At 70.0% G+C, this 56,673-nt stretch carries 55 protein-coding genes (2 of these 55 running past the window's edge); 24 read left to right on the forward strand and 31 right to left on the reverse strand.

The window, feature by feature from the left end; genetic code table 11:
- From cofD to hemQ, 6 genes are all read right to left on the reverse strand, one after another.
- Positions 1-482 carry the 5' portion of a 2-phospho-L-lactate transferase gene (gene cofD, locus ACXKZF_RS14935; RefSeq protein WP_488984733.1) on the reverse strand. 484 nt of this gene lie to the left of the window's left edge, so 482 of the gene's 966 nt are visible here — the first part of the coding sequence; it begins with the start codon at positions 480-482; its stop codon lies off the left edge, out of view.
- A gap of 367 nt (positions 483-849) precedes the next feature.
- Entirely contained in the window at positions 850-2,190 is a 1,341-nt protein-coding gene (hemL, locus tag ACXKZF_RS14940; protein WP_488984734.1) for a glutamate-1-semialdehyde 2,1-aminomutase, read from the reverse strand.
- Positions 2,191-2,293: 103 nt separating this feature from the next.
- Positions 2,294-3,277: a porphobilinogen synthase gene (hemB, locus tag ACXKZF_RS14945; protein WP_055951791.1), complete on the reverse strand. Its 984-nt coding sequence runs from the start codon at positions 3,275-3,277 to the stop codon at positions 2,294-2,296.
- Complete coding sequence (locus ACXKZF_RS14950) at positions 3,274-4,086, reverse strand: uroporphyrinogen-III synthase (protein WP_055951794.1); 813 nt, start codon at positions 4,084-4,086, stop codon at positions 3,274-3,276. The genes hemB and ACXKZF_RS14950 overlap by 4 nt, the downstream gene beginning before the upstream one ends.
- Positions 4,083-5,081, reverse strand: a complete 999-nt coding sequence (gene hemC / locus ACXKZF_RS14955; protein ID WP_488984735.1) for a hydroxymethylbilane synthase — start codon at positions 5,079-5,081, stop codon at positions 4,083-4,085. The genes ACXKZF_RS14950 and hemC overlap by 4 nt, the downstream gene beginning before the upstream one ends.
- On the reverse strand, positions 5,078-5,749 hold the full coding sequence (gene hemQ, locus ACXKZF_RS14960) for a hydrogen peroxide-dependent heme synthase (RefSeq protein ID WP_488984736.1): 672 nt from the start codon (positions 5,747-5,749) through the stop codon (positions 5,078-5,080). The genes hemC and hemQ overlap by 4 nt, the downstream gene beginning before the upstream one ends.
- Positions 5,750-5,801: 52 nt before the next feature.
- Here hemQ and ACXKZF_RS14965 point away from each other — a divergent pair, with 52 nt between their 5' ends.
- Both ACXKZF_RS14965 and ACXKZF_RS14970 read left to right on the forward strand, forming a co-directional pair.
- Positions 5,802-6,677, forward strand: a complete 876-nt coding sequence (locus ACXKZF_RS14965; RefSeq protein ID WP_235561203.1) for a bestrophin-like domain — start codon at positions 5,802-5,804, stop codon at positions 6,675-6,677.
- A 148-nt stretch (positions 6,678-6,825) separates the two neighbouring features.
- Positions 6,826-9,603, forward strand: coding sequence for a hypothetical protein (locus tag ACXKZF_RS14970; RefSeq protein ID WP_488984737.1), 2,778 nt, complete (start codon positions 6,826-6,828; stop codon positions 9,601-9,603).
- 225 nt (positions 9,604-9,828) lie between these two features.
- Here the strand turns inward: ACXKZF_RS14970 and ACXKZF_RS14975 are convergent, their stop codons facing one another.
- The 5 genes from ACXKZF_RS14975 to hemE all read right to left on the reverse strand — a co-directional run bounded on the left by ACXKZF_RS14975 (position 9,829) and on the right by hemE (position 13,631).
- Entirely contained in the window at positions 9,829-10,107 is a 279-nt protein-coding gene (locus ACXKZF_RS14975) for a hypothetical protein (protein WP_055951808.1), read from the reverse strand.
- The gene (locus ACXKZF_RS14980) at positions 10,097-10,507 is read right to left on the reverse strand and encodes a phage holin family protein (protein WP_055951811.1); all 411 of its coding nucleotides are present in this window, start codon (positions 10,505-10,507) and stop codon (positions 10,097-10,099) included. Before ACXKZF_RS14980 ends, ACXKZF_RS14975 begins: the two co-directional genes overlap by 11 nt.
- A gap of 5 nt (positions 10,508-10,512) precedes the next feature.
- Positions 10,513-10,914, reverse strand: coding sequence for a hypothetical protein (locus ACXKZF_RS14985; protein WP_055951815.1), 402 nt, complete (start codon positions 10,912-10,914; stop codon positions 10,513-10,515).
- Positions 10,915-11,025: 111 nt separating this feature from the next.
- Positions 11,026-12,534 carry a protoporphyrinogen oxidase gene (gene hemG / locus ACXKZF_RS14990; RefSeq protein WP_488984738.1) on the reverse strand — a complete coding sequence of 503 codons (1,509 nt, stop codon included), beginning with the start codon at positions 12,532-12,534 and terminating at the stop codon, positions 11,026-11,028.
- Entirely contained in the window at positions 12,531-13,631 is a 1,101-nt protein-coding gene (gene hemE / locus ACXKZF_RS14995; RefSeq protein WP_488984739.1) for a uroporphyrinogen decarboxylase, read from the reverse strand. The genes hemG and hemE overlap by 4 nt, the downstream gene beginning before the upstream one ends.
- Before the next feature lie 100 nt (positions 13,632-13,731).
- Between hemE and ACXKZF_RS15000 the strand changes: the two genes are divergently transcribed.
- The 16 genes from ACXKZF_RS15000 (at position 13,732) to ACXKZF_RS15075 (ending at position 30,306) form a co-directional block, all read left to right on the forward strand.
- A complete protein-coding gene (locus tag ACXKZF_RS15000; RefSeq protein ID WP_055951824.1) occupies positions 13,732-15,078 on the forward strand; it encodes a glutamyl-tRNA reductase in 1,347 nt (448 codons plus the stop codon).
- 236 nt (positions 15,079-15,314) lie between these two features.
- Positions 15,315-15,605 (forward strand): hypothetical protein, encoded by a 291-nt coding sequence (locus ACXKZF_RS15005; protein ID WP_055951828.1) that lies wholly within the window; start codon positions 15,315-15,317, stop codon positions 15,603-15,605.
- A 41-nt stretch (positions 15,606-15,646) separates the two neighbouring features.
- Positions 15,647-16,219, forward strand: a complete 573-nt coding sequence (locus tag ACXKZF_RS15010) for an HhH-GPD-type base excision DNA repair protein (protein ID WP_488984740.1) — start codon at positions 15,647-15,649, stop codon at positions 16,217-16,219.
- A gap of 117 nt (positions 16,220-16,336) precedes the next feature.
- On the forward strand, positions 16,337-16,669 hold the full coding sequence (locus ACXKZF_RS15015; protein ID WP_055951834.1) for a hypothetical protein: 333 nt from the start codon (positions 16,337-16,339) through the stop codon (positions 16,667-16,669).
- A gap of 20 nt (positions 16,670-16,689) precedes the next feature.
- Positions 16,690-17,001: a pore-forming ESAT-6 family protein gene (locus ACXKZF_RS15020; RefSeq protein ID WP_055951837.1), complete on the forward strand. Its 312-nt coding sequence runs from the start codon at positions 16,690-16,692 to the stop codon at positions 16,999-17,001.
- 103 nt (positions 17,002-17,104) lie between these two features.
- Positions 17,105-17,449 (forward strand): DUF6507 family protein, encoded by a 345-nt coding sequence (locus ACXKZF_RS15025; RefSeq protein WP_055951841.1) that lies wholly within the window; start codon positions 17,105-17,107, stop codon positions 17,447-17,449.
- Positions 17,449-20,139 (forward strand): hypothetical protein, encoded by a 2,691-nt coding sequence (locus ACXKZF_RS15030; RefSeq protein WP_488984741.1) that lies wholly within the window; start codon positions 17,449-17,451, stop codon positions 20,137-20,139. Before ACXKZF_RS15025 ends, ACXKZF_RS15030 begins: the two co-directional genes overlap by 1 nt.
- A gap of 3 nt (positions 20,140-20,142) precedes the next feature.
- A complete protein-coding gene (locus ACXKZF_RS15035; protein ID WP_488984742.1) occupies positions 20,143-20,580 on the forward strand; it encodes a hypothetical protein in 438 nt (145 codons plus the stop codon).
- Positions 20,577-21,410, forward strand: a complete 834-nt coding sequence (locus tag ACXKZF_RS15040; protein ID WP_488984743.1) for a hypothetical protein — start codon at positions 20,577-20,579, stop codon at positions 21,408-21,410. Before ACXKZF_RS15035 ends, ACXKZF_RS15040 begins: the two co-directional genes overlap by 4 nt.
- 236 nt (positions 21,411-21,646) lie before the next feature.
- Positions 21,647-22,417, forward strand: a complete 771-nt coding sequence (locus ACXKZF_RS15045) for an FHA domain-containing protein (RefSeq protein WP_488984744.1) — start codon at positions 21,647-21,649, stop codon at positions 22,415-22,417.
- Entirely contained in the window at positions 22,414-23,487 is a 1,074-nt protein-coding gene (locus ACXKZF_RS15050; protein WP_488984745.1) for a DUF6177 family protein, read from the forward strand. The genes ACXKZF_RS15045 and ACXKZF_RS15050 overlap by 4 nt, the downstream gene beginning before the upstream one ends.
- A complete protein-coding gene (locus ACXKZF_RS15055; RefSeq protein WP_055951860.1) occupies positions 23,487-23,744 on the forward strand; it encodes a hypothetical protein in 258 nt (85 codons plus the stop codon). Before ACXKZF_RS15050 ends, ACXKZF_RS15055 begins: the two co-directional genes overlap by 1 nt.
- Positions 23,741-25,090: a ubiquitin family protein gene (locus ACXKZF_RS15060; protein ID WP_488984746.1), complete on the forward strand. Its 1,350-nt coding sequence runs from the start codon at positions 23,741-23,743 to the stop codon at positions 25,088-25,090. Before ACXKZF_RS15055 ends, ACXKZF_RS15060 begins: the two co-directional genes overlap by 4 nt.
- A complete protein-coding gene (locus ACXKZF_RS15065) occupies positions 25,087-25,881 on the forward strand; it encodes a hypothetical protein (protein ID WP_055951866.1) in 795 nt (264 codons plus the stop codon). The genes ACXKZF_RS15060 and ACXKZF_RS15065 overlap by 4 nt, the downstream gene beginning before the upstream one ends.
- A complete protein-coding gene (gene eccCa / locus ACXKZF_RS15070; protein WP_488984747.1) occupies positions 25,878-29,957 on the forward strand; it encodes a type VII secretion protein EccCa in 4,080 nt (1,359 codons plus the stop codon). Before ACXKZF_RS15065 ends, eccCa begins: the two co-directional genes overlap by 4 nt.
- Positions 29,944-30,306 (forward strand): hypothetical protein, encoded by a 363-nt coding sequence (locus ACXKZF_RS15075; RefSeq protein ID WP_055951869.1) that lies wholly within the window; start codon positions 29,944-29,946, stop codon positions 30,304-30,306. The genes eccCa and ACXKZF_RS15075 overlap by 14 nt, the downstream gene beginning before the upstream one ends.
- A 38-nt stretch (positions 30,307-30,344) precedes the next feature.
- Here ACXKZF_RS15075 and ACXKZF_RS15080 read toward each other — a convergent pair whose 3' ends face one another.
- The 4 genes from ACXKZF_RS15080 to menC all read right to left on the reverse strand — a co-directional run bounded on the left by ACXKZF_RS15080 (position 30,345) and on the right by menC (position 34,839).
- The gene (locus tag ACXKZF_RS15080; RefSeq protein ID WP_488984748.1) at positions 30,345-31,412 is read right to left on the reverse strand and encodes an alpha/beta hydrolase; all 1,068 of its coding nucleotides are present in this window, start codon (positions 31,410-31,412) and stop codon (positions 30,345-30,347) included.
- 134 nt (positions 31,413-31,546) lie between these two features.
- On the reverse strand, positions 31,547-32,935 hold the full coding sequence (locus tag ACXKZF_RS15085; RefSeq protein ID WP_055951875.1) for a glycine--tRNA ligase: 1,389 nt from the start codon (positions 32,933-32,935) through the stop codon (positions 31,547-31,549).
- A 57-nt stretch (positions 32,936-32,992) separates the two neighbouring features.
- Positions 32,993-33,709: a hypothetical protein gene (locus tag ACXKZF_RS15090; protein ID WP_488984749.1), complete on the reverse strand. Its 717-nt coding sequence runs from the start codon at positions 33,707-33,709 to the stop codon at positions 32,993-32,995.
- A complete protein-coding gene (gene menC / locus ACXKZF_RS15095; RefSeq protein WP_488984750.1) occupies positions 33,706-34,839 on the reverse strand; it encodes an o-succinylbenzoate synthase in 1,134 nt (377 codons plus the stop codon). Before menC ends, ACXKZF_RS15090 begins: the two co-directional genes overlap by 4 nt.
- Positions 34,840-34,937: 98 nt before the next feature.
- Here menC and ACXKZF_RS15100 point away from each other — a divergent pair, with 98 nt between their 5' ends.
- Together ACXKZF_RS15100 and ACXKZF_RS15105 are read left to right on the forward strand one after the other, a co-directional pair.
- Positions 34,938-35,750: an SDR family oxidoreductase gene (locus ACXKZF_RS15100; protein ID WP_055951885.1), complete on the forward strand. Its 813-nt coding sequence runs from the start codon at positions 34,938-34,940 to the stop codon at positions 35,748-35,750.
- A 5-nt stretch (positions 35,751-35,755) separates the two neighbouring features.
- Positions 35,756-35,965: a multidrug transporter gene (locus tag ACXKZF_RS15105; protein ID WP_488984751.1), complete on the forward strand. Its 210-nt coding sequence runs from the start codon at positions 35,756-35,758 to the stop codon at positions 35,963-35,965.
- Positions 35,966-36,001: 36 nt separating this feature from the next.
- Here ACXKZF_RS15105 and ACXKZF_RS15110 read toward each other — a convergent pair whose 3' ends face one another.
- Both ACXKZF_RS15110 and ACXKZF_RS15115 read right to left on the reverse strand, forming a co-directional pair.
- Positions 36,002-36,376 carry a hypothetical protein gene (locus ACXKZF_RS15110; protein ID WP_488984752.1) on the reverse strand — a complete coding sequence of 125 codons (375 nt, stop codon included), beginning with the start codon at positions 36,374-36,376 and terminating at the stop codon, positions 36,002-36,004.
- 146 nt (positions 36,377-36,522) lie between these two features.
- The gene (locus ACXKZF_RS15115) at positions 36,523-37,920 is read right to left on the reverse strand and encodes an RNA-guided endonuclease InsQ/TnpB family protein (protein ID WP_488984753.1); all 1,398 of its coding nucleotides are present in this window, start codon (positions 37,918-37,920) and stop codon (positions 36,523-36,525) included.
- Between the two features lie 604 nt (positions 37,921-38,524).
- Here ACXKZF_RS15115 and ACXKZF_RS15120 point away from each other — a divergent pair.
- Complete coding sequence (locus tag ACXKZF_RS15120; RefSeq protein WP_488984754.1) at positions 38,525-39,289, forward strand: hypothetical protein; 765 nt, start codon at positions 38,525-38,527, stop codon at positions 39,287-39,289.
- 36 nt (positions 39,290-39,325) lie between these two features.
- Positions 39,326-39,685 carry a hypothetical protein gene (locus ACXKZF_RS15125; RefSeq protein WP_488984755.1) on the forward strand — a complete coding sequence of 120 codons (360 nt, stop codon included), beginning with the start codon at positions 39,326-39,328 and terminating at the stop codon, positions 39,683-39,685.
- Between the two features lie 163 nt (positions 39,686-39,848).
- On the opposite strand, the gene ACXKZF_RS15130 is transcribed toward ACXKZF_RS15125, so the two are convergent.
- The 4 genes from ACXKZF_RS15130 to ACXKZF_RS15145 form a co-directional block, all read right to left on the reverse strand.
- Positions 39,849-40,676, reverse strand: a complete 828-nt coding sequence (locus ACXKZF_RS15130; RefSeq protein WP_488984756.1) for an AbiV family abortive infection protein — start codon at positions 40,674-40,676, stop codon at positions 39,849-39,851.
- 376 nt (positions 40,677-41,052) lie between these two features.
- Entirely contained in the window at positions 41,053-41,304 is a 252-nt protein-coding gene (locus tag ACXKZF_RS15135; protein WP_488984757.1) for a hypothetical protein, read from the reverse strand.
- Between the two features lie 212 nt (positions 41,305-41,516).
- Positions 41,517-42,347, reverse strand: coding sequence for a helix-turn-helix domain-containing protein (locus tag ACXKZF_RS15140; RefSeq protein ID WP_488984758.1), 831 nt, complete (start codon positions 42,345-42,347; stop codon positions 41,517-41,519).
- A 127-nt stretch (positions 42,348-42,474) separates the two neighbouring features.
- Positions 42,475-42,666 carry a hypothetical protein gene (locus ACXKZF_RS15145; RefSeq protein ID WP_488984759.1) on the reverse strand — a complete coding sequence of 64 codons (192 nt, stop codon included), beginning with the start codon at positions 42,664-42,666 and terminating at the stop codon, positions 42,475-42,477.
- Positions 42,667-42,880: 214 nt separating this feature from the next.
- On the opposite strand from ACXKZF_RS15145, the gene ACXKZF_RS15150 reads away from it, so the two are divergent.
- Entirely contained in the window at positions 42,881-43,060 is a 180-nt protein-coding gene (locus tag ACXKZF_RS15150; RefSeq protein WP_488984760.1) for a hypothetical protein, read from the forward strand.
- Between the two features lie 890 nt (positions 43,061-43,950).
- On the opposite strand, the gene ACXKZF_RS15155 is transcribed toward ACXKZF_RS15150, so the two are convergent.
- From ACXKZF_RS15155 to ACXKZF_RS15165, 3 genes are all read right to left on the reverse strand, one after another.
- Positions 43,951-45,126, reverse strand: coding sequence for a DNA cytosine methyltransferase (locus tag ACXKZF_RS15155; protein ID WP_488984761.1), 1,176 nt, complete (start codon positions 45,124-45,126; stop codon positions 43,951-43,953).
- Positions 45,127-45,189: 63 nt separating this feature from the next.
- Positions 45,190-47,034 (reverse strand): DEAD/DEAH box helicase family protein, encoded by a 1,845-nt coding sequence (locus ACXKZF_RS15160; RefSeq protein ID WP_488984762.1) that lies wholly within the window; start codon positions 47,032-47,034, stop codon positions 45,190-45,192.
- Positions 47,031-49,286: a hypothetical protein gene (locus ACXKZF_RS15165; RefSeq protein WP_488984763.1), complete on the reverse strand. Its 2,256-nt coding sequence runs from the start codon at positions 49,284-49,286 to the stop codon at positions 47,031-47,033. The genes ACXKZF_RS15160 and ACXKZF_RS15165 overlap by 4 nt, the downstream gene beginning before the upstream one ends.
- A 238-nt stretch (positions 49,287-49,524) precedes the next feature.
- On the opposite strand from ACXKZF_RS15165, the gene ACXKZF_RS15170 reads away from it, so the two are divergent.
- On the forward strand, positions 49,525-49,977 hold the full coding sequence (locus ACXKZF_RS15170; RefSeq protein WP_488984764.1) for a very short patch repair endonuclease: 453 nt from the start codon (positions 49,525-49,527) through the stop codon (positions 49,975-49,977).
- Positions 49,978-50,163: 186 nt separating this feature from the next.
- Here the strand turns inward: ACXKZF_RS15170 and ACXKZF_RS15175 are convergent, their stop codons facing one another.
- From ACXKZF_RS15175 to ACXKZF_RS15205, 7 genes are all read right to left on the reverse strand, one after another.
- Entirely contained in the window at positions 50,164-50,307 is a 144-nt protein-coding gene (locus ACXKZF_RS15175; RefSeq protein ID WP_488984765.1) for a hypothetical protein, read from the reverse strand.
- A gap of 259 nt (positions 50,308-50,566) precedes the next feature.
- Entirely contained in the window at positions 50,567-51,799 is a 1,233-nt protein-coding gene (locus tag ACXKZF_RS15180; RefSeq protein WP_488984766.1) for a hypothetical protein, read from the reverse strand.
- A 1,048-nt stretch (positions 51,800-52,847) separates the two neighbouring features.
- Positions 52,848-53,114 (reverse strand): helix-turn-helix transcriptional regulator, encoded by a 267-nt coding sequence (locus tag ACXKZF_RS15185; RefSeq protein WP_488984767.1) that lies wholly within the window; start codon positions 53,112-53,114, stop codon positions 52,848-52,850.
- Between the two features lie 109 nt (positions 53,115-53,223).
- Entirely contained in the window at positions 53,224-54,843 is a 1,620-nt protein-coding gene (locus tag ACXKZF_RS15190; protein WP_488984768.1) for a hypothetical protein, read from the reverse strand.
- Between the two features lie 275 nt (positions 54,844-55,118).
- The gene (locus ACXKZF_RS15195; RefSeq protein WP_488984769.1) at positions 55,119-55,445 is read right to left on the reverse strand and encodes a hypothetical protein; all 327 of its coding nucleotides are present in this window, start codon (positions 55,443-55,445) and stop codon (positions 55,119-55,121) included.
- A gap of 51 nt (positions 55,446-55,496) precedes the next feature.
- Positions 55,497-56,198 (reverse strand): GNAT family N-acetyltransferase, encoded by a 702-nt coding sequence (locus tag ACXKZF_RS15200; RefSeq protein ID WP_488984770.1) that lies wholly within the window; start codon positions 56,196-56,198, stop codon positions 55,497-55,499.
- Positions 56,199-56,319: 121 nt separating this feature from the next.
- On the reverse strand, positions 56,320-56,673 hold the 3' portion of the coding sequence (locus tag ACXKZF_RS15205) for a hypothetical protein (protein WP_488984771.1). The gene runs 141 nt beyond the window's last position; the window shows 354 of its 495 coding nt (coding positions 142-495); its start codon lies beyond the right edge, outside the window — the gene reads right to left on this strand; its stop codon occupies positions 56,320-56,322.

Genomic DNA, 56,673 nt, shown 5'->3' on the forward strand with positions numbered 1-56,673 from the left:
TCCTGGAAGTGCAGACGCCCGCCGTCCTCGAGAAGCACGTGCGTGTCGACCTCGGCGTCGGTCATGGGCAGCAGACGGATGCCGAGCGGCCACCGCTCCGCCATGCGCGCGAGCACCTGTGTCGGCGTCAGCCCCTCGCGCAGCCACCCGGTGCGGGCGAGGTGCGTGCCGAGGTCGAGGTCGCCGAGCGTGAACCACGGCCACCCCGCACCCCACGACTGGAGTTCCTCGTTCACGCGTTCGGTGTCACCGGCCCGACCCCAGCCGCGCACGGTGTCGTTGACCCCCGCCAGGGCGTAGGTGATCGAGTCGACGTCGGGCTGCAGCCGCACGCCCGAGAGCCACAGGTCATCGCCCGTGTTGACCACGACGGTGGCCTCGGGTGCGTCGAGTCGACGCAGCGCCGCCCGCACGCCGAGGGTGAACTTCGATCCCCCGACTCCTCCGGCGAGCACGACGACACGGGGCTGGGGGCTTTGCATCCGTCCAGTCTTGCACCGCGCGACCCAGACCCGTGGCCGTCGCCGCGCGTCGGGGCCGCGCGTCAAGCGCACTCCCCCGTGGCCGACGCCGTGCACAACTCCGGATGATCCGGCGCACGCACAGCCGCGGGTCGCGGAGTTCCGGGGCATCGGCCGACCGCACCGCATTTCTGCAGGAGTTGTGCGCCGTCAAGCGACGCACCGGGCCGCCGGTACGCAATCAGCACCGCGCACAACTCCGGAGAATTGATCGCGCACTCCGCCGCCAGCCGCGGAATTACGGGGGCCCCGCTCGACCACCCCGCATTTCTGCAGGAGTTATGCACCACCGAGCGACGCGTCGGAACGCGGGAAACCGCCCCGGCCCCTACTGCGCGAGCAGCGTCGGATCCAGCGCCTCCGCCGCAGCCTTGGCCGCCCCGGGCAGCGTCGAGATCACGTGCTCGAGAGCGGCATCGTCGTGGGCGGCGGTGAGGAACCACGCCTCGAAGACGCTCGGCGGCAGCGACACTCCGGCATCCAGCATCGCGTGGAAGAACGACGCGTAGCGGTAGGACTGCTGCGTGAGCGCCGTGGCGTAGTCGAGGGGCACCTCGGGCAGGAAGGCGACGCCGAACAGCGAACCGGCGCGCGGCACGACGTGCACCACGCCCTCGGCCGTCAGAGCGGCGTCGAGCGCATCGGCGACACGGGCCGCCGCGGCGTCGACCGCGGCGTAGACCTCGGGGGTTGCGAGGCGCAGCGTCGCGAGGCCCGCGGCGACCGACAGCGGGTTCCCCGACAGGGTTCCCGCCTGGTACACCGGGCCGAGGGGCGCGAGGTGGTCCATGATGTCGGCTCGGCCGGCGAGGGCGGCCAGCGGCATCCCTCCGCCGACGACCTTGCCGTAGGTGAGGATGTCGGGCAGGTACGTCTCGCCCTGCGAGGCCTGCAGCCCCCAGAAGCCAGCGGGGTGCACGCGGAAGCCCGTGAGCACCTCGTCCATGATGAGCAGCGAGCCGTGGCTGTGCGCGATGTCGGCGAGGGCGGCGTTGAAGCCCGGCAGCGGCGGTACGACGCCCATGTTGGCCGAGGCCGCCTCGACGATGATCGCGGCGATGTTCTCGCCGTGCACCGCGAACACCTCTCGCACGGCGTCGAGGTCGTTGTAGGGCAGCACCAGCGTCTGCGCGGCGATCGGCGCGGGCACGCCCGCCGATCCGGGCAGGGCCAGGGTCGCGACGCCGGAGCCCGCTGCGGCCAGCAGCCCGTCGGAGTGACCGTGGTAGTGCCCGGCGAACTTGATGAGCAGGTCGCGGCCCGTCACACCGCGCGCGAGGCGGATCGCCGTCATCGTCGCCTCGGTGCCGGTCGAGACCAGGCGCACCTTCTCGATCGGCTTGAGCTCGCCCACCTGGACGCGGTGCGCGATGAGGTCGGCCAACTCCACCTCGGCCCCGGTCGGGGCGCCGAACGACAGACCACGGGATGCCGCGGACTGCACGGCCCCGACCACCTCGGGGTGCGCGTGGCCGAGGAGTGCCGGACCCCACGACGCGACCAGGTCGACGTACTCGCGGCCCGCGGCATCCGTGATGCGGGGCCCGGATGCCGACTGTATGAACCGCGGCGTTCCGCCCACCGAGCCGTACGCGCGCACGGGCGAGTTCACGCCGCCCGGGATGACGTCCTTGGCGCGGGCGAACCACTGGTCGTTGAGATCGGTCATGGCATCCATTCTTCCGGGCGCCCCTGCGTGAGGGGTCGAAAAGTGTCGCTTCGGCGCGGTCTGGGCGACCAAGAGTGACCCCTCACGCGTGAAGGGGCGAAGCTCAGAGATCGGCGCGCAACCAGCGGGCGGCCTCGACGGCCCAGTACGTCAGGATCGCGTCCGCGCCGGCACGGCGGATGCCGAGCAGGCTCTCCGTGATCGCGCCCCGGCGGTCGATCCACCCGTGGGCTGCGGCGGCCTCGACCATCGCGTACTCCCCCGACACCTGGTAGGCCCACACCGGCACGTCGACCGAGGCCTTCACGTCGGCGAGCACGTCGAGGTACGGCAGTGCGGGCTTGACCATCACCACGTCGGCGCCCTCTTCGACGTCGAGCAGCGCTTCGCGCACGCCCTCACGACCGTTGCCGGGATCGAGCTGATAAGAGCGACGGTCGCCCTTGAGCTGCGAGTCGACGGCCTCGCGGAACGGGCCGTAGAACGCTCCGGCGTACTTCGCCGAGTACGCCAGGATGAGCGTGTCGGTGAAGCCCTCGGCATCCAGTGCCTCACGCACCGCGCCGACCTGGCCGTCCATCATGCCCGACAGCCCCAGCATCGCCGAGCCCGCCCTCGCCTGCGCGAGACCCATCGCGGTGTAGCGCTCGAGCGTGGCGTCATTGTCGACGGCCCCGTCGGGCTGCAGGACACCGCAGTGCCCGTGGTCGGTGAACTCGTCGAGGCACAGATCGGTCTGCACCACCAGCGCGTCGCCCACCTCGGCCACGACGGCCTCGGTCGCGACGTTCAGGATGCCGTTCGGGTCGTCGGCGCCGGAGCCCACCGCGTCGCGGGTCTCGGGCACGCCGAACAGCATGACGCCGCCGATGCGTTCCTTTGCCGCCTCGGCGACCGCGCGCCGGAGCGAGTCGAGCGAGTGCTGGACGATTCCCGGCATCGAGCCGATGGGGCTCGGCTCGGCGAGGCCCTCGCGCACGAACATCGGCAGCACGAGCTGCGAGGGCACGAGGTGCGTCTCTCGGGCGAGACGACGGACGGCGGGGGTGCGGCGCAGGCGCCGCGGGCGGTGCTCGGGAAAACTCATGGGGTCGATTCGGTGGGGACGGGGAAACGAGCGACCGCCTCGATGAGGGCGTCGACCGTCTGCCGTTCGGCGACGACGTCGACGCTGAGACCGGCGCGCTTGGCGTCCTTCGCGGTGCGCGGTCCGATGGCGGCGATGACGGTGGATGCCGGGATGTCGGGGAACTGCTCGACGACCTGTTCGGCGACCGAACCGCTGGTGACGAGGATCGCGTTGATGCGACCGGAGTGCACGTCGCCCGCGATCTTCTCGGAGGCGGGGACCCCGACGGTGCGGTACGCCACGACGCTGCGCACGTCGTGGCCCGCTTCGATGAGCAGACGCGTCAGCACCGGTTTGGCGATCTCGCTGCGAAGGGTCAGAACCTTGCGGGGCACCGACTCGAGGTGGATCATCTGCTCGGCCATGCCCTGCGCGGAGTTGTCGCGCTCGGGCACGAGGTCGACGCGGTACCCGACCGCCTGCATGGCGGCGGCGGTGGTCTCGCCCACGACGGCGACACGGGTGCGCGTGGGGATGACCGCCTTGTAGGCGTAGAGCACGTCGACGGTCGTCGCACTGGTCAGCGTCAACCAGTCGAACTCGCCCCCGGCGAGATCCGACAAGGCCTCGTCGAGGGTCGCCTGATCGTTCGTCGGTGCGAAGTTGATCAATGGAGCGATGACCGGCACGGCCCCGAGCTGCCGCAGGCGCGCGGCGACGCCGTCGCCCCAGGGGCCGCCGCGCGGCACGAGGACGCGCCGTCCGGCAAGGGGCTTGGGCACGCTGCCCGTCGAGGGGTTCGGCGTGTGCCAGTGGCCTTCATTCATGTGGTCGACTCTCGTGGTACCAGGTCGGCCGCCCCGCGTTCGAGCAACCGACGCGCGGTTTCTCGGCCCATACGCGTCGCGCGCGCGATGGATCCCCCGTCGTCGGCAGCATCCGCATCATTGCCACTGCCAGGTTCCCGAGCATACCCCGAGTCAAGTCGCACCGTCCGATCGATGCCGATCCGGCGGGATCCGTCGAGGGCGTAGACGATCGCGCGCAACCGCAGGTCGCCGTCGGCGATCGAGGCATGCGTACCCACGGGCGCACTGCAACCGGCGTCGAGAGCCGAGAGCACCGTGCGCTCCGCCGTGATGGCCGTTCGCGTGTCCGCGTCGTCGAGCTGAGCGAGTGCGGCGTGGATCTCGGGATCGATGTCGGTGCGGGTCTCGACGGCGAGCGACCCCTGCCCGGGAGCGGTGGGCCACTCGCTGAGGCCCAGCTCTTCGGCGTGCAGTCCGCCGAGATCTCCGCCCAGGCGCGAGATGCCCGCGGCCGCGAGGATGACGGCATCCAGCTCTCCATTACGTACCCGCGCGAGACGCGAATCGACGTTGCCGCGGATGTCGTGGATGTCGAGCCGAGGGTTGTGCCGCCGGGCCTGCGCGACGCGACGGGGCGAGCCGGTACCGACGCGCGATCCCGGCGGGAGGGAGCCCAGCGGGGTGCCGTCGCGCGTCACGACGACGTCGCGGGCGTCCTCGCGCGCGGGTGTCGCCGCGATGACCAGCCCCTCGGGCTGGAGCGTCGGCAGGTCTTTCAGCGAGTGCACGAGGAAATCGCACCGGTCGGCGGCGAGCGCTTCGCGCAGACCGTTGGCGAACACCCCGCGTCCGCCCAGCTGCGACAGCGAGGCGCGGTTGACGTCTCCCTCCGACACGATGGGCACCAGTTCGACCACACGCCCCGACACCGCGGCCACGGCGTCGGCGACGGTCTGCGACTGCGTCATCGCGAGAGCGCTGCGACGCGTGCCGAGGCGAAGGGGTGCGCTCACTGCAGGATCTCGGGGATCTCGTCGAGGGCGACGAGGCGACCCGTGTAGAACGGCACCTCCTCGCGCACGTGACGGCGGGCCTCGGTGTAGCGCAGGTCGCGCATCATGTCGACGAGATCGGTGAGCACGTCGGCTTCCATCGGCAGGAGCCACTCGTAGTCACCGAGAGCGAAGGATGCCACGGTGTTGGCGATGACGCCGCGGTACTGCGACCCCTTCTTGCCGTGCTCGATGAGCATCTCGCGGCGCTCTTCCTCGGGCAGCAGGTACCACTCGTAGCTGCGCACGAACGGGTAGAGGCACAGCCACTGCTGCGCCTCGATACCCCGGAGGAACCCGGGCACGTGCGAGCGGTTGAACTCCGCGTCGCGGTGGACGCCCATGGCGTTCCAGGTCGGCAGGAGGTTCTTGAGCAGTTCGGTGCGACGGAGACGGCGCAGGTCGCGCTGGAGCGCCTGGGGGTCTTCGCCGTGCAGCCACACCATGAGGTCGGCGTCGGCGCGGAGGCCGCTGACGTCGTAGAAGCCTCGGACCGTGACGCCGTCGGCCTCGACGAGCAAGACGAGGTCGGCGAGCTCGGTCGCGTCGACGGCGGTGACGGGGTTCTCGGGATCGCGGCGGAAAACCGCCCACAGCGTGTACACGGAAGATGAGCTGTCGTGGGACATGCGTCCTAGTCTCGTCTCGCCGCGGCGGCGGGCCAAACCGGTTGACTCACCGGTGAAAGACCGACAGGTGCGGCGCGCCGCCCGCCATTGGTACTGTGCGACGACGGTGTCGGGGGATGCCGCGGTGAAGGGGTGCCGGATGTGGCTCTACGACCTGCCGTTGTCCGTGGGACTGCCGGTGTTCATCGTGCTCGTGGTCGGCGGCTCGTGCGCCATTCTGCTGGTCCTGCGCAAGTGGGTCTTCCGGGTCGCGCCCCAGGGTGAGGAGTGGGATCGCGTCCTCAGCTACGCGGTCGGCGCCTACGGCGTCTTCTACGGCGTGACCCTGGCGCTCATCGCCGCGGCCGCCTACGGCAACTTCACCGAGGTCGACGGGGTCGTGCTCGAGGAGTCTTCGACGCTCGCCGCGCTCTACCGCACGGGCGCGCTGCTTCCGGAACCGGCGTCGACACAACTGCAGCAGCAGATCGCCGAATACACGCGCAACGTCATCGACCTCGACTGGCCGATGCAGCGGCAGCTCCAGATCCCCGCCGAGACGGATGCCAACATCACCGCGATGCAGCAGGCGATCGCCTCCGTGCAGCCCACCTCCCCCGCCGAGATCCTGTACGTGCAGCAGTCGCTCGATCAGTTCCACTCGCTCGTGGAGAGCCGGCGGGAGCGCATCGCCCTCACCCACCTGGCGCTGCCGAGCGTGCTGTGGATCGTGCTGGCCGTCGGCGCGGTACTGAACGCGATCCTCATCGGCCTCATCGAGGTGCGAAACCTCCGCGTGCACCTGCTGATGTCGGCGATGCTCGCGCTGTTCGTCGCGCTGCTGCTCTACGCCATCGCCGGTTTCGACCACGCCTACGCCGGCCCGATCGCCGTGACACCGGAGTACTTCGAGGATCTGCTGCAGGGACTGTTCGCCGCCGAGCCGTGACCTGCAGCCGGCCCTGAGCGCCTCGAGGCACCGAACGGCCTCGGGGCCGGTCGACGCGCGACCGCTCAGATTTCGGTGGCGCCGACCTCCTGCGCCTGCCACAGTGAACTGCGCCCCCGCGCGACGACCCGAGATGATTCGAGGCCCCATGCTCCGCTCGCGCACCCCCCGACGATCCCGCCGCTTCTTGAAGTACCCGGCCGCCGTCCTCGCGGGCGCGGTCATCGTCGCCGGGAACGTGGTCGCGGCCCCCGCGCCGGCGCAGGCCGCGTGGGAGGACGACGCGCAGAGCTGGATCGCGAGCATGCAGACCGGTCTCGGCTGGGCCGAGGGACTGTTCGGTCTCAAGACCGGGCCGTGGAACACCGCTCTCTCGATCGCCTCCCCGTTGATCTCGGCGATCTTCGGCGGTTCGTCCGCTCCGTCGATCGGCGACGTGCTGGAACGCCTGAAGCAGCTCGACGACATCGAGCACAAGATCGATCAGGTGCAGAACTCCCTCGTGACGATCGAGGCGGAGATCGCCACGGTCGGCCAAGACGTCCTGACCGGCACCTGCGCCGTGCAGGCCAGCCGACCGCGCGACTATCTCACCAAGCTGGCTGCCGCGAACGACGCCTACGCGAACGTCGTCGACAAGATCGATGAGGTGCGCGTGGGCACCGCTGACGAGGACGACCTCAAGGTCGCGATCAACTCGTTCATCGCGTACACGACCGGCGAGAGCGAGGCCATCCTTCCGGACCACAGCGCCTTCGCGGAATCCCTCCGCAGCGTGCACGCGGACATGGGTACCACCGGCGGCGTCGCGGGCATCATCCAGAGCTGCGGGCGCGCCTACCTCAACGACTGGAAGATCGGGAACACCTCCGCGGCGGCGTTGAGCGGGATGCCCGCGACCGCTCACGGCGCGTGGCTCGATGATCGCGACTACTACGACCCGCTGCAGAAGCTCGTCTCGTTCTGGCAGACCGCCGTCGCGCAGGGCACCTACCTCCACCAGCAGGCATCCCTCATGCGGGTCAGCAGGGACTACGTCACCGCCCACGGCCCCCTCAGCGTCGAGGATTCCGCGAGGGTCTGCGCCCTGGCGAAGACGAACGGCCCGGCGATGGCGAGAGCCACGTGCGAGGGCGGCCTGACCCTCGCGAAGACCATCTACAACGGCTTCGCGGCCGAGTGGCGCGAGGTGGGCGTGCCGATCAGCGACACGAACGTCGTGATGAGCATGGGCACCGATGTGACCGGCCTGTCGTACCAACCCACCACACCCCGGGCCGCCGGGGCCCCCGCCGACGAGCCCCTCCTCTCGGCCGGAGCGCCGGTGGGGGTGGCATCCCGGGTGTGGGCGAGGGATCCCTCGACCTTCCCGGCGGCGTGGACGACCGGGACCTGGTCGACGACCGCCGGCGCCGTCTCGGCCTACGGGATCGACGGATTCGTGCCCGCGGGCTCACAGCAGTGGTCCGACCTGAGCAACGGCTACCGTGCGACGCACCCGACGGTGCAGACCACGGCACGCGAAGAGGCCATGCGGTGGCGGTCGGGGAGCGGATGGCAGAACTCCGGTGTGGCCCCCTTCGCCCCGCTGGACATTCTCACGACCATGAAGGATTCCGTGTCTCCGGCGCCCGCGGGCACCGATCCCTCGCACGCATTCACGGTGAAGGCGGACACGAGCGCATGGATGCCGAACGAGGCGGCCAGTCAGAACTTCCCGATGTGGCGGAGTCCGATTCCGGAATGGTCCCGGGGCACGGGCCTGTCGTTCCCGCACTCGCGACTCTGGATGACTGTCGACTTCGCGCCGCGTGTGCTGGACGACGCGAAGATGAGTGTCAAGTGCTTCGTCGCGACACAGGACGGCGCCGTGTGTCACGAGTCGGTGGGGTCGTGGTGGGTGAACCGGCTCTCGATCGAGGGGGCCATGTCCGTGCAGAACGCGTACCGCGTCACGCCCGTGAACCCCGACATCGACAGCATGGTGATGATCGACAGGAAGCGCGAGTGCCGCGGCCAGCCGAACATCGACGAGGAATGCGCGACCATCATCGACGCGATGTACTCCACCCGCGGCGAGTCGTTCGCCCAGGGTGCGCCCTCATGGCTCGCCCCGATCGATGCGGCCAACGGGGAGCATTACGAAGGAGACCCCGCCGCCACCCGGACGCTCTGGCCGAGCGCTCCCGTTCCCGACTGCGCCCTCACCACCTGGGGCGCGAAGACCCGGTGCGGGCCCGCCCTGGAAGCGTGGATCACGTCGCACGTCCCCAACCCGAGCCTCAGCGGACCCGTCGCCACCACCGACGTCACCGTCGACCGGGCTGACGACGGAACCGCCGTCTGCGTCGCCCCCGCCTGGAACACGAGCTCGGTCATGCAGTACGGCGACGTGGCGTGGACAGCCTGGTCGCGCACCGGGAAACCCTTCACCAAGGTCGTCCCGTTCGGCGCCCACCTCGATCTGCTCGCCCTTGTGACGGAGGCGGGCTGGAACACGGGCGGCAGCGCCGGGGAGTCGGGGCGGATCACCCTCCGTTGCTCGTTCACCGCCCGCACCGCCGAGGTGGCGAACGAGACGGAGGTGCGCAGTGCGACCGTCGCCGCCGTCCGCGTCGACGATCGCTTCGTCTTCCCGAGCGTCGGCGTGGGGACGCCGGGCGATCCGGGGGTCACCCCCGGTCCGGGCGTCATCCCGGACCCGTCCGGCGCGGCACCGGTCGGCGCCGGGGGATCGTCGGCGGCGGGCAGCTCGGCGCACGACACCGCGGCGCGATCGGTCGGCGCGACCGATCGGGACGTCCTGGCGAGCTCGGGGATCGGTGGGGAGCCCTGGCGACCGGCCGTGGCAGCCCTTCTCCTGCTGATCTTCGGCGCGCTTCTGATCGTCTTGGTCCGGACCCGACGGTCGAGACGGAGCGCGTAGCCCCTCCGCGCACGCTTTCACCCGGACTCGTGCCGCAGCGGGTGCACGCCGGCGTCCGCCCGGCTGCGAGCCGGATCGGGCCTCGGAACCCGCTACGACCGCGAGATGGATCGGGCCCCCGCCCGCTCGGCATCCCGCACACGATGCTCGACGCAGAAACGGGGAGGCCGCCCTATACGGACGACCTCCCCGCCGGGGAGCTTCTGGAGTGCCGGACGCGGATGCTCAGCGCGTGTAGGCGTTTACGATCCCCCACACGGCGAGGCCGACGGCGATCGCGACACCGCCCACGGCAGCAGCGGCCGCGGTGGGGTTCGACCGCGCCTTGGCACGCACTTCGCTGACCGTGCGGTCGACGGCGTCACTGGCACGACGCGGGACGTTGGCCTTGACCTCGATGGCCGCCAACGCCGCCTTCAGCTCGGCGCGGGCCGACTCGACGGGGTCGGAGATCCCGAGAGGCACGGCGGTGCGGGGCACGGGGACGGGACGATCAATACTCATCGCGGGCCTCCTTAACGATGCGGACGTCCTCCGCGATGGCCTTGCCCGGGTTCTCGCGGTTCGACAGCTTCTTGAAACGCAGGTAGCCCAGCAACGCCAGGATCGCGGTGATCACGACCATCACGCCGAAGACCACGAGGGCCGACAGCCACACGGGCCACCACGACGACAGGCCGGCGATGACGAAGGCGAAGAACACCGGAACGGCCCAGAAGAGCACGATCAGGGCGCCGACGAACCAGCCGGCGCCGATCCCGGCGTCCTTGGCCGTCCGTTGCGCCCACGCCTTCGCCCCGTTGATCTCGGCGACGACGAGGTTGCGCACCAGTTCGGGGATGTCGCCGATGAGTGTGAACAAGCCGTCGTCGGAACGATCGCGGAACCCGCGAGGAGTGGTCATGCGCGTCAGCCCTCCGACGCGTTGGAGCCGCTCTGGGCCGCCTTGGCCCGCGCGGTGGCCGTCTTCTCGGCCTGCTTCGCGTCGTCGACGGAGTCTTCGACGGCGTCGGCGACCTCGGATGCCGACCGCTTGGCCGCCCGCGTCGCGCGCTCGGCGCGCTCCTGAACGGTGCCGGACTGGCTCGCGGCGCCCGTGACGGACTTCGCGCCCTTCCACACCACGCCGGGGACGGACTTGAGCGCGGAGACGCCGAGCGCCTTCACCTTCTCGACCTGTCCTTGTACGGCGGGCTGGTCCCAGACCTTCTCGGCCTGCTCCTTGATCTGCTCGTAACGCTGGCGGCCGGCGCGTGCTCCGAGCACGTAGCCCGCCACGAGTCCGACGACGAGTGCTGCTTTGCCCCTCATGGGGTCTCCTCACGCTCGATCGAGTGCTGGTCGAGTCTCACAGTAGTCATGTATGCCGTCTCCGGCATCCGCCCTTGACAGGGCGGCCCGCATGGACGATCGCGACGGCGCTCAGCTGCGCCAGAGTGCGGCGCTGCGTACGCGATCGGCTTCGTCGCGCGCGTCGGGGATCACCTGCGCCAGCCCGGTGCCCGAGATCCAGGCTCCCGTGGCACCGAGACCCGGGACGGCCCGCACCGCACCGCGCGCCGCGGCGGTCACGGCCGCACGACCGATCGTCGCGGCGGGCTGCGACTGCACATAGCGCGAGCGATGCGCCGCCAGCAGATCGGATGCCGGCAGCTCGACGCCGAGCAGGGCCGCCGCCTCCGACAGGGCGAGTCGCGCGGCATCGTCGTCGTCGAGGGCCGCGGTGGCCGGCTCTTCGCCCTGCGCCCCGAACGACACCCGCACGACGTGGACGCCGGGCTCGGTGGCATCCCGAACCCAGTCCCATTTCGCGCTCGAGTGGGTGAGGGCCTTGGCGGTGTGGCTGCCGGGCACCGTCAGGACGCCGGTCCCGCGGGGAGCGCGATCGAGCACCGGGGCGTTCACCACCAGGGTCACCACCTCGACCACCGGGGCGATCGGGTCGCCCACCTCGAGTCCGAGGACCACCGGTGCCAACAGCGCACGCGCCGGCCCCTCGGGCAGGGCGACGATGACGGCGCGGGCGGTGAGGGGCTCGTCGTCGAGCGACGTTCCGATCGCCCACCCGTCGCCGGCCGGGGTCAGGTTCGTGGCGGCGACTCCTGTGCGAAGCTCGACGCCGCTCTCGCGCAACCCCTCCACGAGGGCGTCGACGAGGCGCGACATGCCTCCCCTGAGTCCCTCCACCGCACCGCCGGGCGCGGGGGCGACCCTCGCGGAGCCGGAGGCGACGGGCACATCGGATGCCGGAGCGTCGGCGGGCCGCGCACCCGATCGACGCGCGCGAAGCTCTGCGACAGCGCCCGTCAGCGAGCCGGTGCGGGTGAGGGCGGCGTTCAGCCCGGGAGCGGCCAGGTCGACGTCGATGTCGTCGGGGCGCGCGGAGTAGACCCCGCTGGTCACGGGGGCGACGAGGCGCTCCAGCACCCGCGCGCCCAGGCGCGAGCGCACGAGCTTTCCGAGACTGTGCGCGTGTCCGATGGTCAGCGGCGGACGCACCCGGTCGAGGTAGGCGCGCCAGGCCCCCGACCAGCCGATGACGCGTCGCACATCGGGGGCGAAGGGATTGTCGGGGATGCCGAGCACCCCGCCCTTCGGCAGCGGCGCGGCGCCGACACCGGGCACCCCCGCCACCCACGCACCCGCCGGATTCGGCGACACGACGGCGTCGCCGAGGTCGAGCTCGGTGAGCAGCTCGCGGACGACTCCGCCCCGGGTCGCGTAGCTCTCGGCCCCCACGTCGAGGGTCATCCCGCCGACCTCCGCGGACCGCAGGACCCCACCGAAGGCGTCGGACGCCTCGATCACCGTGACCTGCAGCCCGACCTTCGCACACTCGCGGGCGGCGACGAGGCCCGAGACCCCGCCGCCGACGACCACCACGCGCGTGTCGTGCGCGTGCTGCACCAGGCGGTCGAGGGCCTCGCTCACGCGGCGTTCCCGCGCGCGCTCTCGTCGGTCGTGTCGCCCGCAGCGGCCGTGCCGCCCGCATCCACGTCGTGCCCGTGCGCGTGCGCCACGATGCGGGTCAGCACCTCGGGATCGGTGTCGGGCGGCACCCCGTGGCCGAGGTTCAGCACGTGCGCGCGCGCCGCGCGGCCACGCGTCAACACGTCGTCGACGTGGGCTTCGAGCACCGGCCAGGGGGCGCCGAGCAGCGCCGGGTCGATGTTGCCCTGCAGGGTGACGTCGGGACCGACGAGGGCTGCGGCCTCGTCGAGTGGCATCCGCCAATCGACGCCGACCGCGTCGGCGAGGCCGCCCAGGCGCATGTCGTCGAGGAACGCGCCCGTTCCCACCCCGAAGTGGATGCGGGGGACCTCGATACCCTCGAGCGCGTCGCGCGAGTGCGGGGCGATGAACTCGCGGAAGGTCGACGGCGACAGCGAGCCGGCCCACGAGTCGAAGAGCTGCACCGCCTGGGCGCCGCCCTCGATCTGCGCGTCGAGGAAAGCGCGCGAGACCTTGGCGAGCCAGCCGGCCAACCGGTGCCACGAGGCGGGGTCGGCGTGCATCATGCCGCGGGCGCGCAGATGCTCCTTCGACGGACCGCCCTCCACGAGGTAGGCGGCGAGGGTGAAAGGCGCTCCGGCGAAACCGATGAGGGGCACCGCGTCGCTGAGCTCGGCAGTGACGCGGCGGGCGGCCTCGCGCACGGGCTCCGCCGCGGCGGCGACGTCGTCGGGGTCGATCGACGTGACGCGGGCCACGTCGTCGGCCGTGCGCACCGGATCGGCGAAGACCGGGCCGCGCCCGGGCTCGATGACCACGTCGACACCGGCGAGGCGCAACGGCACGACGATGTCGCTGAAGAAGATCGCGGCATCCACGTCGTGGCGGCGGATCGGCTGCAGCGTGATCTCGGCCGCGAGGTCGGGGGTCAGGCACGCATCGAGCATGCGGGTGCCCACGCGGAGCTCCCGATACTCCGGCAGCGAGCGCCCTGCCTGCCGCATGAACCACACCGGCTGCCGCTCGGGGCGGTCGCCACGGAGGGCGCGGAGGAGGGGTGCGTCGAGGGATGCCATGGCATCCATCCTCCCACCCGCCCCCTGGGCGTGAAGGGGATGCCTTGACGTCGAGACGCCGTCCGGAACACCTCGCGACACCCGGGCGTAGAATGATGAGGTGTTGTTGTGCGTCAGCGCGAGTCACAAGACCGCGTCCTTCGAGCTCCTCGAGCGGCTCAGCGTACCCCGCACCCCCGTCGCCCCGTTGATCGCCGCGCACGACGAGTGCGTGCAGGGCGCTGTCGTCGTCGCGACGTGCAATCGCTTCGAGGCGTACGTCGACATGGACGAGCCGGTCACCGCCGCCGTCGCCCTCGGCATCGAGGCCACCCTCGCCGCCATCGAGGCCGCAACGGGCGTGCCCGCCGGCGAGCTCGAGGGCCGGTACACCGTGCTGGGCGGCAGCGAGGTCGCCGAGCACCTGTTCTCGGTGGCATCCGGTCTCGAATCCGTCGTCGTGGGCGAGGGCGAGATCGCCGGCCAGGTGCGCCGCGCCCTCACCGAGTCGCGCAAGCTCGGCACCACGTCCGCCGAATTGGAGCGATTGTTCCAGCGGGCGTCCGAGGCGCAGCGCGGCGTGAAGAACTCCACCGCCATCGGCCGCGCCGGTCGATCGCTCGTGCGTCTCGGCCTCGAGCTCGCCGACAGCCGCATCACCGACTGGTCGACGCAGCGCGTGCTCCTCGTGGGCACCGGCGCCTACGCCGCCGCCACGGTCGCCGCCCTCCGCGACCAGGGCGCCGAAGACATCTCGGTTCATTCGCCCTCGGGCCGGGCGGCGAAGTTCGCCCTCAAGCACGGTCTGCGCGCGGTGTCGGCTGAGACGTTCCCCGCCGCCGTCGCCCATGCCGATCTCGTCATCACGTGCACCACCGCCGAGCACTACGTACTGAGCGCGGCCACGTTCGCCGCCGGACGCGGGGCCTACGAGACCGCCGTCGACACCTCGGCCGGCGTCTGCCCCGTCGACCACACCGCGCGTCGCCTCGTGATCGACCTGGGGCTGCCCCGCAACGTCGACCCCGATGTCGCCACGGTTGCCGGCATCGACCTGCTCGACCTCGAGACCATCCGCCTGCACGCCCCGCTCGAAGAACTGCAGGCGACGGATGCCGCGCGCGACCTCGTGCGAGACGCCGCGCGCCGCTTCACCTCGGTCGGCGAGCGCAAGAACATCACCCCCGCGGTCGTCGCCCTGCGCGCCCACGTCTTCGGCGTGCTCGACGCCGAGGTGGCCCGCGTGCGCGCCCGCGGCGACGAGGGCGGACAGACCGAGCAGGCCCTCCGCCACCTGGTGGGCGTACTGCTGCACACCCCGACGACGCGGGCGCACGAGCTCGCCGAGACCGGCCGCGCCGACGAGTACGTCGATGCGCTCTCCGCACTCTTCGGTATCGAGGTCACCGACCCCGCCGCCGTCGATCCTGCCGCCCTCGACCAGCGCGGTATCGCCGACGCGGGCTGACGCGCCGCGCTGCGGTGCTTTCCCCGCGAGCGGAGGATTGCTGCCTTGGCATCCATCCTCCATTCCCCGAATCACGTCCGACGCCGAGCCGGCCGCGAGGCGCCTCGAGCCGGTGCCGGCGCCGGCGAGCGGAGGACGGATCGCGACCGGAGGACCGAGACCGCGGCATCCGTCCTCCATTCCCCGAATCGCCTCCCGCAGCGCCTCGCCTCGAGGGGCGGGGTGGCTCCGGCAGGATGGATGCCGTGAACACACCGGCATCCGAGGTCTACGCCGTCGCCGGTGAGGACCGCGCCCGCAACGGACTGCGCTGGGCAGCCACCGTCGTGATGGGCTTCTTCGACGCAGGCGGGAATGCGCCATCGGTGAGCGAGGTCGTGATCCGCCGCGTCGACGGGTCGGTGGTCAAGCGGCTCCCGCCGGGCGATGTCGACGCCTTCACCGACCAGCTGAACGAGATCACCCGTGACCTCGCGACGATGGACGCCGTGCCCTTCGCCGAGAAGTGGGTCGCCGAGCGCGGGTGACCCGCGACGCCCGATACGAGCCACGGCGCGAGAATGGAGACATGAGCCTGCGCATCACCGATGACCCCGCCGCCGACGACCTGCTGACGAGCAACCCGCTCGCACTGCTCATCGGGATGCTGCTCGACCAGCAGGTCGCGATGGAGACGGCGTTCGCCGGCCCGCTGAAGATCCAGGAGCGCACCGGGTCGATGGATGCCGCCACCATCGCCCACGACGATCCCGACGACTTCGCCGCCGCGTTCTCCCGGTCGCCCGCGGTGCACCGCTTCCCGGGGTCGATGGCCAAGCGCGTCCAGTCGCTGTGCGCCGCCGTCGAGCAGGACTGGGACGGGGATGCCGCGAACATCTGGACCCGCGACGACCCCGACGGCGCGACCGTGCTGAAGCGTCTGAAGGCGTTGCCCGGCTTCGGCGAGCAGAAGGCGAAGATCTTCCTCGCCCTGCTCGGCAAGCAGCGCGGATACGACGGCACCGGCTGGCGGGAGGCGTCGGCACCGTACGGCGAGGAGGGCTCGTTCCGCTCCGTCGCCGACATCGTCAGCCCCGAATCGCTCACCAAGGTGCGCGAACACAAGCGCGCCGCGAAAGCCGCCGCGAAAGCGGGCGACTGACCCCTCCTCCCCCGTGCGCGAAAAAGGAGAGTTCTCTCATATTCGCTTCGTCGTCCGGGAGCGATGGTTAGAGTCGTCGAGTTCGCTGCAAGTTGTTCACGATCGAAGGGTGGGCTCGTGAAGTTCGCAATGGGTTCCGACACTCTGGGTGTGCTGACGAAGGCAACCTCGGGGTCGAGTGATGAGCTGTCCCTGCTGGTGCGTCAGCTGTTCGAGGCCGCCGAGCCGCTCGAAGGGCAGTTCCAGGGCGCGGGTCGCGCCGCGTTCGACCGGTTCAAGTCGCGCACCGACGCGATCTCGTCCGAGCTGAAGCTCGCCCTCGACGGCGTGCTCGGCGGCATCTCGAGCATGGACCGTTCCTTCCAAGAGGGGGAGTCGTCCATGGTCGATCAGACCACCGGCCTGGAAGCAGGGTCGTCGTTCGACGCCGCTCGCTTCGGCGCCCGTTGAGAATCGGAGAGGACTGACTCATGGTGAACCAGGGAGACCGTCGCGACTACTCGATCGCGGCGTCGCAGAACGCACAGGACAACTTCAACCGCGTCGCCGCGCTGCTGGAGTCGCTCATCGACCAGCGCGACCGCGACGTGCAGGCGGCCATGGCCGACTACTCCGCCGACGGGGTGTCGGAGGACTACCGCGCCAAAGAGCTGCGCTGGAAGAACGCCGCCGCCGAGGTGCGCGGCATCATCCAGACGCTGCGTTCCTCGCTCGAGCGCAATGACGAATCGGCCCAGACCGCGCTGAGCAAGGCTCGCGCGGCGGTGGAGTCGATCGGCTGATACGGGCCGCACGATGCCGGGCGCGGTCGCGCCCGGCATCGCCGGTGCGCGGCGTCCGGGGTGAGCGACGCGCGCGCAGAACAGAAGTGAAGGGGATCGGGCGATGACAGCGTGGCGTATTCAGCCGTCGGGTGTCGTATCCGTACTGCAGGACGTCAACGTCGATGCCGAGGCTCTCGGCACGGCGTTGAATGCACTGAGCCCTGCTCTCGAGGGAGCGGTGACGGCGACGCAGTCGGGTGCGATCTCCGAGGCGGTCCAGGCGTACTTCGAGCAGGAGGAGGGCCCGCGCATCCAGGGCATGAGCACGCGCATCGGCGCGGCTGCCCAGGGTGTCGTCTCCGCCACCGAGGCGTACGTCGCCGGCGACATGGAGATGGCCGCCACCGCGCAGTCCGCCGCCGTCGCCGCCGTCTACCCGCCCGACCTTCCGAACGGGGCGATGTGATGCCCAGCCCCATCGACTACGAGAAGATCCCCGGCGCCGACATCCAGCCGGATGCCATCGAAGAGAACGCCCGCACGGTCGGCACGATCTCCGGCCAGGTGGCGGAGCACGGATCGAACGTGAACTTCACCTGGCAGGGCATGGCGGCGGTCTACGAAGCGCCCGAATCGCCGACGCTGCTCGGGCTCATGGCCCCCGTCAGCTCCCAGGCGACGCAGGCGGGCGACAACCTGGCCGAGGTGTCGGCGGCGCTCGTCGCCTTCGCCGCCGACGTCCGGCCGATCAAGGCCGAGCTCGACGCGCTACGCGCCGACGCGAAGACGTTCGTGGATTCCATCCAGGGTGGCGTTCAGGTGCGCGAGATCAACCCGGCGTGGACGGCCGCGCAGTCGCCCTACGGCGGGGCGACCACCATGCCGACCTATCAGGGATTGTGGGGGTCGTCGACGACGACGGCTCCGGCGGCTCCCGAGCAGTACCGCACGGTCACCAAGGAGTGGCACGAGTCGCAGGAGCACGTCGACCGCAACAACGAGCTGCTCGCCGCGGTGAACGCGCAGCAGGTCAAGCTGTGGGAGGCCGAACGCGCGTGCGCGAACCGCATCCGCGCGCTGTACGGCGCCGCCCCGCTGCGAGCCGCGCAGTCCGAAGACGACTCCCTCGGTTACGGCATCTCCGAGATCCCCGAGGGCACCGAGATGCCCTGGGGCGCCGAAGTCGAACGCACCGAGGGCTGCGGCGAGGCGACCGTGAACTTCGTGTTCAAGGACTTCCTGTGGGAGGGCATCGCCGTCGGTGGAGTCTGGGGCACGATCACCGGTCTCGGCACACTCGTGCTCGGCTACAACCCCGAAACGGGCGACTTCTTCTCGGGCGACGCCTACGGCGCCGCCTGGGGGAATCTCGGCATGCTCCTCTTCGCGGGCGCCGCCAACACCGGCATCCTCGCGCCCATCTTCCAATCCGACTCCCTGATGCAGTCCATGGGCATGGACGGGTTCCTCCCTCAAGAGGTGCGCGACTTCAAGGCGCAGGCCGACGAAGCCGCGATCAACACCGGCAAAGCGCTCATCGCGTGGGACAAGTGGCAGGACGACCCCGGCACCGCCCTCGGCGAGTCGGTCTTCAACGTGGGCACTGCGCTCATCCCCGTCGGCGGTGCGGCCGTCGCGGGCGTCAAGACCGCCTCGACCGCGGCCTCCGTCGTGTCGAAGATGGCGCGGGTCGCCGACTTCGTCGACCCGGCCGCGCTCGCGATGAACGGTGCCATGCGCCTCGGCGGCGCGGGATTGCACAGCCTCGACGGCCTCATCGGCCGCCTCGGCTCGAACGCCACCGACGGTTTCCACCTCAACACCCCCGACATGCCGCTGGTCGCCGATGGGCCGACGTCGGCGCTGAGCGCACTGGACGGCGCGGGCGTGGATCTGGGCACCGTCACGGCCCGCATCGACGACGGCGTGCCCGTGTACGAATTCCCCCCGACCGCCGAGATCCCTTCCGGCCGCGTCGAGATGCCCGCCGGCGCTTTCGACGGCGTGCGCGGCGGCGATGTGCCCGTGCGTACGGACGCGCCCGTGCGCACCGACGGCGGAGTGGATGCCGGTGTTACGGCGCCCGTACGCGAGCCCGAGCTCGTGGCGGCCGGTGGCGTGCGCGGTGAGGCGAGTCCCGGCGCCGTGGACTCCCTCGTCCAAGACGCCCCCGTCCGCCGCGAGACGAGCAGTTCGGGCGAGCCCACGGTCGTGCGCGAGCCCTCCACGGGCAGCGACCACAGCACCGCGGGCGGCGACGGCACCGGCGCTGGCGGCCACCTCGGTTCCGACAACGGCATTGGGAGTGGCGGCGTGGGCCGAGGCGACGACGGAGTCCCCCACGGCGGGCAAGACGACCATGGCTCGGACGCCGGTCCTGGTGAGAGGACCACCCCCGACAACGCGAACGCGTCCACGAACGACACGACGACGCCTGGGGCGCCTGGACGCGTGTACTCGATGATGGACGGGACCGAACACACGACCTCGTTCGCGCCGGAGTCGCTCGGCGACAGTCGTGTCACCACGCCGCTTCTCGACAAGCACGGGGTGACGCGCTCGCAATTCGAAGACCTGATCAACAGGCCGATCGACACCTTGAGCACGGCTGAGAAGACCATCGTCAACGGGGTTCGGAACGAACTCACCGCTCAGGTATCTCCGGACACGGTCTTTCAGAAGGTGCTCGACCAGCCGCACTTCGACTCGACGGGTACCCTGACATTCGGGCAGGGCGAGAGCATCGTCCTCGGCGACGAGGGCACGATCACCGGGTCCGTGTCGGTCGCGGAAGACACCGCGCACTTGACGACGCCCGCGGACTTCTATCAATCCCTGCGGCTCGACTATCCCGGAACGAATTTCTTGAAGGACGATCAGTCGGCATTCGTCGTCCGGTTCCAGCCGGACATCGACACGTCGGGGTCGGTGAAGCCCCAGCTGCACAGCTCGATGGGTGGCGACGGGTCCGTCGACCATTACCGCCCGCCGTTCACGGGCAACGGATTCCTCAAGACGGGCGACGACATCATCCCGGAGTACCGCGCCCAACGTGTCGATATGCGAGATGGCGCAGAGATGTGGGAAGTCCTGGATGATGGAACGCAACGACTCTTCGCGGTGCTACGCGCCGGCGAGTGGATACCGGTGGGGTGACGGATGTCGTCGACAATTCCCGTAAGCGAGACGCAGTTCGAGTACCGCGGGAAGCGCTACTCGCGGCATTCCGGTGGTGACGACTACGTCCGCCTCGTCACGGACGACGCGCCGACCCGCGAGGCTTTCCCTGACGCGATCGAGATCAACGACGACCCCCAGGATCCGTGGGTGAAACTCCCGCGGCGGGTGATCTCCGCTCGCTACGCGCAGGAGGTCACCGGCACCTGGCACGGTGTACCCGTCACGGTGGGCGAGCGGATCAGGACAGGCCTCCGCCGCGGAATGGTCAGGGTCTGGTACGCGGGCACCACGCCGGACGAGGCTCTCGCCGCGGGACTCGACGGAAACCAGAACGACGGGTGGTCGGCGTTGACGCAACCGAGTGACGTGGGCGACGTGCACGTCGAATCGACACGACACCCGATGGTGAGCCCATGAGGGCCGTCCTGCAGAAGCTCCTGCACCCCGGGATGTCTCAGCTCGTCCGCGAACGCGGCTACGCGCAGGTCGGGGGGCATGTCGTGGCAGCCGCAGACGCGACGGGGCTGCGAACAGCCAACGCTCTCAGGGAGGCATACGGTTGGCCGTCGGATCCTTCCGGTCACGTCGACGTCGTCCGCTTCGAGGTCCCCGTGTGCGCGACCCTCACCGCGCCACCGCAGGTGGAGCGGCCGTGGCCGTCCTACCCGCTCGGCTTCCTTCGTCCCGTCGACGAAGCGATCGTTCCGGTGTGGAGCATGTCGACCACGCGCTACTCTCCCGGCGCCGAACTCTGGCGGATCTCCGACGACGGTCAACAAGAGCTCCTCGCGGCTTACGGTGGAGCGGCGCGCGGGTGGACCGCGCTCCCAGATCAACCGCCGGTCGAGGAATGGCACCCGTCCAGCCGTTTCTTCGGCACGCGCGCGGTCCACGGCGGGACCGAGTTCGCCGCGGATGTCCACGGCGACCAGGTGGAACTCACCTCGTATGTCGAGCAGACCTCCGCGGAGTGGTCCCCCGTGCGCATCGGCGCATGGACGAGAACCGTTCCCCTCGTGGCCTGCGACATCTACGAGCTCGGGTTCACGGCCACTCTCGGCGGCGTCCCCCTGCGCGTGCTCGAACAGTACGACGGCGCGGTACGCGCGCAGCTCCTGACCGACGACCCCGAGACCGCCAGCCGACTGTCGGCCGTCATGGTGGACTACGGCGTCTTCGAAGTCTCCGGCATTCCGGGGACTGAACTCGGCGATACGCAGCTCGTAGCTGATCAGCTCGTCGCCTGAATGCCCGCAGTTCTCCCCGCGTCGGCCGCGGCGCGGTCGCGTTGCGCTTCCTTGCGGCTTCGCGCGAAGAAGACGGGATCGAGCCTGGATCCCTCCGCGTCCCGGCCTGGACGCGGAGGGACAGACGTGCTGATGAGTGCGCGATTCTGCCGCGCCGTGAGTTGTCCACGCAAGGGACGCATCAACTCGGCAGCACCGCGGCGACCCACATATGGTGGAAGGTCGAGGAGGCACCCATGACGAGCACGCAGGAAGCATCACGCCTGGCCGACGTCGACCCCTTCGTCTTCACCGAGCGCGCCCGCGCCGGAAAGATCGTCGGCGCTTCAGCCCTCGACATCGTCATGCCGCTCGCTCTTCTCGTCAGCGGGATCGTCGTCATCGTGACGGGTCCGTCCGCTCTCGGGTGGCTCCTCGTCATCGCCGCAATCGGCCTCCTCGCCGTTGCCGTCTGGCTGCTGGGGCGGACCGGACGCACCCTCGGCACGGCCACCGTCGACGCGCGCATCGTCCGCCGGACGACGGGTGCCGCCGCGGGCGGCGCGGCCGTGTGGGCGCTGGCGTCCGGCAAGCTCGCGATGGTCGACCTGCGCCGCGGTCGTGACCCGTTCGCCCCGGCGATCGCGCCCTTCCGCTTCCCCGAGGTCGCCCCCGCAGCCCCGGGCCGGGCCCGGCGCGGAAGCATGCCGACGCTGCTGCTCGACTCCGGCGAACGCCTTCCCCTCGACACCGCCCTCATCCTGGGTCGGGCGCCCTCGGCCCCGGCCGACGCCCCGGCCGAGGTGTACCGCTGGGCCGACATGTCGCGCACGCTCTCGAAGTCGCACGTGCGCCTCGAGTGGGACGGCCGGCAGGTGTGGGTCATCGACCTGGGCTCGACCAACGGCACCTTCGTCCGCGGCGACGGGGCGTCCACTCCCCTCCTCCCCCACCAACGCACCCCCGTGCCCACCGGTGTCGTCCTCGAGATCGGTGACCGCACGCTGACCGTCCGGGATGCCGCATGACAACCGTCGACCACCCCCTCGTCGATGCCGCCGGCCCCGGCTGGGTCGGCACCGAGACGCGCGTGCCGATCATCGCCCTCACCACCGCGACGAGCGACTGGCTGCACAAGACGGCCACCCAGGGTCTGCGCCCGATCATCGTCTCGGGCGAGCACTCGCGCATGACGCAACCGCTGGCCCAGGTGCTGTCGTCGGTGCAGGGCCACTGGGTCGTCCGCGCCCGCGACGACGGCTTCTACGATGCCCGCACGGGCGTGCGCCTCGACGCTCCGGCCGACGCGCTCACCGCCGGAACCCCGACGCCCGAGAACGTGCACCCCCTGTTCGTGCGGGCGCAGGTGGCATCCAGTCTGCAGGTGGTGGCGACGGTGTCGACGCGTCACCGCGTGACCCGCCCGGTGCGGATGGGCGGGGTCGCCGAGGCGGCTGTCGCGCTGTTCACCGGGGCGGAACCGGCGGCGTGGGGCGCCGTCGAACCGCTCCTCGCCCCCTGGGACCGCGACGACCTCACCGAGCGCTCACGGCGGCGGGTCCCCCTCGACAGCCACTGGACCGCGGTCGGGGGCAGCGAGCGCGCGGTCATCGCGACGATCCAGGCCGCCCGCACCAGCGAGGGACTCGAGGAGACCACGCGCGTGTGGGCCGCGGTCCCCGGGGTGGGGCGCGACGCGGGAACGGCGGCGACGGCCGAGGCCCGTGAACTCCTGGCGCGAGCGGCGACCGTGGGGCTTCCGCTCATCGGCGTCGCGTTCGCGGCGATCGGCGCCCCCGACCTCGCCCGCCGCGCTACCGCGGCCCCCCACCCTGAGCCCCTCGCGCTGCTGATCGGGCCCGTGGGCGTGCGAGCCCTGGGCATCGACGCGAAGCGCTGGATCGACGACGTCGGTGGCACGACCGTCGGCAGCCCCCGGCTCCCGGGCGTACTGCTGCCGCTCGGATCCGTCGACGGCGGCGGATGGACGCGCCTGAACGAAGTGCTGGCGACGGTGGATCCGACGCGGCTCGCCGAACTGCTCGATCTCGCGCCGCAGGTGCGCGCCCAGCTCATCGCGCGGGAAGGAGCCCGCTGATGCCCGACCAGCGCGACACGGTTCTCATCGAGCAGGCCAAGATCCAGCGCATGCGCCTGGGCGCCGCCCTCGTCTACGGCCACATCGGCGAGCGACGCACCGTCAACGATCACATGAAGCGGTTGATGGGATCCATCGTCGTCGCCGCGATCGCGTGCGCCGCGTGCGTGGGCGTGTCCTTCGTGTCGCAGCTGCTCACCGAGCGCGCGCAGACGAGCACCTCCATCCAGACCCCGACCGGAGCCGTCACCCCGTGAGCATCTACACCCGCCTGACCGTCTCGGGCTCGGAGCGTCGAGCCGAGGTCGTCGTCCCCAGCGGCGAGCCTGTCGGCGCCGCACTGCCGCGCCTGCTCGACCTGCTCGGTGAGACAGCCGGCACCGTCGAGCGGCCGCTGGCGGTGATCGCGCCCGACGGCGAGCAGATCGACATCGCACTGACGCCTCACCAGCTGGATCTCGTGGACGGCACCCTCGTGCGCCTCGTGCGCCTGGACGCCGCACCGCCACCGCCCGTGGTGATCGACGTGACCGACGCCGCGGCCGATGCGCACGATGCCCGTCCCGACCGGTGGGACGAGCGGGCTCGGGCCGTCGCGGGCGGGACGGGGATCGCCGCCGCCTTCGCCGTCGCGGGGCTGCTGTCGCCGTGGTCGTCGCCGACCGTCGCAGCTTTCGCGTCGCTGGTCGCGGCCGTGGTGCTCGTGGCCGTCGCCACGGGCCTCGGCCTCGGCGGGCTCCGCCGTCTGTCGACGTGCGTGTCGGCGGGTGCCGCCGGCCTCACGCTGCCCGTGGGAGCGGCGACGACGACGGCCCTGGCATCGCACGGGTTCGCCGCGGACGCCGCGCTCGTCGGGGGTATCGCTGCGGCACTGGCCACCGGATTCGCCGTCGCCCTCCTCGGCGCCGGCGTCGCGCACCGCCGTCGCGGCGCCGCGTCCGGCGGAGCACTGGGCGCGGTGCTGTCGTCACTGCTGCTCGGGCTCGTCCTCGGCGGGGTGGATGCCGTGGCCGCCGCGGCCATCACCGGCGTCATCGCCGCGTTCGCCACCGGCCCGCTGCCCTGGATCGCCCTATCGGCCGCCGGACTCACCGACCTCGACCAGCGCGCCGCGGACGGCGCCCCGCCCGCCCGTCCCCGCGCTTTCGCCGCCATCGACGAGGCGTACGCGGCGCTCACGTGGAGCGTGGGGGCCGTGGCATCCGTTCTCGGGGTCGCCGGCGTCGCGCTCGCGTTCTCGGGCACGGTTTGGACCGAACTGCTCGCCCTGGCGTTCTTCCTCGTCGCCGCCCTCCGCACGCGTGCATTCCCGCTGCGCTGGCAGGGCTGGCTGCTCTGGGCAGCCGCGGGTGCGATCGCCGTGGCGGGTCTGACGGTGCTGCTGTCGGACGGCCTCGGATGGGTCGGCGCGGGTGCCGCGATCGTGCTGGCCGCTCTGATCGCCACGATGGTGCTGGTACGGCCCCGCCCGCACGTGCGGGCGCGGTTGCGCGGCCTCGGCAACGTCGTCGAGACCCTCGCCGTCGTCTCGCTGGTGCCGCTGCTCGTGGGGGCGTTGGGTGTCTACGCCGATCTGCTCGGCATGTTCGGCGGACGCTCGTGAGCGTGCTCGACCTGCGTGCGGTGTCGAACGCGGTGTTCGGCAGCGGTGCCAACGGCCGTGTCCGGCTGACGGAATGGGATGCCGCGATCCGCGGCGGCCTGTCGACGACGCGCCGGGTCGGCGTCATGTCGCTCGCACCGGGCGCCGGCACCAGTACGGTCGCCCACCAGCTCACTCTCGCGATCGCCGGGCGACGCGGCGAGCCGGTGCTCGCCGTCGACGTCTCGACCGGGGCCGCCGGTCTCGCCGGGCGCCTGGGCAGGGCCCCGGTCGCGCCCGACGAGACGCGAGCCGCCGCACGCACCACCGCCGAAGCCCTGAGCGGGCTCGCCGAGCGCGACGGGATCGTGGCGCTCCGTCCCCGCGACACCGACGACGCGGTGGGCGCGTGGCTCGGCGAAGCGGCGCCCATCGCCCGGTTCTTCGACGTCGCGGTCACCGATTTCGGAACGCGTCATCCGGTGGTCGATCTCGCCGCATGCGCGGCGCTGTGCGACGTCGTCTGCCTCGTCAGCGACGCCCGCCGGGCCGCGGCGGAACACGCCCGCTCGGTCGTCGAGGCCGTGCGCGCTCTGCCCGAATCGCCGTCGGTCGCCCTCGCCCTCGTCGACCAGGCGCGCGAAGGCGACGGCGTCGCGCGCGCGATCGCCACCGGGGCCGACCACGTGGTGCTGCCCCTCCCGTTCGACGCGGGTCTCGCCGCGGGCGGGCGGGCGCGCCGCTCGGTCACGCACCTCGCGGTCATCCGCCTCGCGGCCTCCGTGGTGGGGGCGACGGGGAGGCCCGCGTGACCGTCCGCATCGTTCACCGTCCGGCCCGCATCAGCGAAGCGGTCGAGCCCGCTCCCGACGTGATCCTCGCCCCGCCGCCGCCGATCGGCGAGGGAAACACCGGCTTCCCGCTGCAGTCGCTGCTGCCGATCGTCGGCAGCCTTTCGTCGATCACGATGATCGTGCTGCTGCGCAACAACCCGATCATGGTCGTTGTCGGCGCCGTCATCCTCGTGGTCGCCCTCGTCGGCGGTCTCGGCATGGCCCTCACCCAGCGCGGCAACGCCGCCCGCCAGCGCCGCGTGCAGCGTGAGCGCTACCTCGACTATCTCGAGGAGACGCGCGAAGACGTGCGCCGCACGGCCGACACCCAGCGCAGCAGGGCGCTCGCGCTGCATCCCGCTCCCGGCACGCTCGTCGAGATCGCGGCCGACCCGGCCCGCCGCTGGGAGCGACGCCCCGGCGACGCCGACTTCCTGCGCACCCGCATCGGTACCGGCGACCTGCGGGCCGTCGACGTCGCACTGCCGCCCGAGCAGAACCCCGTGCAGCCCTTCGACCCCGTGATGCGCGAGTCGGCCGAGCGCATGGTGCGCCTGGCGGGCGTCTCGCAGGGGATGCCGGCGACGGTCGACCTCGAGCGCGGCGGACAGATCTCTCTCGTCGGCGCGCGCCCCGACACCCTGAGCGTCGCCCGTGCCCTCGCCGCGCAGATCGCCGCGTTCCACTCCCCCGACGACGTGCACGTCGCCCTCGCCGTCGCCCCCGCGCAGCGCGACGACTGGCACGGTTTCGACCTGCTCCCCCACGTCACGGGCGACACGCCTCCCGCCGGAGCCGTCACCGCGCGACGGATCGCGCCGAGCCTCGACGGGCTCCTGTCACTGCTGCGCGACGAGCTGCGCGACCGCGTCGCCACCGCCGCCGCCTCGCGCCGCGCGGGCCGACGCACCAAACCCGGCCGACTGGTCGTCTTCGTCGACGAGGCCGACCACGCGGCATCCGCCGTCCCCCGTCTGGATGCCGCCCTCGACCTCACGGCGCTGGGCGTCACGGTCGTGCACCTCGTCGACGACCGGCTCAAGGAGCCGACGACGGTCGCCGTCCGCGTCACCGTCAACGGTGGCGTCGCCACCATCGAGACACCGGGGTCGGGGGAGGCCGCCGTCGACGGCATCCGGATCGATGCGTTCACCCCCGCCGCCCTCGAGATCGTCGCGCGTCCCCTCGCGGGCCTGCGCCTTCGCCGCACCTCGGCCGAAGAGACCGGCACCACCCTCGCCCCCGATGTGACGCAGCTGATCGGTGTGGCCGACGTGGATGCCATCGACACCGCCGCCGCCTGGCGCACCCGCAGCGCCGCGGAGTTCCTCCGCGTGCCGATCGGCGTCGACGACCGCGGCGGACCGGTGCTGCTCGACCTGAAGGAATCGGCACAGCTCGGTATGGGGCCGCACGGCATCTGCATCGGCGCCACCGGCTCCGGTAAGAGCGAACTGCTGCGCACGCTCATCCTGGGTCTCGCGCTGACACACGCGCCCGACGATCTCAGCATGATCCTCGTCGACTACAAGGGCGGGGCCGCGTTCGCGCCCTTCGCGCGACTCCCGCATGTCGCGGGCATCATCGACAACCTCGCCGACGACCCCCAGCTCACCGAGCGCGCCCGCGCCAGCATCCAGGGCGAGGTCGTGCGTCGACAGCGTCTGCTCAAAGATGCCGGCAACGCGGCATCCATCGGTCACTATCGGCAGCTACGCCGCGACCGCCCGGAGCTCCCCGCCCTGCCGCACCTGTTCCTCGTCATCGACGAGTTCGGCGAGCTGCTCACCGCCGAGCCCGATTTCGTCGAACTGCTGCTGACGATCGGGCGCATCGGCCGCTCGATCGGCGTGCACCTGCTGCTGTCGAGCCAGCGCATCGAGGCCGGGCGCCTGCGCGGTCTCGACACCTACCTGTCGTACCGCATCGGCCTCCGCACGTTCTCGGAGTCGGAATCGGCCGTCGTACTCGACACCCCCGATGCGTTCCACCTGCCCGCCATCCCCGGCTTCGGTTACCTCAAGGTCGACACCTCGGTCTACACGCGATTCCGCGCCGGATACGTCTCGGGCCCCGTCCCCGACACCGTCGAGTCGGGGCCCCGCCACGACGACGCCCCGCCCGTGCTGCCGCTCAGTGCCTACGACCTCCCGGACGAGACCCCCGAAGACGCGCATCTCGACAGCTCCGAGCCCGAGACGCCGACCACCGGTCGCACACTCGTGCAGGCTGCGACCTCGCAACTGGCACGCGGCATCGCCCGCACCCGGCCGGTATGGCTGCCACCGCTGCCACCCGTGCTGACGCTCGGCGGAGTGCTGCCGCAGGCCGACGGCGCCGGCACGCTGCGCGCACCGATGGGCCTGCTCGACGACCCCTCGACCCAGACGCAGGGGCCCTGGATGCTGGATCTCACGCGCTCGGGCGGACACGTCTCGATCACGGGTGCGCCCCAGTCGGGCCGCTCGATGTTGCTTCGCACCCTCGCCGCCTCACTCGCCTTCACGCACTCGCCGCGCCAGGTGAGCATCTACGGAATGGACCTCACCGGCGGCGGGCTCGCGCGCATCGAGCCCTTCCCGCACGTGGGCGGTGTCGCCACGCGCGGCAACCGGGAGCGGCTCACGCGGCTGCTCGAGGAGCTCACGGGCATGCTCGCCGTGCGCGAGCGCGTGTTCCGCGATCACGGCCTGGACTCGCTCGCCGACATGCGCCGGCAGCATGCGGCCGGGCGCCTCCCCGATCTGCCGAGCGCCGACGTCGTGCTGCTCGTCGACGGCCTCGGCGCGCTGCGACAGGACTTCGAAGACCTCGAGGCACCGCTCGGCCAGCTGCTCGAGCGCGGCGGGAGCTTCGGCATCCACGTCGTCGTCGCCCTCTCGCGCTGGAACGAACTGCGCATGAATCTGCAGGGGCTCATCGGTACCCGTCTCGAACTCAAACTGAACGACCCGGCCGACTCGCAGATCGCCCGCAAGCTGTCGACGACGCTCCGGGCCGATGAGCCGGGCCGCGTGCTGACCGACGCCAAACTGTTCGCCCAGGTCGCTCTGCCCCTGCTCGAGGAGGTCGACGACGGCGACACCGGAGAAGCCCTCGAGCGACTCGCCCGCGAGAGCGCGGCCCGTTGGGGCGGCCAGGGAGCGGCACCGATCCGCCTGCTGCCAGAGGTCCTGGATCCGGCCGACCTTCCCGACGCGATCGACGAACCGGATGCCGTACCCCTCGGCCTGCGGCAGGACACGATGCAGCCCGTCACCCTCGACATCGCCACCCGCGACCCGCACCTGCTGGTGCTCGGCGACAGCCGGTGCGGCAAGACGACGGTGCTCCGGGGCATCGTGCAGGGCGCGGTCGACCGGCACTCGCCGGAGGAACTCGTCGTCGCCCTCATGGACGCTCGCGGCGACCTGGCATCCGAGATCCCCGACGCCTATCTCGGCGGGCACGCGACCTCCGGTCGGCAGGCGCGATTGCTGGCGGAGTCGATCGCCGTCGAGCTCGAGAAGCGGCAGAGCGACCGCGACTCGGGCCCACGCATCCTCGTGGTCGCCGACGACTTCGACATCCTCGCCGCCGGCGGCACGGAGCCGTTGCGCCCCCTGCTGCCCTACCTGGCGTCGGCGCGCGACCTGCGGCTGAACGTGGTCGTGAGTCGCCCGGTCGCCGGCGCGTCGCGCGCGATGTTCGATCTGGCGCTGCAGGGAATCCGCGATACCGGCGGCACGACCCTCATCATGTCGGGCGACCGCTCCGAGGGTGCGCTGCTGCCGAAGCTGTACGCCGAGCCGATGATCGCCGGACGAGGGCGCCTCGCCCGCCGTGGCGACCGGCCGACGCTCGTGCAGGTGGCGAACTTCGTCGCCGGCGAGGCGGACGTGGAGGAACCGGCGGACCAGGGTGCGCCGTCGGCGGATGCCACGACCGCGGTGGCAGTGACCGGCGAGGCGACGGTCCCTCCAGCGAGCACGGCGGAGGCTGCTGCGCACGTCGCTGTTGCCGCCGCCGAGGATCCACCCCTGACACGACGGAGGAGGAATCGTGCCCCGCAGTAGCGTCGCTTTCACCCGCGATCCGATCGACATCGAGGCGCTCGCGGACGCCGTGTCCGCCGTGCTCACGCCCGAAGAACTCGCGGCGACCCCGGTGGAGATCCGCCCGCTCGACGACGGCGCCGCGGCCCAGGTCGTGATGATCGACCGGGTCGTGCTGACCGTGCTGCGCCCGCGACTCGTCCCTGCGCCGGCGGAGTTCGCCCGCATCTACGGCACCGTCGCGGTGACGGCCGATGCCCGTTGGTCGACGGACTGCTTCACGACTTGGGAGCCCGAGGGTGTGATCGGCGTCCGTCTGATCGAGGCGGCCGCCACCGCGCGCGGCGGTACCGCGGTACACCTCGGCTGAAACGGGGCCCCACCCGACGTCCAGGCGGCCGGAAGGACTCAGCCCACGGGCAGCGGTGCGACCTTCGCCAGGAACGCCTGCGTCTCGGTCAGCGCCTGCTGCGCCTCGGGCCGGTCGAGGTGGAACTGGTACTCGTGCGGCAGGGCGGGGGTGTGATCCGCCGGCCAGAACAGCGTGGTCACATCGACGTCGAGCTGCCGCAGGCGTTGCGCCATCGGGATACCCTGCAGCCAGGTGAGGCCGTCGCCGTTGCCTCCGCTGATGTAGGTCGGCGGGAATCCGGATGCCGCGAAGTCGATCGTCGACATGGTCGCGCCCGCGCTCTCGACCGACCAGTCCTTGGTGCCGGTGTACGCCCACAGCGACGACGAGAACCCCCACCCGATCAGGCCGTTGAGGTCGTCCATCGACCGCAGGTCGTAGATGCCGCAGTTCAAGACGACCCCCACGAGCTGCGACGCCGAGAGCGCCGGTGCGACGTCGAGCAGGTCGGCGTACTCGCTGTCGGTGGTGAGCGCGGCCAGCTGGCTGGCGAGCTGCGCGCCCGCCGAGTCGCCGGCCAGCACGATCCGGTCCGGGTCGACCGAGAGGTCGTCGGCGTGCGCGTCGATGTAGGCCAGGGCGTCGTTGATCTGGCGCACGGCGGTGGGGTAGACCTGCTCGGGGCCGAGGCTGTAGTTCAGACCGATCGCGGTGTAGCCGGTGGAGGCGAGGATGCGCAGGTACGGGTCGACGTTGGCCGACGAACCCGAGACCCAGGCTCCGCCGTGGATCCAGATGACGGCCGGGCGCCTCTCGCCCTCGTCGGCCGTGGTGAAGAGGTCGAGGGTCGTGTCACTTCCGCCCGCGGCATCCTGCTGGCCGCCGTACGGCACGCCGAGCTCGGTGCGCAGCGGCGTGTCGGGAACGTGGCGCTGCATCTCGGCGACGGTGTCGGCGCCGTTCTTCTCGAAGACCGCGCGTACGATCATCGCCGACGGCCACGGGGTGAGGGAGAAGACCGCGGTGACCACGAGCGCGACCCCCACGATGATCGCGGCGGACACGGCGAGACGCCGTCGCTTGCGCCGCGGCGTCGGGTGCTCGGCATCCGGCTGTGGCTTCATTCGTGCTCCCCTCGCTCTCCCCGTGCTCAGTGTGGCAGCCGAGGCGGCGACGTCGCGCGCGCCGCGGCCCGCCGACCGCGGGAACGACGGATGCCGCCACCCTCGGGCGACGGCATCCGGTCGTTCGTCGGGGGTCAGGCCCCGCGCAGGCGCTCCGCGAGGTAGCCGTGCAGGGCATCGAGACCGATGCGCTCCTGGCCCATCGTGTCGCGATCGCGGACCGTCACGGCGTTGTCGTCGAGCGAGTCGAAATCGACGGTGACGCAGAACGGGGTGCCGATCTCGTCCTGGCGGCGGTAGCGGCGGCCGATGGCGCCGGCGTCGTCGAAGTCGATGTTCCACCCGGCGGCACGCAGGGTGTCGGCGACCTCGCGCGCCAGCGGCGACAGGCGCTCGTTGCGCGAGAGCGGCAGCACGGCCACCTTCACGGGCGCGAGGCGCGGGTCGAGCTTGAGCACCGTGCGGGTGTCGGTGCCGCCCTTGGCGTTGGGCACCTCTTCTTCGCGGTACGCGTCGACGAGGAACGCCATCATCGCGCGCGTCAGACCGAACGAGGGCTCGATGACGTACGGCGTGTACTTCTCGCCCGAGGCCTGGTCGAAGAACGTGAGCGACTGACCCGACGCCTCGGAGTGGCTCTTGAGGTCGTAGTCGGTGCGGTTGGCGACGCCCATCAGCTCGCCCCACTCCTTGCCCGGGAAGCCGAAGCGGTACTCGACGTCGATCGTGCCGGCGGAGTAGTGCGCGCGGTCGTCTTCGGGCACGTCGAAACGCTTCATGTTGTCGGCGTCGATGCCCAGCTCGATGAACCAGTTCCAGCACGCCTCGACCCAGTGCTCGAACCACTCGTTCGCCTCGGCGGGCGGGGTGAAGTACTCGATCTCCATCTGCTCGAACTCGCGCGTGCGGAAGATGAAGTTTCCGGGCGTGATCTCGTTGCGGAACGCCTTGCCGACCTGGCCGACACCGAACGGAGGCTTGCGACGGGATGCCGTGAGCACGTTCGAGAAATTGACGAAGATGCCCTGCGCGGTCTCGGGGCGCAGGAAGTGCAGGCCCGACTCGTCGTCGACGACGCCGAGGTAGGTCTTGACCAGACCCGAGAACGACTTGGGCTCGGTGTACTGGCCCTTGGTGCCGCAGTTGGGGCACGGCACGTCGGCGAGACCGTTCTCGGCCTTGCGGTTCTTGCGGGCCTCGAAGTCCTCGATGAGGTTGTCGGCGCGGAAGCGCTTGTGGCAACTGAGGCACTCGACCAACGGGTCGGTGAAGGTGGCGACGTGGCCCGAGGCCTCCCACACGCGCTTGGGCAGGATGATGCTCGAGTCCAGGCCCACCATGTCGCCGCGGCCGCGGACGAACGTCTGCCACCACTGGCGGCGGATGTTCTCTTTCAGCTCCGTACCGAGGGGGCCGTAATCCCATGCCGAACGCGAACCGCCGTAGATCTCACCGGCCTGGAACACGAACCCGCGATGGCGGGCGAGGGCGATGACCTTGTCGAGGCGGGACTGTTCGGCCACGGTGGCTCCAATGGTCGCAAAGATGTGGGGATCGTGCGCGAGTGCGCGGCATCCAGTTTATCGAAGCGGGCCGGTCTCGCCCGGCCCGTTCCCCGCCGCTCGGTCGCGTTCCCTCCGCCACCCCTGCAGGTAGGGCATCGCGACGTTCACGGAGTGGGCGGCGAGGGTCGCCCGGGCGGCCGCGGCGAGCGCCTCGGGCGGGGGCACGGAGCCGGCGGGTGTGTGCGCGATCGGATACGGGAAGCGGCCTCGGAACATGTCCATCCACAGCAGCACCAGGTCGCCGTCGTCCGGCAGCGTCGCGTACGTGCGCGACCCGCGCTCCTGGCGCTCGATCCGCCACCCCGGCCGACCGCGCGTCGCCGTGTAATCGGGATCGCCGCCCCACGACCAGCCGCCCCGGCTGCGAATGGGCGTGCCGTAGCCGGACCCGTCGAGGGCGAGCGCGAGCGCCTCGGGAGTCCAGGGCGCCGGGAAGAAGATCGACATGCTCACGCCGAGCGCCAGCGACGACAAGCGCGGGGCCTCGGTGGCCGCCCGCGGAACCTCGGCCTCGAGGGCGGCGGCGAGCGCGATGGTCGCTGCCGACGGGTCGCCCGCGTCGAGCAGCAGCACGAACGTCTGCAACGACCGCAGGTAGGTGCGGTGGGCCGCGGCCTCCGCGAACGGCGGGATCGGGATGCCGTCCACGGCCGACCGGCCCCACGGTACGTCGTCGCGATCGGTCTCGCCGAGGCCGTGACGTCCGCCGGCGTCGTGCCGGGTCCGTCTCACCGCGTGATCCGCTCGCGGCGCACGGTGAAGGCCTCCAGCGCCGCCGCGTCGATCTCGACACCGAGGCCCGGGCCGGTGGGCACGCGCACGTGCCCGTCTTCGAGCACCGCCGGCTCGGTGACGATGTCGCGTTCGTAGAAGCGGGCGGATGCCGAGATGTCTCCCGGCAGCGTGAACCCCGGGAGCGCGGCGAGGGCGGCGTTGGCGGCGCGTCCGATCCCGGTCTCGAGCATGCCGCCGCACCAGACCGGGATGCCGGCGGCTCGGGCGCGATCGTGGATCGCGACGGCCTCGAGGTACCCGCCGACACGTCCGGCCTTGATGTTGAGAATCGCCGCCGACCCCAACGCCAGCGCATCGGCGGCCGCCTTGTCGGACACGATCGATTCGTCGAGGCACACCGGGGTGGTCAGACGTTTCGCGAGGGTGGCGTGATCGACCATGTCGTCTTCCTGCAGGGGTTGCTCGATCAGCAGCAGGTCGAAGCGGTCCAGCTCGGCGAGGAGTTCGGCATCCTGGAGCGTGTAGGCCGAGTTGGCGTCGACCTGCAGCGGGATCGCGCCGAACGCCGCCCGCACGGCGGCGGTGTCGTCGACGTCGCGACCGGGCTTGATCTTGATCTTGATGCGCACGTACCCCTCATCGAGGTAGCCGCCGACGGCGTCGACGAGGGCGGCGGGATCGCGCTGGATGCCGACCGAGACCCCCGAGGGAACCCTGTCTTTCTCGGCGCCGAGGTACCGCGCGAAGCTGAGGCCCTCGGCGCGGAGGGCCGCGTCGATGACGGCGAGCTCGAGACCCGCCTTGGCCATGCGGTGCCCGATGACCCGGTCGAGGATGCCGCCGACCTCTTCGGGCGCGAGCGTGCGGCGCTGCAACAGGGCCGGGGCGAGGAAGCGGGTGAGCACGTCCCACGCGCCCTGCGTGTACTCGCTGGAGTACGACGGCTCCGACTGCGTGACGACCTCGCCCCACCCGCGTCCGTCGGGCGTCTCGGCCGTGACGATGATGACCTCCCGCACCGTCTCGGTGCCGAACGACGTCGTGAAGGGCGACACGAGGGGGATCTGCAGCACGCGGAGCTCCACGGCATCCAGGGTCACGGGCGAAGCGGAGCGGGTGAGGGGCATGGGGGCAGGGTAGCGGGGTCGGACCGCGACCGTAACGTCCGCGCCGGGCCGTGGCAAGGCCGCGGGCGACGGGAAGCCGCGCGCGTACCGTCGGGAAAATGAGCGACGACTTCACCCCCCGCCACGCGATCGTCACCGGATCCGACTCGGGCATCGGCGCGGCCACCGCCCTCGCCCTCGCCGACGCCGGTCTCGACGTCGCGATCACCTACCACTCCGACAAGGACGGCGCCGAGAAGGTCGCCGACGAAGTGCGTGCCCGCGGGTCGCGCGCGACCGTCGCGCAGTTCGATGCGACCGATTTCGACGCGGTCCCGGATGCCGTCAACGCCATGGCCGACGAGCTCGGCGGTCTCGACGTGTTCGTCAACAACGCCGGCGGCGGTATCGGCGGCTCGTTCCTCGACCTCGACTTCGACACCTGGCGCACCGACATCTCGCTCAACCTCGACGGCGCGTTCCTCGCCCTGCACACCGCGGCCCGGCGCATGGTGAAGGCCGGCAACGGCGGACGGCTCATCGTCGTGTCGAGCGTGCACGAGCACCAGCCGCGCGTCGGATCGGCACCGTACGTCGCCGCGAAGCACGGCGTCGGCGGTCTGATCAAGACGATGGCCCTCGAGCTCGGCCAGTACGGGATCACGGCGAACGCCGTCGCCCCTGGGGAGATCGCCACCCCCATCAACGACATGTCGGCGGAGGACGCCGATCGCATCCACCGCCCCGGCATCCCCCTCGGCCGCCCCGGCAAGCCCGAGGAGATCGCCGACGTCATCCGTTTCCTCGCGTCGCCGTCGGGCTCGTACGTGACGGGCGCGAGCTGGGTCGTCGACGGCGGGATGCTGCACATGGGCCCGCAGGCGGGCTCTCACATGGAGTCGGACGCCTGGCGTTCGGCCGGCGAGGAGTGAGAACGATGAGCGACGAGAAGAGCTTCGAAGAGAACCGCCACGACCAGCTCACGAGTGCCCCGAAGGCGACGGAGGAAGACGCCGCGCCCCGTTTCGACGTGAGTCACCACGATGGCGTCACCCGCATCGACGTGCGTGACGACGCGGCCGTGCGCCCGGGCCCGGGTCAGGGCGACCCGGCGGCCGAGGAAGACGTGCCGATCAGCGAGCAGTGACCGTGCGGGGGCGAGCCGATGCGACGCCCCCGCGCATCACCTCACGATCAGGTAGCCGCGGCGGTCGAAGCCGCCGATCCGGTGACCGGATGCCAGGTGCCCGCCGAGATCGTCGCGCATGCGCCGGCGCCACTCGGCGGCGGCCGGGGGGTCGCTCCGACGGAGGGCTTCGATGTCGGCGGGTACGGCCACGACGGCGAGGGTCTCGGCATCCGTCGGCCTCGGCCCGGGCGGCTCCGCGAGCGCCCATTTCACCATGAGCCGATCCGACTCGTCGCCGCGGTTCACGGCATCCGCCATCGCCCCGTAGTGGTCGACGAGGTACTCCGTCGCGCGAGCGCCGAGCACCGCGAGGTTGAAGTAGGCGTTGCGGGCGACCAGCGGGTCGAACGTCCAGGTGATGTGCCCCACGCCCCGTTCGAGCGCCCAGGCACGCTGATGCTCCTTCAGCTGACGGCCGAGACCGCGACCCTGGTGGCCGGGCAGGGATGTTCAGTTTTTCCCCGATCCCATACGGGACAAGGGGTCGCAGAAGCGGGCTTCCAACGTTTTCCACGTTAGGCCGCACCGTTTTCCACGACGTCCCGCAGATCACTGTGATTCCGCGGGTCTGAACTTGCCTGCACGCCCCCGCCGACCACCGGTCGACTGACACGCTTCCGCCTGCGCGATGCGCTCGCGCGCACCCCGGATCGGGGGCTTCCTGCTTCGCCCGGGTCTGCTCCAGCGAGCTGGAGTCTCACGTCCCGTCCACAGGCATTGACCGCGGGCCCCGCGGCAAGGATGTTCACGGCCGCGTTGTAGTCGCGGTCGAGGTTCGCTCGACAGGAGTCGCACTCCCACGTTCGGACGGCGAGGGCCTTCCGCCCGCCGTTCGTCCCACAGCTCGAGCAGATCTGCGATGACGGATAAAAGCGCTGTACTCGTGAGAGCGACACGCCTTTGCGCGTGCACGCCTCGTCGAGGTACGACACGAACTGTGACCAGCCCGCGTCGTTGACGCTCTTGCCGAGTGTCGTCTTCGCCATCCCCGCAACGTTGAGCGTCTCGATGACGACCGCTTGGTTTTCGCGGCTGAGTTTCGAGGCGAGTTGCCTGGCATGGTTCTGACGGAGGTTGGCTACGCGACGGTGAGCGCGGGCGCGGGCTCGCTTCGCTTCCGCGTAGTTGTTACTTCCTTGCTGCTTGCGAGCCAGTGCTTTATCCGCACGTCGGAGCTTGTCCTCTGCTGCGCGGAAGTATCTGGGGTTTGCGATCTTTTCGCGGGTCCCATCCGAGTAGGCGATGGCCGCGTAGTCGTTGAGGCCGACGTCCACCCCAGCCGTGCGGGGCTGACGGGTCGGTGTCTTCACCGGAGCCTTGGGCACGCGGACGATGAATGATGCCCAGAACGTCCCATCGGCATCCGCCGTGATGGTGACGGCAGACGGGTAGCCGGGAAGCTCGCGATGCCAGTTCACACGGATGTCCTGGTCGATGTTCGCCAGGTGCAGTCGCCCACCGCCTCCTCGCGAGTTCTGCCACCCTCCGCGGATGGTGAACGAGTTCTCCGGATAGCGCGCCGCCTGTCGAGCAGTGCGGCGCGACTTGAAGTGGGGGCGTCCAACGCGTCGGCCCGCGATGCGGCCGGCCGCTGAGTCGAAGAAGCGCGTGTAGGCGTCTGCCGCGTCGTGCACAGACGCGGATAGAACGGAATGGGCGACCTCGCTCAACCATGCCGTTGCCTCAGCCTTCCGAGCCCCCGTGACCAGCGTCTTCGTCGCTTCGAAACCCGAAGGGTGCTTCCCACCGTTCTCGAATAGGGTTCGCGCGAGCGCGATGTAGGAGTTGTAGACGAAGCGGCACGACCCGAACACACGACGCAGGGCCGCCTGCGCTGCTGGCTCCGGGTGGATGCGGTACCGGTAGCGCCGGATTGAGAACGGTCCCTCCGGTGAAGCGCGGCGACGTGCCACCAGCTCAGCACGCAGGGCAGTGCCGACTGCCGCGCAGTCGGGGCACTTGCACCCCCAGTACCGATGCCCGCGGGGCGTCCCGTGTTCGTCCGCGGGCATATCGGCGAGACTCGGTTTGACCCTCGTTCTCCGCTTCTGACCTGCTGGCGTGGAGCGCCAGGCCTTCTTGCACCGTCGGCAGCGACAGTTCCAGAAGGTGTACCCGCTTGCCTTCCCGTGCGCGTCGTTGGGCATGCCCGCGGCCAACCGCGCTTCGCGGCGTTCTGCGGCGGCAGCTGAGTTGGCGGCCCGGCACTCCGCGCACGCCGGACGGCAGTGGCGATACGCGCGGGTGGTGCCGTGGCTATAGCCCGCGGGGAGTGTGGGGGTCACCCCCGGCTCATGCGCGGTCCCGTTCGACATATGGACCATGTACGCGGCGGGAAGCAATTTCAGGAAATCGTAGGGGTGTCGCGACACTGCTATTCACGCGGTTAACTGCAGCCCGGCCTTTGCCGGTTGGCGTCGAGCGGTGGCCTCCGCAAGCGCTCCTGCACGCCAGACACCGCGCACGGCGGGATCTCCCCCGATGTCAGTATGGTTCCACACCTGGAGGTTCTCTGAGATGGTCGACCTGACGACGACAGAGCTGGCGTCCCGCCTCGGCGTCTCGCACCGTCACGCCATTTACCTGCATGCTAGCGGCACCATCGCTGGCAGGAAGTTGTCCTCCGGCGCCTGGCTCGCCAACTCCGACTCGGTGCTCCATTACGAGGCCGCCGCGCCGCGGGGAAGTGGCGGCCGTATGTCGTCCGCAACCGCGTGGGGCCTTCTATGGGAGCTCAGCGACCTGGACGCCACGTGGCTGTCCCCGTCGACCCTGTGGCGCGTGCACAAGCGGCTCCGCGCGTGGAGTGCGGAGGAGATTGCACGGGCGGTGTCCGGTCGAACCCGGCCGCATCGCTACCGGGCGGCCAACGCCGTGAACGCGAGCAAGGACCTCATCAGCACGGGGCGCGCCGCGGCGAGTTTGCTGGGGGTCGGTCTTATGGACGACACCCGGCACGTGTGCGGATACCTCCCCCGGGGCGTGGACGCAGACCGCTACGCGTCCGCGCACTTCATGGTGGCCGACCCCGCCGGCCCGGACATCCTCTACGACAACACCGCGCCCGCCGTCGTTGACGGCGTCATGCCCCTCGCGGTAATCGCCGCCGACCTCGCGGTCAGAGTGAGCACGCGGGAACGCAGCGCAGGCCACCGGGCCCTGGACGAACTGCGCCAACGGCGGCTTGCGGGTGATGGCCGGTACGCCGACACCGCGTCAGCTCGTCGCGTCCTTAGGTGCCGGGTTAAAGGCGGGGCGCGCGCCGGGAGGCTCTGGCGTTAACATCGGGTGGCGAGCCGAGCTGAGGAGGGACCGCGCATGGACAACCACATGGCCCCCTCCCCTGTTCGTCACGACCGCAAGTATTCCGTAAGTCTCGCGTTGCACGAGGCGGTAAAGAGCCGGTCGAAGGTTGACCCCGACCGCGTCCTGGGGCTGGGTATCGCTGGCGCGAAGAAGATGCTTGCCAACACTCGCGGAGATGCCCGCGGGATGCTCTACGAATGGTTGCGAGTGTTGAACGAGCGCGATCTCAGCACGGTAGAGACGCTACTGACGGAGGACAGCGAGCACGCCGCGGAGATGAGGAACATGGCGGTCTTCCTGGGCGTGTTGTCACAGGCTGAGCGCCGCAGCAGTTTGGATGCCGTCTACGAGCGCGCCGAGTACGAACGGTGAACCGGGAACAGCTTGATCCGCCGTGCGCGCGAACCCAGTCCCCTCTCGGCGGGCGTCCAGCGGCCTCTGTTGCTAACCGCGCTTAGCTAGTCCGTAAAGATCGACCACGGCTCAGCGACTTCACACCGTGGTGAAGCTGTTCGCGTGAAGTCGGCTCGTGACGTTAGCCAGTGGTGAGGTTGTCGTCATCTTCTTCCGCCAGACGAAGGAGCTCGCGGTCCTCAGCTTCGTGTCCAAGCGCGCCCATGGTCGTGGACGGGTCCTCGGGGAGCGTGAAGCGGTAGGCGGCGTTCCGAACACTTCCACCGGGCCTCCCCCTTGCAAGCTCGTCTCTCACCACGGCCTGGAACTGAGAGTCTATTTTCGGCATGGCTCCGAGGAAGGCCGCGATTTTTTCCGGAGACGCAGGTGGCACCGTCCGCTCTACATCTAGCTGCGCTTTGCCCTCGATATGTTCGCCGAGCCGCAACTGCCATCCGATCTGATTCACATAAGAGAGCACCTGTCTGACTGTCTCCGCGTCAGTTTCCCTCGAAGGCGGAAGCGCTTCCCCGTTCTCGTCGACGTCAACGTAGAAGCCCTGCTGCTTCGCGTCGTCATGCGCCCGGATCCATTCCTCGATGGCGCCGAGTGCGGCAGCGTTCTCCTCAGGATCGGACGACTCCGTCCCGAACCAGTACTCCTCGTCTCTCAGAAAACGATGAACCGCGGCAAGCTTCCTCGTGTGGGAGTTCCACAGTTCGCGCAAGGACGCATCGACAAAGGCTTCGCCCTCTCTGGCTCGAACGATAGTGACACGGCGTTCGTGAAGAGCAATTGCCTTTCCCGACTCCTCCATTCCCAGCGTGGCCAATGCGCGTGCGAGTCCGACTTGACCCACCTCGAGGACCGCGACCGCGGATTGCAGCAGGCGCTCGGCGTTTGCGAGAAGTTCGTCTGTCAGGCGGACAACTTGGGGCGCGGACAGCTCGGGGAGTCTTCGACGGGCCATGCATACGAGTATCCGCTCGAGAGGACTCATCTGCGCCTGCCCGGAATTGAACGGGCCTTTGAAAAGCTGGCTCCCGAATGACAGAAAAGAATCTGATTGTGGCTTGGTTCTTCCACGACCTCGACCAAGATCTCCGTGCCCTCATGGTGGAGGTCCACCCAAACGGGCCCCCCACTGAGTCACGGACGTTCCTATGAGAAATGCTTGCCCACGTCCTGAACGCTCGGATGACAAGCGTCGCGTCGCCGATGTCCCCATCCGCTGTGCCCCGTATCGAACCCAGAAGACCGCTCTTCGGGAAGCCGAAGTCTGACCCCGGTCATCCGCTCGAGATAGCGATGGGGCCTTGGGCTACGAAGGTGCCCCCCTACGCACGTCACGAACGCCATGCCGCGGCGTCGTGACCCGCCTCGCGGAGCACGCTGGCCAGGTCGCCTTCCCAGAGCCGGTCCATTTCAGTTTCGCCCGTGTCGTCGGCGGTGTTGAGCCACTGCGCCCATGTCCACGGGTCGTCGATACCGGTACGGAGCACGTCGAGCACCCGCCAGAGGTCGGGGTGCACGTGGCCCGCTCGCACCTGGAAGGCGGGGAACAGATCGTGACCGTCAGACGTCCGCAGATGCAGCACCTGACCCTCCACTACCGCGTCCGAGACAGCGCTCTTCGAGGCCGCGAGGACCCTGCCGAAGCTCTCGGTGTTGTAGCACGGACCGATGATGTCGGCCCACGGGCTCAGCTCACCTCCGGCGCGCTCTCGCCGTGATCGGTCGGTTCTCCCTTGAGCTCTCACCTTTTGCCCCCCATGGGACTCGATGCGGTGCCGCGGACGTCCTCCAGCGCTCATGTCCACCACCACTTCTCGAGGGATTTCAAGACCGGCTCGAGCGGACGCCCCCGAGCTAGCCACCGCGCCGGCGAGAGACCGTCGAGCTCTGCGTCGACGTTCTCCATGATCGCTTGCAGCGTCCGGGCATCCAGGTCATCCGCAGCGTTGATCACCGCCGGGAGGCCGGGGAGGAGGTGCCCGTCGTCTGCTACCTGCCACCTCGGATAGACCACCCGTCCGTCATGATCAGCTCCGGCCAGGCGACCTTGCTCGAACATCTCGCGGACCCGGCGGACGCTGACGTGCAACAGCTCGGCCGCGTCGCGCTCTGTCAGATGAGCTGAGGCGGCACGTCTGGCTTCCACCCCGCGACGCGCGACACCGGCCTCGTTTCCGATCTCGACTCCAACACGGAACCAGGCGTGCGGGATGTCGGCGCTCGACAGAGCGGCTTTCTCCGCCGCGCTCAGCGGATGCCAATGCAGGTCGCAGCGCACTGTTCGTGACCTTGTCCGCGATCTGCCCAGACCGCCGCACGTTTCGCACACCTGTCGGACAGCACCCTGCGCTTGCGCGATGCGCCCGGCAAAATCCACTCCGCCGACGGCGGTGAAGGTTAGGTAGAGCAGTTCGTTGTCGACTCGCGCGGCACGCCGCAGTTCGTACCCCGAGTCGATAGCCAAGAGGTCCTCATGCAATTGGTGCAGGACGAACCACCATCCGCGGGGCGCTTCGACCCGTTGCCACCAGCCGGACGGGATCTGCGAGACCAGCGGCACCAGCAGCGCCGGAGACGGGACCGTCGCCACCCCCGCCGTGCCGGGGCCATCGTCCACGTCGGTCACGACCATTCCCCGTGAGCCGACCTTCGTACGGACACCATGTACATATGGACTGTCTACGCCCAGGCCACCTCATGCGCAAGGTTCGGGAGCAGTTGGCGGAGCCTCGTGATTCCGCGGGCAGTTCGTCTCAGTCCTGGGTACTCATGAGGGTGGCGGAGGCGATCTCCTCCATCCAGGCTGAGACGGCGTCGGCGCGATAACGCTCGCGCTCGTCGGGCAGGGGACCGACGCCGGAGTCGTTCCAGGCGCGAAGGGTCGCTGCCCGGATGCCGAGGCGGCGCGCAACAGCGCGGGCATCCATGCTCTCAGGGTTCGTCATAGCACCGACCGTATGACCCGTCTTCGGACGCGCGACGCTGTTGACGGGAATCTCACCACGCGGTTCACCCGCCTTCACCCGCTCGCTCGGGGCGGCACCCAGGCGGGACCGATGCCGTTGGTACCGTGCGCGCGGTTGCCCATCTCGCCCGGCCCAGGGGCGTTGCTCGACAGCGTGCGCGATGCCGCCGATAGTGGGCCAGGTGGCGCCGGGGATGGTACTGACCGACCTCTGGGGCTTCACGGACGTCGACCCCCGGGTGCAGGAACGCCTCGGCGCGCACACCGGGATCCTGCCCGAGGACGTCGCGGACGCAGTGCACTTCATGCTTACCCGACCCCGCCACGTCAACTTCCGAGACCTGGCCATCCTCCCCGCCGCACAGGACATCTGACTCTGATTCCGGGTACGCACAGCGGACGACTACTCCCCCTCCCCCGGAAGCACGTCCGGAGTGGCTTGGCCAGCTGACGAGTGCGAACGCTGAGCTCAGGACCATCGACTGCATTGCACAGCCTTCGACGGCTTACGCGGACCGTGCCGACGGCACACCCTGCAATAGCGATTGACCGACACGCGGCCCCATGCAGGCACCATCCGGATGTCGGCGAGGAGATCCGGCCGAGGTCGGCGAAGTCGTGGAGACACTGGGCGAGACGGTCAGGCCGCTGGCACGTGCCATGCCCGGCGTACGCACACGTCGGGGGTGGTCCTCGTAGACGTCGAGAACCGCCTCTTCGCCTAAGCCCGCTATCGACGGGTCCCGATGGTACCCGACGGATCGCGGCACGGAGCGAGCGCCGTAGGCCATCTTGCAGGCCGTCGTTCGAGATGCCGGGGGATCGCGGAGGCCATCTCCTCCGCCCAGGCTGCGTCAGCGTCGGCGGTATGGCGCTCATCCTCATCGGGCAGTGGCCGACAACGGAACCATTCCACCCGAGCGGGGCGGGGGGAGGACTCGAACGGGCCTCCCGGCGGTGGGGCGATCCTTTCGACAGACCGCGCATAGGTGTCGTATGGACCGACGGAACCCCTCAGAGCCCGAGACACCCGGCCGCGACATTGCGAGCCCCACGACGCCGGAAGCGTTCGAGCACGCGGTGAGCAGGTTGCGCGTCGAGCACGCCATCAGCTTGGAATGGCACCCGGGGTCAACCCGATGGTCTTGCGCGTGCGGAGCTGGTTCGTCCGGGACCGGCGCCTACCGGACCGAGGCGCAGACCCGCGCCGCATCCCAACGTCATCTGCGAGCCGAGATGAGCAAGATCCTCGAGTCGATGTGAGTCAGCCGGCACGCTGCAGACCGGGCTGCCCGATCTCCTGTACGACGGCTTCCTCCGATGCGAGGAGGGCAGGGATCACCTGCGTCGCGACCTCGCGGGTGAGAGCCGGCGGAACCGCGTTACCGATCATCGTGGCGAGTTCGCCGCGCTTGCTCACGCCGGAGAAGTCGAAATAGTCGGGGAAACCCTGGATACGCGCCGCCTCATGGGCGGTGAGCGCGCGTAACCGACTGGGGTGCATGTATCGGCCCTGCCCGATGCTCCCGAACCCGCTGGTGATGGTCTGTGCAGGCTCGTCCCACCTCAGCCTGCCGTACATCGACTTGTAGCTGTGCACATCCCGATGGCATTCGGGGCGTTCCGAGTTGGGGAGGTCGTACAGATCGTTGTCGAGCAGGTAGCGCATCCGTGCCAGGTTGACCTCGTTCGCCTGCGGGATGCGGTCGTACCCGTCGCGTTCACCGAGGTCCAGGAGGTCCCCGATTGCCCACCGGAGGTCGTGCTCGTCGGAGGGACGGTGGCTGGTGAGCCAGCCGAGGACGTCGGAGGGGATGACCTCCTCCACTCGGGAGGCGATGAGGACGTGGCGGCGTCTGCTCTGAGCGACGCCGAGGGCGTGCAGACCCACCACGCTCGACGCGACGACGTAGCCGAGCGTCTCGAGATGGTCCACAGTCGTCTGCACCACATCGGCGGTGTCGTATCTGACCGACGGGACATTCTCGATCAGCACGACCGACGGTTCCAATACGGCCGCGGCGCGCGCCATCCGCGCGTACAGCTCGTTCTTCGGGTCCGAGCGGCGGGTCCTGTTGTTCAGGTTGCTGTGCCCCTGGCACGGCGGACCGCCGAGCAGCAGATGCACCTTCCCGACGCGGTCGCGCTCCTGCTTCTCCCTCGCGGTGGGTTCGGCGCCGAGGTCGCCGCCGAAGATGTCCTCGACCGATCCGTGCACCACGTGCGCTTCCGGGAAGTTGGCCGCGTACACATCCGCGGCCGCCTTCTCGAAATCCAGCGCAAGACGCACATCCAAAGCGACGTCGGCAGCCCGCGCGGCTTGTGCCACCCCGAGGGTGAGACCTCCGCATCCGGAGAAGAGGTCCACCACACGGATCTGACGCTGCCCTGAAGCGAAACGGGGTCGCGTTTTACGACGCAGCGACGACGCCGACGTCACGGTTCGGAGTGTAGAGGGCACCCCTCCGAGAGTACGCCGGAATGATCCGGAACTCGAGCCCGCTCATGTGCGGGCCGTCGCATCCGCCCGGAGGTGGCCCAGCAGCGTGCGCAGCTCAGCCGGCGTGAACAGCTCGACCGCCGGCCCGGAGTCCACACCCGCCAGGCGCGCCAGCGTCGGGTCGGCCAGCATCGCGTCCATCGCCGTGATCTTCGCCCGCAGCGCGGTATCGACCTGCTCGTCGATGGTACCTACCGCGGAGAGCACCGTCACCGTCGCGCGCGTTCCTTCGGGCATGCCCACGCGGTGCGTGCGGTCCATCGCCTGCAAGAACAAGCCGGCGTTGTACGTGCGGTCCACGTGCACCTGCGCCTGAGCCGTCTTGTGCAGGCTCACACCTTCGCCGAGGGTCTGCGGCGTGGCGATGAGGACGGTGCAGTCGGCGTCGCCACGGAAGCGGTGCAGCTCGCGCCGCCGGTCGGTCACGGCAGCATCGTCGAGTTGCGGCACCGCCCCCGTGATGACCGCGGTGCCGTAAGGCGCGAGCAGCCGTTCGAGCTCTCGGATGTTACCGAGGAAGTTGGACCACACCACCACCTTGGTTCCCGCGTCTGCATGCTCCGCCACGAGGCGCGCCGCGGCGAGCAGCTTCGCGGGGCGGGCCGATGCGGCTAGATCTCCGAGCACGGAGGCGAGGTCATCGGTCAGGGGCAGCTCCTCCGGCCACGCCAGCCCGTCGCCATCCTCGTCCGAGATGAGGAGCGGGTTGGAAGCACAGGCGATGAGCCGGGAGACGGCACGGACGGCGAGACCCGGATAGCGTTCCAGCAGCGCGGGATCCGCCAGCAGACCATCGGCCACCGTGCGGTAGACACGGAGATGCGAGTCATCCAGGCGGACAGGCTGGATGATGAGCTCCGCCTCACCGAGGTGGAGTTCGTCTTTGGTGATACGCACCCAGCTGCGGGAAGCACCGGGGGTGTGGGGGTGCGCCAGCCGCGCACCCTGACCCGGCCACGCGAGGTCGAGGACGGCGGCGAGGTCATCCGGGCCGTTCGGCATCGGCGTCCCGGTCAGCACGAGACGCACCGTCGCCAGAGTGGCCAGATCGAGTGCTCCCGCGCCGTGGAGCCCGGTGACGCCTCGTTTCGCGCGGTGGGCCTCATCGAAGACCACCAGCAGCCGACGTCCGTGCGCCCACCCGTCGATGAGGGCGCGCAGCGCCCCCTTGGCGACCCGCTCGTAGTTGAACACGAGCACGTCCGAGCGCCGACGAGGAGCCGCCGGCACGATCTCCACCACCGGTTCCTCACCGTCGGCGAAACAGTCCGTCGACTCCCCGGCCCACGCCTCGTACGCGCTCTGCGGCGCGACCACCAACATCCGGTCGACGACCCCTGCCGCGCGCAGCAACGCGAATACCGCATAGGTCATGGTCGTCTTCCCACTGCCCGGCACCGAGAAGTTCCCGCCGCCTCGAGCGGCAACAAGATGCGCGACGGCCTCCTGCTGAGCGGGTAGCAGCTTGCGAGCGAAACCGCCGGCGAGCAGCATCCCCTCGATGTCGTCCAGGACGGGGAGGTTCCCTTCCAGGACCGCGTCGACGGCGTTCTGGATACCCACCGAGCGCTGCACCGCATCATCTGCCCCGGTGTCCCACACCCACTCGAAGCGACCAGCCGGCCATGGTCGGGAGAGGATCTCCCGCAAGTCTGCAGCACGGTCGGCTGCGACGCTGAGATTCAGGTCCCCGACCCGCTCGGCGCCCGCCTGATCCCGCAATTCCTGCTCCAGCGCGAGCCGCGCCGGCCGGGACATGGAGGTGGGGAGCGTGACGCGCATGTCCGCCCCGTGGCGCACGACCTCGCCCGCGTCAGCAGGCGAGGTCGTGCGGATGCCGGCGGTCACCGTGCCATCCGGTTCGCGGCGCGGGAGTACGCCTTGCCGACCTGGAAGAAGTCGACGAGCGACTGGAGCATGGGGAGCACGTCCTCCACGACCTTCTCGTCCACTCCCTGCGTCTCGTAGACGGCTTCGCCCCACAGGTCGTCGGGCCGCTCCTCCCCTTCGGCGGGTTCAGGAAAACCCATCACCGCGCCGGGGAGGATGCTCCGGAGCCGGTCCGCCTCCATGGACTGCTCGGCGAGGGCGTCGCCGAGCACCTTGCACAGCCGCGCGAACTCCGTCTGGACGTTCACCGGCTCGCCGGGAACCTCCCCCTCCTTCGGCCCCAGCCACAGTTCACGGAGGTACAGGTCGGTCAGGGGCTCGTCGTCCACTCGGTCGAGGGGGATCGAGTACTGATCGGAGGCGATGAGGGAGATGACCGCATCGCCGAGCTGGGTCAGCCCCCGCTCGGAATGCGCCATCGCACGCAGCAGCATGCTCGGGTCGGAGGCGCTGACCGACGCGCTCTTACCGCCGGCGCCGCGACCGGTGCGGGTGACGGCTTCGCCCCCGGCGAGCAGACCCGGGTGCGTCATCAGGGCCACCCCGCCCAGGGCTGCCAGGGCGCGTTGAGCGGGTCCCGCGAGGTCCCGGTTGTCGGATGCTTCCGCGGCGGCACGTTCCGTCTTCGCCTCCTCGATGAGTTTGGCGATGGGTGTGCCCAGCTTTACCGTCCACGAGACGCCCCCGGGGTGCTCGGTCGTCTTCCAGAAGAAGGCGTGGCGGAACGTGGCGCTCAGCGCAGCCTGCACGCTGCCTTCGTAGCCGGAGCCGTCCAGGGCCAGCGCTGCGATGGCCTGGGCGGCGGCGACGTCCGCGCGCTCGTTCGGGTAGACACGGGCGCTGTTGAGGCGCAGGTGGGTGTTGACGATCTTCTGCGCGTCCGGTGCGTCGTCGTCGGCGGGCATCGCCCCCTGGGCGGTGAAGACGCCCAGGAGCTTGACGGCCATCGCCAGTCGGTTGCCCGGCAGCCCGTCTTCGGTGGCCATCGCGCCCGACCAGGCCACGGGGCGCTCGCCCAGCCACGCCGAGCGTTCCACCGCCGTGATCCGGGACTTCGAGAGCATCTCGTCGATGGCCCCGATGGCGATCAGCCCGAAGACATCCGGGTTCTTCCATTGCTCCTTGCTCTTGCCGGGCATGTGGTAGCTGCGGATGAGCTCCTGGATGGTGCCGGAGACCGGGTGCTCCAGCTCGGCCGTGACGACGGGATCTGGCTGCACGGCGATGATCATGTTCACCTCCATCGTGCGCAGCAGCTGGAATGCGACCGCAGCCGGCGAGGTGACCGCGGTGGTCTCCAGCCAGGTGGCGACATCGCTGCCGGGGACGTACCCCCGCGCGCCCGACGCCCCGAAGGTCAGAGCGTCGGGAAGCGCGACGAGATCCTCCGGCGTCATGTCGCGGAGGTTGGGCTCATCCGCGGCGAACCAGCGTTCGGTGGCGATGTTGGACACCGACCGGTTGGTGATGGCATCCATGCCGCAGAGCGCTGAGAACAGGCGTTGTGCGCCCTCGGCGGCCTGGGCTACCCATGCGGACCCACCATCCGAGGTGAGCTGGGTCATCACGACATCGGGGGGATCGAGCACACCGAACTGCACGATGCTGTGGATGCGGGCTTTCTTGTCCGCTTCGGCGGTGGCGTAGGAGGACAGCCCCAGCAGCCGGCGTTGAGCGGACACGATCTCCACGACGGACTCGGCATCGCCGACGCGCATCAGCGGCAGCGCGACCGTCGGGTGATCTTCCGCCGTGGTCACGAGCCGTGTCGTCCCGCCGCGGAGCTCCGCGCCCATGCGGCGCAGCGCTCGCCCGTTCAGCAGCCACGGGAACAGCAGCGGCGTGTTCACCACGAGGCGGACCTGACGGAGCGTGCCGCTCTCCGTGCGCTTGCTCTGCACGACGGTCAGCGCCGCCATGTTCTTGTCGTCGTCTGCGTTGAGGGCCTCCACCTGGCGGATGAGGCCGAGGTCCACGTCGGCCTCGTCGATGCGGTGTTCTCGGGCGAAGACCTCGCGGAACTTCACGCCGAATCGCGTGAGAGCCGCCCCGTCCGCTTCTTTCGGCTGCCGCGCCTGGGGCTTGAAGAGCTGGGTGGTCAGCTTGCGCCCGTCCAGGCGGGACGGAGGCGGAGAAGTCTCCGGATCCGTCAGCGGTGCGATGGTAGCCGCACTCGACTTGGGGATGTTCTTGCTGGTGGTACGTGCCACGGTCGGACCTCCGGTCCATCTATGGCCCGTGCTGGTCGACACGTCAGAAGACACGCGTTAACGCGAAAACTTCCTCCGTCCGGACCGGAACCAGTGATCGGGGGCTCCCACACGGACGCATGCCGCTAGAGAACCCGCTTGACCGTGGTACGGCACAGGCAGGGTGTTTGTTGGCCTGCATCTTATCACGCTCTCTCGCGCACCTCAAATCCGCGCGGGTGTCTCCTAGTCTCTGACCATGGGCGGCGCTGAATCATGGGCAAGCACCGCTGCGACGTCTCGGTCGATGCGCGGTAACCGTCGCCGAGACACCTCGCTCGAGCTCCGCGTCCGCAGGGCGCTGCATGCTCAAGGGCTCCGTTACCGCGTGGACTTCGCCCCGCTTGCCGGGCTCCGATCCCGAGCCGATGTGGTCTTCACCAGAGCGCGCGTCGCCGTCTACCTCGACGGTTGCTTCTGGCACGGCTGCCCGATACATGGCACACTCCCGAAAGCGAATGCGTCCTACTGGGTGCCCAAGCTCGAACGCAACCGCGCTCGGGATGAAGAGGTCGCGGCAGCCCTGACGGAAGCGGGCTGGACGGTGATGCGGTTCTGGGAGCACGAGGACGTGGGCCAGGTCGTGGACAAGGTCGTCGCAGTGGTGCGTCGAGAATCCCCTTCCTCGCGGCGCGCGAAGGCCGGCGGATGACGCTTCTCAGCTCCCGCGCCGGCGGGGCAGGAGGCGTCGCTTCATTCACCAAGCGCCTGGGCCTCCGGGAGCCTGGCCGCCTTCATCGCCGTCATTACCGCTCCCATAGCAGCCGTCTTTGCGGCGGCTGCGCACCCGGCAAGCAAGAGCCCTCGCAGCCGGGTCCCTGAGCAACCGCCGAGGGTGTTAGAAGGGCCCTACCCGTGCTCGCCGTCTGATGCAGAAGGTGCTGCCGCACTTGCCGCGGCGCAGCAGCCCGTGACGGGCCACCCGCACGCCGACGAAGGCGTGGCGGCAGTACGCGCAGGTGATGATCGGGAGGGAGGGCATGACAGCTCCTCTTCTCTCGGAGCTGGACCTTGGGCCGCGAGGTGCGGACGCGGGCGACCCGTACCGGCCTCCGCACGCACGAGGCCACACTCCGGCCGCGGCAGAAGGGTGGGCGGATCCGACTCGGCATCTCCTCCGAATGGGGGAACGCCCGCTCGAAGCTCCCGGCGCGGATGAAGTCGAACACCATCGACGGTACGGCCGCCCTGTGTTGTCGGACGCGAGCGGGGCCCTCGGTCGCCGGGCGGCCCGCTCGTGATCATCGGCGGAGAGCCCACACCGTGCCCGCCGCGAGGATGGTGGCCCCCGCAGCGAATCCCGTGAACGAGAGCCCGAGGCCGGTCCACCCTCGGGTGAGCCAGAAAACCGCCAGGCAGGTGGTGACCGTGGCGATGCCAGCGGATGCGATGAGCGCCAACGCCGCCGAGCGCACCCCGATCTGCCGGCTCGCCCGCCACCGGACCACGTCCGGCCAGATGATCGCGAGGAGCCCGATGAGGATGGCGGCGCCCCCCGCGATCATGTAGATCACCGCGAACGGGAGCACACCGTTGGCGCGTGCGGCCAGCCCCAGCATCACCGCCGAACCCCCCATCCCGGCGAGGCCGAACCCGAGCCAGTACCCCGAGCCCGCCAGCGTCGCGACGCCGGAGAACAGCGCCGTGATGGAGAGCATCAGGAACGACCAACCGAAGGCGGGGTCCTGGGCAGTCAACGTGTCGACCGCGGTGCCGGACAGCGCCAGCCCGACCGCGATCATGCCGACGCCGGTGCCGCGACGTCGCGATTGAAGGACCAGGAACGCGAGCGTACCGATCATTAGGGTCTGAACAGCGAAGAACGTCGCCAGCGGCGCGGACCCCCGCACCAGCTCCCGGATGATCAGTCCGACGCCGCCGCCCGCGACGGCGACGAGAGTCAACCCGATGACGGCGATGCCCGCGCGGAACGCGGCCTGGCGGACCCGTTCGTGGGCCGGAGCGCCGCTGGACCAGTACTTCGCTGCCGTGATGGCGAACGCCGTCACGACCATCCACACACCGGCGAACACGAATGACCAGCCACCGATGTCGGGGGGATCCACCACGACGAGGACTCCGACAACGGTCGCGACAGAGCCTCCGACGACCACGAGCGTGACGTTAGCCCGCACGCGGAGAGCGTCGTGGTGCGGACCCGACCAGGATTCGATTACGTTGACCTTGACGGTGCCGACCGCGAAGAGCGACAGCACCAGGACGATGACGACCACCCAGAACGGGATGCCCTGGATCCACTGGGCGATGGCGCCGATGATCGCCACGATGAACCCCGCGGACGTGACGACCCAGGACACGCGGCGCTGGGCGCCGCCTGTCGCGTCGGGAGTCGCGGTCGCGGGGACGGGCTGACCCACCGGGTGGGTCTCGGCGACCGCCTTGGAGCGTTTGCGGGATGCTCGGCGCTTACGGTTGCGCTTCGACTTCGGTGGGTTGAACTCTTCGAGTGCCATGGCCTGCCCTTCCGCGCTCGCGCGCGATTGGTGCAGGGGCCCCGAGGGTCACGATCAGCTCATGAACGTTTCCACTGACTCCCGGGGCCCCTCTCTACGAGACCGACGTGATGCCGGGGGCCTGCAAGCCCGTGTTCCGACGAGTCAGCCAGGGACGTTCTCCCTTGGGTACACCCTGACTGCTACGTCGAACGCCGTCAACAGAAATGTGCGCGTGCGCACCTGTGCTGCGTGCACCGACACGTGGCCGCCAGGTGGTTGACCGCCGGAGCGAACGGGCCTAGCGTTGGCGGCATCGATTCCCGGGTCAGGATCAAACAAATCTCTCCCAGGTCGATATCTCTACGAATGCCTGAGCGGCTGCAACCGTGACGGCGACGCTGGGAAGGCCGCGACATGTCGCGGCCTTTCTTGCGTGCGGTCGCACTGCCGGTGCGGGCTGGTGCAGCGTGGGCGCGACGGCGACACCGCGGGGTCGGCCGCGAGGCTCCTGGTGGCCGGTGCCCCGTTGATAGCACTGTCCGGTCCGGGCAGCGGTCCCCGCTTGGGTTCAGCCATCGAACGCCGCTTGGAAGCGGCCCGGCGCGTCAGTTCGCGACGTGCCGAGGCCGGCCGCCATTGGACGTGGTCGAGGCAGGGTCGGCTGGCGGCGGTCGAAGCTCACCCGCGAGACGCCGCGGACATCGTACTGATGCACCGGACGTGGCTGACGGTGCCAGCGAACATCCGGCTCGGCTGTCCGTCGCGCTGCTCGAGCGCCTGGAGCGAGAGGAGACGGCCCACGGGGACCGCCCCCACCGCGTGGGTGAGCGATGGCGGCGACCGACGGAGCCGGGGGAATGTCAGGAAGGACGCGGATGACGTGTCGCACGACCCGAGCCTGGCCCGTCCCTGCGATGCTGACCGGCTCATCCTCCGCGTGTATGGCCCACTGCCCCGTCGACCAGCGCGCGATTGCGAGCCCTGGTCGCTTCGTCAGTGTCGACGTTACGTCAAACACCGACGGTGTGGGCGCGCGGTGCACGCGAGGGCGCGCCGCACAGCGGGGCTAGACGTCGGAGGCCGTGGAGCTGGCCGGAATGAGCTCGTGCGGAGTTACGCCGAATGCGTCGGCGATGCGATACACCGTCGTCATCCTGGGGTTGGAGGCCGGCCCGTCGGCCTTGGAGGTGTTACGCCCCGCCTCGAGAAGCTGCACATGGTTCTGCGTGAGTCCCACGAGATGGGCGAGCTGTTCCTGCGTCAGCTGATGCTGGGTTCGCAACTGCCGGACCCTGGCTCCGAATCGCTGGGCCTCGAACCGATTCCACACCACCTGTATATGGTCCGTTCACCCTCAAGGGATGTCGACCATGTTTATCGGGATTCTGCCTCGAGCCCTCCAGCGACCCCCTGCGAGCCGGTTCAGTCCCCGGCCTCGACCGTCAGAGGGTGTACGTCTTCACGCTCACCGAATGCACCACGATCCGCTGCTTGCTCCCCTCGAGGGCGAAGTGGATGCGTCCGCACTCGTTGGGCGCGACCGCGTCGCGGACCTTCACGTGCGGTGTGGCGTTGAGGTTCTTCGCTCCGTCGAATTCGAAGGAGTGCAGCCAACGCATCTTCTTCTTGCGGAATTCGGTGATGGTCTTGTCCGTCATGGCGACGGTGAGGTCATGTTCCGTGCGGAACCACTCGTCCATATGGGGCATGGACGCGCGGTCCGTGCCGTAGAGGTCGGCGGCCGCTCGGGCCAGCTGGGTGAGCTTCTCGGTCATGTCCTCGGGGAACGGGTATGGGCTGGCCTTCCAGGTTTCACCCGCACGGTCGGTGAAGACGATGTGGTCCGATGCCGCATCGGTCAACGCATCGAATGTCGCCGCGGGGTCCTTCCCGCACGCGAGCGTCGGGATCGCCGCCCAAGGGTCCTGAGCGACATCCGGCGTCGACGTCGTCACTACGGCCTCGTATGCTTCACGCCACGCCACCGACTCCTTGCGCAGCCGCTCCATCTCGACATCGGCGCTCTTGAGGCGGTCGTCGGCGTCGTCGGCGCGTTGCATCGCGTCCTCACCGATCTCGGCGAGGTCGCGGTTGGAGGCCTCGAGCAGACTCAACTGCTCACGGAGGGCCTCGATCTCCGCGGAGGTGTCCTGCTGGTCGCGTGCGTCCTCGGCACGCCGCACGAGCTGCCGCAGGCGTGCATCGTCGGACGCGGCGCGAGCAGCCTCCCAGACTCGGTCCCGACCGTTGACGAGCGCGGCGACCGAGCCCAGCCGCTGGGCGAGATAGCGGAGGACGTCGGAGGGCCCTTGGTCGCGAATCTGCTCCGCCGTCATGGAGAACGCCGACGCCCCGAGCCGCGGCCACACCAGCGCCAGCCCGCCGAACGGAACGCTCACCTCGGGGTGCGCAGCGGTCACCGCGCGGGAGGTCGCGTAGTTCAGGGTGACGGTGTTCGCCAGTCCCAGCAGACGCTGCGACGTCCGGCGTGCAAGATCCCATGCTTCAGGTGAGCGGACATGGATCAGCAATGTCGGAAGACGGCTCTCGAGCGGGAGCGCCTCCGCTAGAGCTGACGCCTCCCCAACCGTCTTGATCTGGATGTACCGACCCTCGACGTGCTGTCCACCGACCGTGAGTCTGACCTCATCGTCCTGGTCCAGCAGGCGGACGATGCGGGGCTGGAAAACGGTGGTCGCGGACACCGGGACGAGCGCCTCACCGCTGGCCGCTCGACCGATGCCCACCCGGAAGCGTGTCCGGCCTTCCTGTTCCACCACCGTGATGCGTGTCGTGAGGGTGAGCCCGCTCTGCTCATCGGCTTGCCGCACGCGGATGAGGAATCCGCGCGCGGCGTCCGTGATCACCTCGCACTCTCCCTGGCGCGGGATGAGACGGTCGCCCGCACGGCCGGGGGCGAGGGGACGCATTCCGCCTTCGGTCAGGAATGTCTCATCCAGCGGGTGGTCGACGTCGGAGAGCCACTCCGCCACATGCCGGCGTGCGCGCTCGAATGCGTCGGGCCCGTCGAGGTCGAGGTTGACCACGTACAACATCTGCATATCGATCTCCTCGATTCACCTACACACGAGCAGGGCGGGAGCCTGCCGGACCGACCGCTCCCATGACGAAGGCAGCTTACCGGCGGCGGGGAAGGACACCTGCGCGGCGGCTGACGCCGACCGTGGACGCAGTGATAGCCCGGCGCGCGCATCTGCTCGACGCGCTATCGCGGCGGCTGACGATGTTCGCGGTTCCGGACGAACCGGGCATGGACATCGACGAACGCCGACCTTGCCCCGCAGCGGAGAACGCGCCCGATCTCCACTGCAGCTTTTCAGGCATCGCTCCAACCCGGTATGGCGCTGACCCGCGCCCTCTGGAACGAGTTGAGGACGGCAGTGCGTTGTGACATGACCCAGGCGACGAGTGGGTTCGGATCGCCTGTTGCGGGTAGGCGACCGTTCTCGCGCACGAATACATCGACCAGGCGCGCGGTAGAGCACCACCGACGGGGGGCCGAGTTCGGGGTCAGGCCGTCCATGTCGTCGATGAAGGCAATGTAGAACCTGAGTGAGGCGCGTTCATCCTCGTCGAGCGTCTCGGGCTTGCTGTGGAAGAGGAGGGCCGTCGGCATCCAGTAGTCGCACATGCCCATCGCCATGCGCGGCCTCGCATCGGAACCAGTCCATAGCTGTTGATGCGACGCAGACCCTCACCCTCCGTTGCCGGTGAACAGGTACGTCCCGTCGGCGAAACCGGTCACCCGCAGCCCGACATGCTGGTGGGCGAGGAATTTTTCGCGAACCCGCTCTCGCCACCTCCCAGCCTCGATTGGTGTCTCCGCGCGCAGACGGGCGATGTCGTCCGGCACCGCTACGCGCGCGAGGATCGGCTGCGGTTTGGACAACCGCTCCGGGCCCTCCGCTATGAGCCAATGAACGAGCAGCCGGTCGCTGGCGTCGCCGCGGTTGAGCCCGTCCCGCATTGCCCCGTAATGGTCGACGAGGTATTCCGCGACCCCGGCGCCGAGTACGTTGAAATTGAAGTGGGCGTTCCGGGCGACCAACGGGTCGAACGTCCAGGTGATCACCGCCACGCCGCGCTGCAGCGCCCATCGTCGCTGGTGCTGCTTGAGAAGGCGGCCCACGCCGCGGCCTTGATACTCGGGAATGACGCCTGCTATGTGCGAGTGGAGCGTGCGCGACTCCGGCGGCCCGAAGAACGCCACCGCGGCCCCGATGATCCGTGCGCCGTCGTAGACGCCGACGACGTAGTTGCCCGCATGCTCGAGGGCGCGGAGGACATTCGCTGGCATTGCTCCGCGGTCCCCGCGCCAGATCTCGTCCAGCACGGCCGATGCCTCATGGGTGGCCTGGGCGCTGTCCAGGACCCGGACGTCGAATGCTTCTGTCACGAAGGAAGTCTCGCACCCGGCGCGGCCGAACGGATTCCCAGGGAGGCTGGAAATCCACTTATACCAGGACTAGCGTGAGCGGCCTGGAGCGACACGCAGAGGCGCCGGTGACGATGGGTCGTCACTCGTACGGGTTCTGCGGGGTCCGCCTGACGACGGAGCGCAGTATGGGCGGCACGGCAGGGACTACCCGGACCGGGGCGGGCGGGTCCTCAGTGACCGGCCGCGGCGCGTCGTGGACTCCCGGCGCCCATTCGGCAATGTATTCAGCGACCGCTCGGGCGACCGCCGGGAAGCGACTGGTCCAGAACGCGAAATCAGCGAACTGGGCCATCGTTACCCCGCGGAAGATCCGCCGCGTCCGGTCGACGCCCAACGCCTTGCCCTGCGTGTTCTCGACGTACTGCGCGGGCGCACCCCGGAACTTCCGGAGCAGCTCCGCCCGGACGGTCGCGCACAGCACGTGCTGCATCAT

It is taken from the genome of Microbacterium sp. ABR10 (assembly GCF_057812175.1).

What these genes read in the sequence shown, in the direction of transcription:
- ACXKZF_RS15030 (WP_488984741.1), top strand. Translation starts at nt 17,449, where the DNA reads ATGCCCAGCCCCATCGACTACGAGAAGATCCCCGGCGCCGACATCCAG.
- hemE (WP_488984739.1), bottom strand. Translation starts at nt 13,631, where the DNA reads ATGGCATCCCTCGACGCACCCCTCCTCCGCGCCCTCCGTGGCGACCGC.
- ACXKZF_RS15020 (WP_055951837.1), top strand. Translation starts at nt 16,690, where the DNA reads ATGGTGAACCAGGGAGACCGTCGCGACTACTCGATCGCGGCGTCGCAG.
- ACXKZF_RS15105 (WP_488984751.1), top strand. Translation starts at nt 35,756, where the DNA reads ATGAGCGACGAGAAGAGCTTCGAAGAGAACCGCCACGACCAGCTCACG.
- ACXKZF_RS15045 (WP_488984744.1), top strand. Translation starts at nt 21,647, where the DNA reads ATGACGAGCACGCAGGAAGCATCACGCCTGGCCGACGTCGACCCCTTC.
- ACXKZF_RS15145 (WP_488984759.1), bottom strand. Translation starts at nt 42,666, where the DNA reads ATGACGAACCCTGAGAGCATGGATGCCCGCGCTGTTGCGCGCCGCCTC.
- hemL (WP_488984734.1), bottom strand. Translation starts at nt 2,190, where the DNA reads ATGACCGATCTCAACGACCAGTGGTTCGCCCGCGCCAAGGACGTCATC.
- ACXKZF_RS15035 (WP_488984742.1), top strand. Translation starts at nt 20,143, where the DNA reads ATGTCGTCGACAATTCCCGTAAGCGAGACGCAGTTCGAGTACCGCGGG.
- ACXKZF_RS15130 (WP_488984756.1), bottom strand. Translation starts at nt 40,676, where the DNA reads ATGGCCCGTCGAAGACTCCCCGAGCTGTCCGCGCCCCAAGTTGTCCGC.
- ACXKZF_RS14980 (WP_055951811.1), bottom strand. Translation starts at nt 10,507, where the DNA reads ATGACCACTCCTCGCGGGTTCCGCGATCGTTCCGACGACGGCTTGTTC.
- ACXKZF_RS15055 (WP_055951860.1), top strand. Translation starts at nt 23,487, where the DNA reads ATGCCCGACCAGCGCGACACGGTTCTCATCGAGCAGGCCAAGATCCAG.
- hemB (WP_055951791.1), bottom strand. Translation starts at nt 3,277, where the DNA reads ATGAGTTTTCCCGAGCACCGCCCGCGGCGCCTGCGCCGCACCCCCGCC.
- ACXKZF_RS14985 (WP_055951815.1), bottom strand. Translation starts at nt 10,914, where the DNA reads ATGAGGGGCAAAGCAGCACTCGTCGTCGGACTCGTGGCGGGCTACGTG.
- ACXKZF_RS15005 (WP_055951828.1), top strand. Translation starts at nt 15,315, where the DNA reads ATGGATGCCGTGAACACACCGGCATCCGAGGTCTACGCCGTCGCCGGT.
- ACXKZF_RS15120 (WP_488984754.1), top strand. Translation starts at nt 38,525, where the DNA reads ATGGTCGACCTGACGACGACAGAGCTGGCGTCCCGCCTCGGCGTCTCG.
- ACXKZF_RS15080 (WP_488984748.1), bottom strand. Translation starts at nt 31,412, where the DNA reads ATGAAGCCACAGCCGGATGCCGAGCACCCGACGCCGCGGCGCAAGCGA.
- ACXKZF_RS15050 (WP_488984745.1), top strand. Translation starts at nt 22,414, where the DNA reads ATGACAACCGTCGACCACCCCCTCGTCGATGCCGCCGGCCCCGGCTGG.
- ACXKZF_RS14950 (WP_055951794.1), bottom strand. Translation starts at nt 4,086, where the DNA reads ATGAATGAAGGCCACTGGCACACGCCGAACCCCTCGACGGGCAGCGTG.
- menC (WP_488984750.1), bottom strand. Translation starts at nt 34,839, where the DNA reads ATGCCCCTCACCCGCTCCGCTTCGCCCGTGACCCTGGATGCCGTGGAG.
- ACXKZF_RS15150 (WP_488984760.1), top strand. Translation starts at nt 42,881, where the DNA reads ATGGTACTGACCGACCTCTGGGGCTTCACGGACGTCGACCCCCGGGTG.
- ACXKZF_RS15195 (WP_488984769.1), bottom strand. Translation starts at nt 55,445, where the DNA reads ATGGCGATGGGCATGTGCGACTACTGGATGCCGACGGCCCTCCTCTTC.
- ACXKZF_RS15025 (WP_055951841.1), top strand. Translation starts at nt 17,105, where the DNA reads ATGACAGCGTGGCGTATTCAGCCGTCGGGTGTCGTATCCGTACTGCAG.
- ACXKZF_RS15175 (WP_488984765.1), bottom strand. Translation starts at nt 50,307, where the DNA reads ATGCCCTCCCTCCCGATCATCACCTGCGCGTACTGCCGCCACGCCTTC.
- ACXKZF_RS15170 (WP_488984764.1), top strand. Translation starts at nt 49,525, where the DNA reads ATGGGCGGCGCTGAATCATGGGCAAGCACCGCTGCGACGTCTCGGTCG.
- ACXKZF_RS15010 (WP_488984740.1), top strand. Translation starts at nt 15,647, where the DNA reads ATGAGCCTGCGCATCACCGATGACCCCGCCGCCGACGACCTGCTGACG.
- ACXKZF_RS14970 (WP_488984737.1), top strand. Translation starts at nt 6,826, where the DNA reads ATGCTCCGCTCGCGCACCCCCCGACGATCCCGCCGCTTCTTGAAGTAC.
- ACXKZF_RS15100 (WP_055951885.1), top strand. Translation starts at nt 34,938, where the DNA reads ATGAGCGACGACTTCACCCCCCGCCACGCGATCGTCACCGGATCCGAC.
- ACXKZF_RS14975 (WP_055951808.1), bottom strand. Translation starts at nt 10,107, where the DNA reads ATGAGTATTGATCGTCCCGTCCCCGTGCCCCGCACCGCCGTGCCTCTC.
- ACXKZF_RS15180 (WP_488984766.1), bottom strand. Translation starts at nt 51,799, where the DNA reads ATGGCACTCGAAGAGTTCAACCCACCGAAGTCGAAGCGCAACCGTAAG.
- hemQ (WP_488984736.1), bottom strand. Translation starts at nt 5,749, where the DNA reads ATGTCCCACGACAGCTCATCTTCCGTGTACACGCTGTGGGCGGTTTTC.
- ACXKZF_RS15190 (WP_488984768.1), bottom strand. Translation starts at nt 54,843, where the DNA reads ATGCAGATGTTGTACGTGGTCAACCTCGACCTCGACGGGCCCGACGCA.
- ACXKZF_RS15125 (WP_488984755.1), top strand. Translation starts at nt 39,326, where the DNA reads ATGGACAACCACATGGCCCCCTCCCCTGTTCGTCACGACCGCAAGTAT.
- ACXKZF_RS15040 (WP_488984743.1), top strand. Translation starts at nt 20,577, where the DNA reads ATGAGGGCCGTCCTGCAGAAGCTCCTGCACCCCGGGATGTCTCAGCTC.